The sequence below is a fragment of the Mesorhizobium sp. P160927 genome (assembly GCF_057766385.1).
Window position 1 is genome coordinate 4,803,719 of the sequence record NZ_JBYMDW010000001.1, and the last position, 55,087, is coordinate 4,858,805.

Below are 55,087 nucleotides of genomic sequence, written 5' to 3' on the forward strand. Positions count from 1 at the left end.
TCTGCATGTGATCCTGTTCTGTTGGGGCCACGCGAAGATGTTCGCGTGGCATCGCTTGATCAATATCGGAACACCCGGGGGATGGATGTCCGACAAACTGTACGAAACGCCCTTTGAAGCCCGATTTGGCGTCAATGAAGGCGAGGCAAGTCACTTTCAGTGACAGTTTGTAACTTTATGACCGGGAAGGATTACTTGGACCGGCTCTTGACCTGAGGTCAATTCCTCACGGAAGCAAGCAGTTTCTGCAGCGTGCGCATCGTCGAGCCGTCGGCGATTCCATCGATCCGGCGCGGTCGAAAATGCCGTTGAAAGGCCTCGACGACAATTCGTGTCCGCTCGTCGAAAACGCCCGATATCTCGACGCCATAGCCATAAAGCGACAGCATCGACTGCAGCGTCTCCACATCGGCACCGCGGTCACCGGGCTTCAGCGCGGCTCCGCGCCTGACGGGAGCGGCCGGCACCAGATGGCCGACGCCAGCCTCGAACAGTGCCGCCCAGGGGAACTTCTCGCCGGGATCGATCTTGCGCCCCGGCGCCACGTCGGAGTGCGCCAGCACCCGCTCGGCGGCGATCGCGTGCCGCGCGGCAATCCCCTTGCACAGCTCGATGACCACCGCGATCTGACGTTTCGGAAAGCCGGGATAGCCGAGTGAATGGCCGGGATTGACGATTTCGATGCCGACCGAGCAGGAATTGATGTCGGTGCGTCCGAACCAGGAACTCTGGCCGGCGTGCCACGCGCGATCGCTTTCCCGGACCATCTGCACGATGTGACCATTCTCGTGGACGAGATAATGCGACGAGACTTCACTCGCCGGGTCGCACAGCCAGGCTTCGGCCCCAGCCCCGGTTGCCATGCCCGTGTAGTGCAGCACAATCATGTCGGGCTTCTGCGCATCGCGCCTTGGCCCGAAATTCGGCGATACCCTGACCTCGGCGTTCGGCTCATCGGGCAGGAAGCCGCTCATGCGTGCCGCAGGCCCCGCTCGATCATCTCGTAGGCGGCGTTGATCGCCGCGACCCTGGTCGTCGCGATCTTGATGAATTCCTGCGGCAGCCCGCGCGCGATCAGCCTATCCGGGTGGTTGTCCGACACCAGCTTGCGATAGCGTTTCCTGACCTCCTCGAACGGCTTGCCCCGCTCGATGCCGAGGACGAGATAGGGGTCGCCGGCACCAAGATTGACGTGCCGCGCCATGATCGATTCGTAGTGCGTCTCGTCGATACGGAAGATCTCGGCGATACGGTGCAGGAAGATGCCTTCGCGCTCATGCACCAGCCCATCGGCCTTGGCGATGTGGAACAGGCCGTCGAGTATGTCTTCCAGCATCACGCAATTGGAGTGCCCGGAGCCGCAGAGCTGCGCCATGCGCTCGGCATAGGTTTCGAAACCGGCGACGTCCCGCTGGGCCAGATCGAACAGCCGCGCGACGTTGCGCGTCTCCTTCGGCGGCACTTCGAAGATTTCCTGGAAGGCGCGCACCTCATCCTGGGTGACGATGCCATCTGCCTTGGCCATCTTGGCCGACAGCGCGATCATCGCCACAGAGAAGGCAATGCGGCGGCGCAGGTCTGCATCGCCGGAGAAAACCGTGCGCACAGCTTCGACCACGTCGGCGACGCCTGATGTGGTTGACGACGAAACCCGCGTGATGAAGTCGCCGAGGCGATCCCAAATCGACATGGCCAGCTTCATAGAGCCAACCGGTCCCCGCTATCAAGCCATTAACGGCCTCTCTTTTTCGGGCCCCTGACCAGAGACGATCGACGGTCCCGAGCGCGGTCTCCACGAGAAAAGGCCGGCATGAAGCCGGCCTTCCTCCCAAGACACTTACTGCTTACAAACTACTGCGCGGGCGCAGGAGCGGGCGTTGCCGGAGCCGGCTCGGCAGGCTTGGTCGAATTATCGGCCGGGGCCGCAGGCTTCATCGGCTGCTCGGCAACCGGCGGATTGGTGCTCTGCGTTGTGGTGTTGTCAGTGCCTTTGCCGCTGTCGCTGCAGGCCGCGACACCCAGCAGGGCAAGGGCGGACACCGAAGCAAGAATGAGCTTTTTCATTACGTCTCTCCTTCAACACACGTTCACGTTGCGGTGAACGGTCGAAGGAGAAATGCTCTGGACGGCCACGGGTTTCATAACGTTCCGTTTCCGCCTGTAACATCAATGGCATGCAGGCGACATTGCTGCCGGCGCTTCGGCGCTTTAACAACGACTCCGGAAACGAAATACCGGAGACAGCCGCATGACCGCGAAATGGGATTTCTGGATCGATCGCGGCGGCACCTTCACCGATATTATCGGCCGCGACCCGCAAGGCGGGCTGCATCCGCGCAAGTTGCTATCGGAGAATCCTGAAGCGTATGCCGATGCGGCCATTCAGGGCATCCGCGACCTGCTCGACCTTGAAGCGGCCGCCGCGATCCCGTCCAGCCTGATCGGCGACATCAAGATGGGCACGACGGTGGCGACCAACGCCCTCCTGGAGCGCAAGGGCGACCGCGTGTTGTTGCTCATCACCAAGGGGTTTCGCGATGCGCTAGGGATTGCGTACCAGGCGCGACCGGACATTTTCGCCAAGGAGATCATCCTTCCCGAACAGCTTTATGAGCGCGTCATCGAGGTCGACGAGCGCGTGCTCGCCGACGGCTGCGTCGAACGGCTGCTCGACATATCAGCCTGCCGGCCGGCCATGGAACAAGCGAAAGCGGATGGCATCGACGCGGTGGCGATCGTCTTCATGCATGCCTGGAAATACCCCGATCACGAGAAGGCGGTGGCCAAGGTCTGCCGCAAGCTTGGTTTCGGCCAGGTCTCGGTCAGCCACGAGGTCTCGCCGTTGACCAAGCTGGTCGGCCGCGGCGACACCGCGGTGGTCGACGCCTATCTGTCACCAATCCTCTCCCGCTATGTGCAAAGGGTGGCGGGAGAGCTGGGTGCGGCGGGAGAAAACAACGGATTCCCCCGCCTGATGTTCATGATGTCTTCTGGCGGGCTCACCGCCGCCGACATGTTCCAGGGCAAGGACGCACTGCTGTCGGGCCCGGCCGGCGGCGTGGTCGGCATGGTCGAGACGGCGAAGCTCGCCGGTTTCGACAAGGTCATCGGCTTCGACATGGGCGGCACGTCCACCGACGTCGCCCACTATGACGGCGAGTATGAACGGGCCTTCGACACCGAAGTGGCTGGTGTGCGCGTCCGCGCGCCGATGATGCGCATCCACACGGTCGCCGCCGGCGGCGGCTCGATCCTGCACTACGAGGCCGGCCGTTTCCGCGTCGGACCGGACTCCGCGGGCGCCAATCCCGGCCCCGCCGCCTACCGGCGAGGCGGCCCGCTGGCGGTGACCGATGCCAACGTGATGCTCGGCAAGCTGCAGCCCGACTTCTTCCCGTCGATCTTCGGTTCCCGCCAGGACGCACCGCTCGACGCGGAAACCGTGCGTGCGAAATTCGCGGCACTTGCCGCCGAGATCGGCGATGGCCGGCCGCCCGAATCGGTCGCCGAGGGCTTCGTCACCATCGCGGTCGAGAACATGGCCAATGCGATCAAGAAGATTTCCGTGCAGCGCGGTTACGACATCACCGAATATCTCCTGAACTGCTTCGGCGGCGCCGGCGGACAGCACGCGTGCCTGGTCGCGGACGCGCTTGGCATGGAGGCCGTGCTGATCCATCCCTTCTCCGGCCTGCTTTCGGCCTATGGCATCGGGCTGGCCTCGGTGTTCGCCTCGCGCCAGCAGGCGCTGCTCAAGCCGCTCGCCGAAGAGTCCATAACGGAGATTGGCGACCTCATCGCCACCTTGAAAAAGGCCGTTATCGCGGAGCTGGCGGCGCAAGGCATCGCCGAGGCCGCGGTTGCCACCAGGCCGGTGCTGCACATTCGCTATGACGGCACCGACACGACCCTCCCGGTGAATTTTGAGAACGATTCGATTTTCCAGGCAAAGCGCGATTTCGAAATCGCCCACAAAGCGCAATTCGGTTTCGTCTATGACGCCAAACCGATGATGGTCGAGACCGTCGGCGTCGAGGGCACCGAAACCGGCCAGACCAGCGCCGAGGCCCATGCGCCTGCCGGACCGGCAACGATCCATCCAGCCGCTTCCGAGACCCGGCGTATCTACACGGAGGGCCAGTGGCATGAAGCTGGCGTCTACCGTCGCGAGACCCTGGGACCGTCCAATCTGGTCGCCGGCCCCGCTTTGATCATCGAGCCGAACCAGACCATCGTCGTCGAGCCGGGCTGGCGGGCCGAAATCACCGACCTCAATCACGTCGTCATACGCCGCACGGAAAAGAAAACGCGCGCCGCTGCCCTGGGCACGCAAGCCGATCCGGTGATGCTCGAAATCTTCAACAATCTCTTCATGTCGATCGCCGAGCAGATGGGCGTGACGCTGCAGAACACCGCCTATTCCGTCAACATCAAGGAAAGGCTGGATTTTTCCTGCGCCGTCTTCGACCACACCGGGGCGCTGGTCGCCAACGCGCCGCACATGCCGGTGCATCTCGGCTCCATGGATCGTTCGGTCGAAACCATCATCCGGCTGAACTCCAGCGACATCCATCCCGGGGACGTCTTTGCCTTGAATGCCCCCTATAATGGCGGCACGCATCTACCCGACATCACCGTGGTGACACCGGTGTTCGACGACATCAGGAAAAACATCCTCTTCTGGGCGGCCTCGCGCGGCCACCATGCCGACATTGGCGGCACCGCCCCGGGCTCGATGACGCCGCTCGCCACCACGGTCGACGAGGAAGGCGTTCTGTTCGACAACTTCCGTATCGTCGACCGTCGAAAATTCCGCGAGACGGAGTTGCATACGCTGCTCACCGATCATCGCTACCCCGCCCGCAACCCGCACCAGAACATCGCCGACCTCAAGGCACAGATTGCCGCCAACGAGAAGGGCGTCGCCGAACTGCGCAAGATGGTCTCCCATTTCGGACTCGACGTCGTCGAGGCCTATATGGGCCATGTCCAGGACAATGCCGCCGAGAGCGTGCGCCGCGTGCTGGAGCGGCTGCCGGACACGTCGGAATATGAATATCCGACCGATACCGGCCAGGTCATCAAGGTGAAGATCACGGTCGACCGGCAAAAGCGGGAGGCGACCGTCGATTTCACCGGCACGTCGCCTGTCATGAAGAACAATTTCAACGCGCCCGAACCGGTCGCTCGGGCCGCCGTGCTCTACGCCTTCCGCGTCATGGTCGAGGACATGATCCCGATGAACGCCGGCTGCCTCAGGCCGATCAACATCGTCATTCCCGACGGCTGTATGCTGAAGCCGGCCTACCCTGCCGCCGTCGTCGCCGGCAATGTCGAGACCTCGCAGCACGTAACCAATGCGCTGTTCGGCGCCATGGGGGCGATGGCCAATGCGCAAGGCACGATGAACAACCTGACTTTCGGCAACAAGAAATACCAATATTACGAGACCATCTGTTCGGGCTCGCCGGCCGGCCATATGAACTCCGGCCGCGGCTTTGGCGGCACCTCCGGCGTGCACACCCATATGACCAATTCGCGCCTAACCGATCCGGAGGTGCTTGAACTGCGCTTCCCCGTGGTGCTGGAGGATTTTCACATTCGCCAGGGATCCGGCGGCAAGGGCAAATGGAACGCCGGCGACGGCACCAGACGCACCATCCGCTTCCTGGAGAAAATGGAATGCGCCATCCTCTCCTCACATCGCAACCGGCCGCCGCAAGGGCTGGATGGGGGCGGCGACGGCGAGGTCGGCTCGACCAAGGTCCGCCGCAACGACGGCACGGTCGACGTGCTGAAAGCCTGCGACCAGACCGTGCTCGACGCTGGCGAGGCCGTCATCGTGACGACGCCGACGCCGGGCGGGTTTGGCAAGCTGTAAGGGAGACGTCAACAGGCTGTCACCGGCCTGTCATGACCCTGGGTTACCCGCTTGCGGCAAAGCAAATGGGGAATCACTTTGCCATGACGGACGTCTCATCGGATCTGGTTTTTCGCCGCGGCAAGGAAGTTGGAAAAGCGGTCTACCAGAACCGCGCGCTTTCGAAAGCCGGCATCTCGGAGCGGCTGTTCGCCTTCCTGTTTTCCGGCCTCGTTTATCCACAGATCTGGGAAGACCCTGACGTCGACATGGACGCGATGCAGCTTGACCAAGGTCATCGCGTCGTCACCATCGCTTCCGGCGGCTGCAACATCCTGGCCTACCTTACCCGCTCGCCGGCACGGATCGACGCCGTCGACCTCAACGCCGCCCACATCGCGCTGAACCGGATGAAGCTTGAGGCCGTCCGCCATCTGCCTTCGCAGGGCGACCTCTTTCGTTTCTTCGGCGCCGCCGACACCAGTCACAATTCCGAGGCCTACGACCGCTTCATCGCCCCGCATCTCGATGCGGTCAGCCGCCACTATTGGGAACACCGCAACTTGCGCGGCCGCCGGCGCATTGGCGTTTTCGACCGCAATTTCTACCAGACCGGCCTGCTTGGCCTGTTCATCGCCATGGGCCATCGCACGGCGAAGTTCTTCGGCGTCAACCCGGCCCGCATGATGGAAGCCAGAAATATCGGCGAACAGCGCCGCTTCTTCAACGAGGAACTGGCGCCAGTCTTCGAGAGGAAGCTGCTGAAATGGGCAACGTCGCGCAAGGCTTCGCTGTTCGGCCTCGGCATTCCGCCGGCGCAGTATGATTCGCTGATCACCTCCGGCGACGGCACCATGGCCAGCGTGCTGAAGGCCCGGCTGGAAAAGCTTGCCTGCGACTTCCCCTTGGAAAACAACTATTTCGCCTGGCAGGCCTTTGCTCGCCGCTACCCGGAACCAGGCGAGGCCGCCCTGCCCGCCTATCTGGAAAAGCACAACTACGACACCATCCGCGGCAATATCGACCGCGTCGCCATCCATCACGCCAACCTGATCGAATTCCTCGCTGGCAAGGATGCCGGCGCCGTCGACCGCTTCATCCTGCTCGACGCGCAGGACTGGATGACCGATGACCAGCTCAATGCACTGTGGTCGGAGATCACCCGCACCGCTTCGGCCGGCGCCCGTGTCATTTTCCGCACCGCCGCCGAGCCCAGCCTGCTGCCGGGCCGTGTCCCGACCTCTTTGCTCGACCAGTGGACCTATGAGAGTGATGCCTCGCGCGAATTCTCGGCCCGCGACCGCTCCGCCATCTATGGCGGCTTCCACCTCTATGTGAAGTGCGCGGCATGAGCACGACCGAGCTGCCGGCCCGCCCCGAATTCCAGGCCAACCATGCCGAACTGATGGACGGCGTCTATCGCTGGCAGCGCCACATCTACGACCTGACCCGCAAATACTATCTGCTTGGCCGCGACCGATTGATCGAGGGGCTGGACGTGCCACCCGGCGGCACCGTGCTGGAGCTCGGCTGCGGCACCGGCCGCAATATCATCCTCGCCGCCCGCGCCTATCCAGAAGGTCGCTTCTTCGGCCTCGATATTTCGGCCGAAATGCTGGAGACGGCAGGCGCCGCGGTTGCCCGCGATGGCCTGTCCGATCGCGTAGCGCTGGCAAGAGGTGATGCCACGGATTTCAACGCCAAAGCGCTGTTTGGCCAAGGCAGCTTCGACCGCATCTTCGTATCCTATTCGCTGTCGATGATCCCGGGCTGGGAGAAGACCGTATCGGCAGCACTTGCCGCGCTGGCCCCCATGGGCTCGCTGCACCTCGTCGATTTCGGCCAGCAGGAAGGTCTGCCAGGCTGGTTCCGCACCTTGCTGCGCGGCTGGCTGAAAAAATTCCACGTCGCGCCGCGCTCAACCCTGCGCGAAGTTCTTGAATCAGAATCGCGGCGAACCGGCGCAACCTTCCGTTTTCGTACGCTTTATCGCGGCTATGCCTGGCTGGCCGTGATCAAACCTGGCCTTTGACGGCCAGACACTCAGGAAAGCTGCTCAGCGGTTTTCCCGCCGCAATTTTACCGGTCAGGGCCAATCGACGCAACGGATGAAAGCCGGTATATTAGCGGTCTCTATTTTCTCTCAAGGAGGAGAGCATGAGTGCGCGGGGAATGCTTTCATTGGTTGCTTGCACGGTTTTCTTGAGCTCGTCCGCAATGAGCAATGCAAGCCTGGATATGCCAATCAGGTTTAGCGTTCCGCACCCTGGCAATACTGAAAGACAAAGCCAGCCGGCGAACCGATACCTTCAGACCGCGCAGCAGGATGTCTGCTGCCCGGGTGGTTATCCCTGGTATCGCAATTCAACAAATACCTGTTACGGGAACTACGAAGACTGCCACGATACCGATGGCGGAGGCTGGTCTTGCAGGCAGGTCAACGCCTGCTAGGGTCATAAGCGATTGGGCTAATGCAGCGCCTTCACCAGCGCACCCACCATCGTCTGCGGACGGTAGCCGAACTTGGCCGGCGTTAGCCCGAGCCGCACCACCACCAATTGCTCAGACGGAATAACGGCGACGGTCTGTCCGTCATGGCCCTCCATCCAATAAGTGTCCTTCGGCAGCCCGGCCGCGACGCCGGCGCCGGGATTTTCCTCGTCGCCCGGCGCTTCGATCCATAACTGGCCCTTGCCGTAGACTTTCGAGGAGGATGCCGGCTCGCGCATCCAGTCGACGAAGCCCACCGGCAGGATTTGGTTGCCGTTCCATATACCGCCCTGCAGCAGGAACTGGCCGAAGCGGGCCCAGTCATGCGCCGTGGCGTAGAGATAGGACGAGCCGACGAAAGTGCCCTGCTCGTCGGTCTCGAGCACCGCGCTATGCATGCCGAGTGGATCGAACAGCGCCATGCGCGGCCACATCAATGCCTTGGCCTTGTCGCCGATCGCGTCCTGCCAGAGGCGCGACAGCATCACCGCCGTGCCACTTGAATAGGAAAACGTCTTGCCGACCTCGCCGGTGAGGGGTTTGGTTGCGGCAAAGCCCGCCATGTCCGGTTCGAGATAGAGCATGCGCGTCACATCGGCGACGTCACCATAGTCTTCGTTGAACTCCAGCCCGCTCGACATCGCCATCATGTCGGCAAGGCTGATCGCGGCGCGGCCGTCGGCCTTCCATGGCGTGAACAGGCCCTTGTTGGTGACCGCCATCTTGCCGTCCTTGACCAGCGTGCCGACGATGGCGGCGTTGACGGTCTTGGTCATCGACCAGCCGAGCAGCGGCGTCTTTTCGGAGAAGCCGTCGCCATAGCGCTCAGCGACGACCCGTCCGTTCTTGACCACCACGACCGCGCGCACGCCGGTGCCGGTCATCGCGGCGTCCCCGACAATCTTCGAGACCTCGGGATTCTGCGAGGCATCGACCCGCTCGCCCTCGGGCCACAGCGCGTCCTGACTGGTCGGCGATGGCGGGGCATGGATTGCCGTGCGCCGCGCCTTGCCGACATCGCCGTCGGGAACCGAGGCGCAGCCCAGCCCGTCGCGGGCAACCGCCTCGCTCTTGCCGAGGAAGCCGAGCAGGCCGGCCGAAACCGTCCCCCGGTTCTTGTCGACCGAGACCCGCATCAAGCGCAGCAGCGGGTGGCCCGGCGCCTGCACATCGAGGGCCAGCACCTCGTTGGCGTCGCGGCCGGCGATGAAGACGTTGGAGCAGACGATCTTGGCCGAATAGCCCGAGCCGACGCGGATCAGTTCCGGCGGCGCGATATAGAGCCAGGCAAACAGCGCGGCGATTGCAAGCACGATCAAGCCAAGAAGCCATTTGACGACCTTGACGACGAACCGCATCCATTGCCTCCCAGGCATTCGCCTGACGTTTATGTCATCGAATTGCCGCCATTGCTTCCGCAAAATCTCGCCTCTTGTCCAGCGCCATAAACCAGATATCAACCATGATCGGCGATCACAGGGATGCATGTCGCCCAAAAGTGCGCAGCGGTTTTGGGACACGACATGCATGAAGAACGATATGCCAGGCGATGCGTGGGGCGATCGACTGGAGGGGGCCAGACCAACTTCGGCCATCAGTGCACAGACCCATCAGCGACCGGCTGATTCCGGCTTGGAAGTTGCGATGCGCCGTCTTGCGGCCCTTTTCATGCTGACGCTGCTCGGCGCCTGCTCGACCGTGGACGATCTCTCGCCGCTGTCGCCGTCCGCGTCGAGAAGTCCGACGGTGGCCGTACGCGCGCCGCGCTTTGCCGATTCAAAGCCGCATGAGTGGGACAGCGGTGCGCCATGGAACTATGCCGTCCATGGTACCGACGTTTCCAAATACCAGACCTCGGTCGATTGGCCGACGGCCAAGGCCAGCGGCATCTCCTTCGCCTTCATCAAGGCAACGGAAGGCGGCGACCGTTTCGATGAGTATTTCAGCGAGCACTGGGCGCGCACGAAAGCCAACGGGATTCCACGCGCGGCCTATCATTTCTTCTATTTCTGCACTCCGGCGGCCGTCCAGGCGCGCTGGTTCATCCAGAATGTCCCCGTAGACCGCTCCGCCATGCCTCCGGTTCTCGACATGGAATGGAACCCGAACTCGCCGACCTGCCGGCTGCGCCCCGACGCCGCCACGGTGCGCGCGGAGATGACGACCTTCCTCGAAATCGTCGAGCGGCATTACGGCAAGAAGCCGATCATCTACACCTCGGTCGACTTCTTCGACGACAATGAACTGTCGACCTTCCGCGGCTATCCCTACTGGCTGCGTTCCGTCGCCGGGCACCCGCGCGAGAAATATGGCAGCCACCCTTTCACCTTCTGGCAGTACACCGGAACCGGCATCGTTCCCGGCATGACCGGCAAGTCCGACATCAACATCTTCAACGGCTCGGAATCCGCCTGGAACAAGTGGCTGCGGCAGAACACGCATTGACGCAGTGGCAACGGCAGCGAAGCCGCGGGAATCGTGGTTGCGGCAGATCACCCGTTGACACCGTGACAACGGCAGCGAAGCCGCGGGAATCGTGGTTGCGGCAGATCACCCGTTGACACCGTGACAACGGCAGCGAAGCCGCACGAATGGTGGTTGCGGCAGATCACCCGTTGACACCGGGCCTGCCGCCTGCTTTCGACACAGCCAGCGCTAAAGAGTGCAACCGCTGGTAATTCAGGGCGTTGCGCTTTCAGCCAGGCATGACAATGCCCTCTCGTTTCGAAAGGAAGCTGATGCGACTGCGTTCCCAAGCCCTCGCGGCGCTGTTCTTGTGCGCCACGGCCTTGCCGGCGATGGCGCAGGAATGCGGCGGCGATTTCGAAAGCTGGAAGCAGGGTGTGGCGACGGAAGCCAAGGCTGCCGGTGTCGGCGCGGTCGGTCTTGATGCGCTGGAGGACGCCCGGATCGACGAGAGGGCTCTGGCGCGCGACCGTGCGCAGGGCGTCTTCACGCAAACATTCGTCCAGTTTTCCAACCGCATGATCTCGGCTTACCGGCTGAAGCAAGGTGCGGCGAACATGAAGAAATACGCCGACATCTTCGCCCGCGCCGACCAGCAGTTCGGCGTCCAGGCCCCGGTTATCACCGCCTTCTGGGCGCTTGAAACGGATTTCGGCGCCGTGCAGGGCGATTTCCACACGCTGAGCGCATTGGTGACGATGTCGCATGACTGCCGCCGCCCGCAGCTTTTCCGCCAGCAATTGGTGCCGCTCCTGGAACTGATCGATCGCGGCGTGCTGCCGGCCGACGTCACCGGCGCCTGGGCCGGCGAGATCGGCCAGACGCAGATCCTGCCATCCGACTATCTTGCGCGCGGCATCGATGGCGACGGCGACGGCAAGATCGATCTGCGCGGCTCCGTGCCCGACGTGATCATGACCACGGGCAACAAGGTGCTGTCGCGCGGCTGGAAACGGGACGAACCCTGGATCCAGGAAGTGCGCGTGCCCGAAGAGATGCCGTGGGACCAGACCGGGCGCACCAACAAGCTGCCGCTGACGCAGTGGGCGCAATGGGGCGTCACCAACCCCGACGGCTCGCCGCTGGCCGACAAGGGGCTGAAAGCCGGCCTGGCGCTGCCCATGGGCCGCAAGGGCCCGGCCTTCCTCACCTACGAGAATTTCGACGTCTATCTCGAATGGAACCAGTCCTTCACCTACGCGCTGACCGCGGCCAATCTCGCCGCGCGCCTGGCGGGCGCGCCGCCGCTCGATCCGCGCAATCCCGAGCCCGGCCTCAACAATGAGCAAATGAAAGAACTGCAGACCAAGCTCGAGGCCAGGGGCTACGACGTCGGCACGGTCGACGGCATCTTGGGCACCAACACCCGTGAAGCGATCCGCAAGGAACAGATGCGGCTTGGCCTGCCGGTGGATGGTTGGCCGACGCCGGAGCTGTTGGGAAAATTGTGAGCGAACAGTGAAGGCCGCGAGAGCCTCGTACTGCTACTCGCCACTCCGCCTCTCCCGCACAAAATCAATGAACGCCCTCAGGGCTGGCGGCACATGCCGCACGCTCGGATGGTATAGATAGAAGCCGGGGAAGCTGGGTGACCAAGCTTCCAGAAACCGGACCAGCCGGCCGTTTTCGATCCAGGGCTGAACCTGATAGTCGATCATGTAGGCGATACCGGCACCGCCCAGCACCGCGTTCAGCAGCAAGTCGGTGTCGTTAACGGTCAGCTTGCCTTCGACCGCGATTTCCAGCGCCCGTTTGCCCCGCGCGAACTCCCATCGGTAGATGTTGCCGCCGCCTGGCCATTGGAAATTGATGCAGCGATGCTGGTGCAGATCGCCGGGATGACGCGGCGTGTGGCGTCCCGCGAGATACGCGGGAGCGGCCACCGCGGCCATTTGCAGATCCCCGCTCAGCTTCACCGCCACCATGTCTTTTTCCAGCCGCTCGCCGAGCCGAATTCCGGCGTCAAAACGCCCTTCGACAATGTCCGTCAGCATGTCGTCGATGATCACTGTCAGGCCGATATCGGGATAGGCGCGCTGGAAATCGCCCAGGATCGGCGCGATGAACCGCATGGCGGCCACGCGCGGCACGTTGACGCGCAGCGAACCCGCCGGTTGGTCGCGCGCAGCATGAATATCGGCGACCGCGCCTTCCAGTTCCCTGAAAACAGGACCAAGCCGCGTGAACAGCGTGTCGCCAGCCACGGTCGGCGATACGCTTCGTGTCGTGCGATTGAGCAGGCGGACACCGAGACGTGCCTCCAGCTGCCGGATTGTCTGGCTGAGAGCCGGCGGCGAAATCCTGAGCTTGGCGGAAGCCCGGATGAAGCTGCCCTCCTCCACGATCGTCGCGAAAGCCTTGAGTTCGGAAAATTCGGACCCGCGCATTGTGTATCCCAGGATTAACAGGCAAGTCAGATAATAGCCCATTATATGATCAATAGCTTCGGCCTATTTTCGACCAAGCCGCGTCGCGCGGTCACGAACGGCCGAAAGGAATTGATCATGTCTCATTCGCTTCAGGGCAAAACCGCGATCGTCACCGGCAGCTCGCGCGGCATCGGCCGCGCCATTGCCGAAGGGCTCGCGGCCGACGGCGCCGCGGTCGTCGTCAACTATGTCGGCAATGCCAAGGCCGCTGACGACGTTGTGGCGGCCATCGTGAGCAAGGGTGGCAAGGCGATCGCCATCCGGGCGGACATTTCAAATGTTTCCGACATCCGCCGTTTGTTCGACGAAGCAGAAAGCCAGTTTGGCGACCTCAACATCGTCGTCGCCAATGTCGGCGTCGCTGTGATCAAACCGCTGGTCGAGGCCAGCGAAGCCGATTTCGACCTTGTCTTCGGCACCAACGCCAGAGGCACTTTCTTTACGCTTCAGGAGGCCGCTCGCCGCGTGCGTGACGGCGGCCGCATCATCGCGGTCTCCACTGGCGGAACGAAGATGTTTTTCACGCAGACCGCGCTCTATCTCGGCAGCAAGGGCGCGGTGGAACAATTCGTGCGCGTTCTGTCGCGCGAGCTCGGGCCACGCGGCGTCACCGTCAACGCGCTGTCGCCAGGCTTCACCGACACCGACCTTCTGCCGGAGCGCGACCGCGCCGTGGCGGCCGGCATGTCGCCCTTCGGCAGGATCGGTGCGCCGCGCGATGTCGCCGACGTTGCCGTTTTCCTGGCCAGCGACGAGGCCCGTTGGCTGACCGGCGAGAACATCCAGGCCGGCGGTGGCGTTGCCTAATCCGCCATCGTCTCCAGGCTGGCGAATCCCACCGGCGCGTCGCCCTCATCGAAAGGCGTCGTCACCTCGACGAAGGTGTCGGGATAGAAGCCGTTGAAGCGGGTTCTCAGCGACAGTGAATAAGCGCCTATATGGCCGATCTCGATCCAGTCGCCGGTGTCGACGGTTTCCGGCAGCCAGAACGGCCGCGACAGGATGTCGACGGAATCGCAGGTCGCCCCGCACACCTTGAACGGTACGATCTTGTTCTCGTCGCCGTTGCGCGTGCGGATTGCCGGATCGGGGATAAACCGCGCCGGCAGCGTAATCTTGCCGGTCCACGAATCCGACAGCGACGCCCAGATACCGTCATTGATGTAGAGCCGCTTGCCCTTGCGCAACAGCACGCGCACGATCAGCGACAGGCAGCGCGCCACGATCACCCGGCCCGGCTCGGCCACCAGCGGCATCTGGTCGAACTGATATTCCTTCAGGTCGCCGGAGAGCCGCGACATGATCTGGCCGAGCGACGGCATCTCGATCTGCTTGCGGTTGGGATCATGTCCGTATTCGGCCGGAAAGCCGCCGCCGACATCGAGCCCGGCAATGTCGAAGGTCAGCCGGTTGCGCACCCAGTCGGCCGAGGCAAGCGCCCGCTCATAGGTGTCGGGATCCTCGATCTGGCTGCCGACATGGAAACACAGGCCGACCTTATAGCCGGTGCGGTTCAGCCGCTCGGCGAGTTCGACCGCATAGGCAGGCCCAGCGCCGAATTTTTTGGACAGCTCGTAGGCGGCATGGCCCTTTGTCTGCACACGCACGAAGACGCTGACCGCGCCCGGGTCGATATCAAGCGCCCGCACCACACGGGTCAGCTTGGTGATCTCGTCCTCATGGTCGAGCGAGATGACGCGAATGCCGTATTTCTCCAAAGCCAGCTTGATGTCCGACTGCGCCTTGACCGGATGCATGTAGAGCATCTCCGCATCGGGCGAAACGGCGCGCACGGCGGCGAACTCGCCTGGTGAAGCGACGTCGAAGGCGGTGACGCCGGCCTCGACGAGCGTCTTCAGCACGATCTGCTCGCCATTGGTCTTGACCGCGTAGGCGGTCTTGCCGGGGAACATGCCCATGAACTGCTTCGCATCCGCCTTCAAGACCTGCGGGCGGAAGCAGTAGACCGGGTCATCCGGACGAAGCGCCAGTGCCGCCTCGCTTGCGTTCTCGAATCGCTGCATGGACGAATCCTCGACTTCAGCTCGCACAATTAATCCACGCTAGCGGCTAGCGCATGACCCCGAAAGTTAATTTCGACTTGCGGAAGGATCATGCGCCAGGAATGAACCTCGCAGCGTCCTTTGCGCGTCTCTGGAGACGCGCGGCGCTGCAAGGAAACAATTCTGCGTCTCGTGCTCCTGACTGCACGGCACCTGGCCTTTGCCGAAAGGCTTGGCAGCCGGTCGGGTTTCGGGTGGCCCTTGCCACCGGACCCGATATGGCTTCTGCCTGACGGCTTGCATTCGGGCCGTCTGGGGGAGGATTCATATGGCAGGGAGCGCTGCATCTGCACGCGGACCGATGACGCTCAGGGACTGGGGGCAGTTGCTGCTGCTCGGCGCCATCTGGGGCGGCTCGTTCTTCTTCGCCCGCATCGCGGTGGCGGAGCTTCAACCGCTGGTGCTGGTGCTGTTTCGCGTCGCCATCGCAGCGGTCGCGCTGCAGCTCTATCTCGGCTTGCGCGGACCGTCCTTTCGCCTCGCTCTGCCGCATGCCGGGCTGTTCTTCCTGCTGGCCTTCACCAACAATGTCGTCCCCTTCTCGTTGATCTTTGCCGGTCAAACCCAATTGGGCGCCGGTGTCGCTTCCGTCCTCAACGCCACGACGCCTTTCTGGACGCTGATTTTGGCCAACGCGCTGACATCAGATGAAAAGCTGTCCTGGAACAAGCTCGCCGGCGTCGGGCTCGGTGTCGCCGGCACGGCCGTGATGATCGGTCCCGGCCTGCTGGCGGGGCTCGGCGGCCCTGTCTTGGCCAAATTCGCGCTGATCGGCGCCTCGCTGTCCTATGGTATCGCGCTGATGGTCGCGCGCCGTTTCAAGGGCGTGCCCTCGTCGGTCGTCGCCACCGCGCAATTGACGGCTTCGACCATCATCATGATCCCGATCGTGCTCTTCGCCCATGGCCCGGCCGGCCTGTTCTCCGCCTCGCCGCCGGTGTGGGCGGCAGTGCTGGCGCTGGCGCTTCTGTCGACGGCCTTCGCCTACATCCTCTACTTCAACCTCGTCGCCTCGGCCGGGGCCACCAACGCCTCGCTGGTCACGCTGATCGTGCCGGCCAGTGCCATGCTGCTCGGCTTTCTTTTCCTGGGCGAGCGGTTGGAATTGTTCGAGATCGGCGGTGTGGTGCTGATCGGACTTGGTCTTCTGACAATCGACGGGCGAGTGTTCGGACGGCGTTAAAATTCGGCATGTGCAATCGCGAAAGTCGAAGACGACTTTCGCGGGGGTAGCGCTGCCATGACACAGCATCGACACGCCACCGCCATAATTTATTCACAGGCATGAAGCGGGTTTTTGCCAAGGAGTTTCAACGGCTAACGGCGAAACCGAAGTCGCAAAATCCACAATCACGTCGCAATGCAGCACATTTTCCGCTTGCCTGTGGCACAAATGAACCTAGACTCCAGGACATAGCTCTTTAAGAGGAGGCTATGTCATGGGACTTACGAGGCCAATCAACGCATTGATGATTTGTGCTGCGTTTGCTTTCATCGGCGCCCTCATTATGGGCGTCCTTCCCTGAACCCGCCAAGACGGGGAAGACCAGCACCAAATAGTCCAACCGATTCGAAAGGCCGGGTTTTTACCCGGCCTTTTGCTTACCTGACTGGCCCTCAGGCAGCAGCGGAGCCCGCCACCTCATGCGAGCGGATGCCGATCATATGACAGACGGCGAACACCAGATCGGCCCGGTTCATTGTGTAGAAGTGGAAATCGCCCACGCCGCGCTCGACCAGGTCCAGAACCTGCTCGGCGGCCACGGCGGATGCCACAAGGGCGTGCGTTTGAGGATCGTTCTGCAGGCCGTCGAAACGCTCGGCCAGCCATGCCGGCACCAGCGCGCCGCAGCGGGCCGAGAAATTGGCGACCTGGGTAAAATTATGCACCGGCAAGATGCCGGGAACGATCGGGATGTAGATGCCAGCGCGGCGCGCGCGCTCGACGTAACGCTCGTAGAGATCGTTGTCGAAAAAGAACTGGGTGATTGCCCGCGTCGCACCATTGTCGACCTTGCGCTTCAGCATGTCGATATCGGTGGCGAAGTCAGGGCTTTCCGGATGCTTTTCCGGATAGGCCGAAACCGAAATGTCGAAATCGCCGGCGTCCTTCAGCGCCCCGACCAGCTCGGCGCCGTTGGCGTAGCCGTCCGGATGCGGCCGGTAGGCAGCGCCGACGCCTTCCGCCGGATCGCCGCGCAAGGCGACGAAGCGCTTCACGCCCATGTCGGTGAATTCCTGGATGACGGCGTCGACCTGATGGCGAGCCGCATCGACGCAAGTCATGTGCGCGGCCGGCGTCAGGCTGGTTTCCTTCAGGATGCGGCCGATGGTGCGCGCCGTGCGCTCACGCGTCGAACCGCCGGCGCCATAGGTCACCGAGACGAATTTCGGCTGCAGCGGCTCGAGCCTTGTGACCGTATCCCACAGCCTTGCCTCCATCTCGTCGTTCTTCGGCGGGAAGAACTCGAACGAAACCCTGACCTTGTCGCCGATATCGGGCCGGCGGGAAAAACGAAACTGGTTCATCAGGCGATTTCCCCTATCGAGCTCACTCTGGTCTGCTGGCTGGCATTGGCGGGATCGGCGATCAGCAGGCGCCGGTCGCGGCCAAGCCAGAGCTTGACGGTGAGCCTGGCCTCGTTGCCGCCGCGCGGTTCGAATTCCTGGGCATCCTCGAGATCGAGGCCGGCTTCGGAGAACCACTCTCCGATCTGCCGGTCGGAAAAGCCCAGCCGCATATGCGCATGCTCATCGCGCAGGAATTCCAGTGTGTGCGGCGCGAAATCGACGATGACGAGACGGCCGGCCGGGCGAAGCAGCCGCGCCGCCTCATGGATGGCGCGGGCCGGATCGTCGAGATAGTGCAGCACCTGGTGGATGGTGACAAGATCGAAGGCATCGCGCTCGACCGGCGGCGAGAAGATATCGCCCTGCCGCACCTGCGCATTCGAAACGCCGGCCTTGTCGAGATTGGCCCGCGCCACGGTCAGCATCTCTCGCGACATGTCGATGCCGATCCCCCGCCTGTAGAGTGGCGAGAAGATTTCGAGCAGCCGCCCGGTGCCGGTGCCAAGATCGAGCATGGATTGGAACGGCCGCTTGCCGACCAGCTTCAGCATCGCGGCCTCTACGGCACGGTCGGGCACATGCAGCGAGCGGATATGATCCCAACTTGCGGCGTTCTGCGAAAAATACGCGGTGGCGCGGTCCTGGCGCTTGCGCTTGACGGATGTCAGTCGCTCCAGATCGCGCTCGACCTGCGGATCGGCGCCGCGAATGCCGGCAACCAGCCTCATCACGAAGTCTCGCGCCGAGTCGGCGTCCGACAGGCGGAAGAACGCCCACGACCCTTCCTGGTAGCGGCCGATCAGCCCCGCCTCGAGCAGCAGCTTCAGGTGGCGCGAGACACGCGGCTGCGACTGGCCGAGAATTTCGGTAAGGTCGGAAACGGTGAGGTCGCCACGAGACAACAGTGCCAATATGCGCAGGCGGCTGGATTCGGCCGCCGCCTTCAATGTATCCACCATGGTGTCGAGCGAGACATGCATTAGCGTATTCTCTTCGAAAAAGATATAAACATATGTTTATGTCGAATTTGGCGACCTTGCAAGCGCTATGTCGCTTCCGGACCAGAAAATGCCGCATGCGTGATTTCCCGGTCCGGGTCAGCCCGGAACGTCTAGCGGTTTGAGACAATGGCATGCACCAGCACAGAGACAGGCAATGACCGGACCGCGTGAGATGTTCGAGGTACGCGAAGGCGAGCAGAGACTGGACCAGGATCCGGCCTTGATGCCGCCGGACGCCGGCATCGTCTTCATCGGCCGTATTGCCTCGCCGTGGACCACCCGGGATAGTTGCCCGAAGAACATGCGCGCGGCGCGCGAGGCGGGACAGCCCGCGGTGCTGACCATCGATGCGCCCTATCGTGCGGGCCTGCGCGGGCTGGAGCGCGCCAGCCACGTCGTGATCCTGTCCTGGCTGCATCACGCGCCGCGGAATCTGATCGTGCAAAAACCCCGCCATGCTGCTGAATCGAAAGGCGTATTCGGCCTGCGCTCCCCTGCCCGGCCGAACCCGGTCGGCCTGCACGTGACCAAACTCGTCGGATTGGACATTGGCATCGGGCGCGTCGACCTCGACGCCATCGACGTGCTCGACGGCACGCCGGTCATCGACATCAAGCCGTATTTCGCCTCGACCGATGCCATTGCCGAGGCAACCGTTGAAGGGCGTGACGGGCGATGACGGCACCAACCGGCCGCCGCCGCGCTATCGCCAAGGCTTTGACAGCACTTCTGCCGCTGGCCCCTTATGCCGACATGGAGAAGATCCGCACCGATGCCGGCTCGGTCCATATGAAAGCCTTGCCGCCGACGATCGCCGTCTGGCTGGCGACGATCGCCCACATCCGCCACATGCACACCGATTACGAAAAGCTGCTGGCCGAGGGCTATGACCGCGACTCCGCCCGGTTCTTCGTCATCGAGCAAACCAACATCATGCTCACGCGCTGGCGCGCCACGCGCCTGCTCGACGCCGATGACGAGGAGGAATGAGGCCACTGCCGGGCAGATGGCGCTCTGCTGCCGGATCTTCACCTCGAGGACGACTGAAGTCGGAGCACTGGCCCTATGCGCTCCGCCCGTTGCCGATAGCTTATGACTTCATGGCGAGGAGCTGCCGATGAGCCAAGCCGCACAGGATACTCCGCCGCTGCCTGCAGTGAGCGATCGCCATATTGACCCACATTCCTATCCCGAAGGCATTGCCTTCCTCGACGGCCAATATTTGCCGATGTCGCAAGCCAAGGTCTCGGTGCTGGATTGGGGATTCCTGCACTCGGATGCCACCTACGATACGGTGCATGTCTGGAACGGCCGATTCTTCCGCCTCGATCTGCATGTCGACCGTTTCTTCCTCGCCTTGCAAAAGCTGCGCATGACTATCCCGTTCGATCGCGATGGCGTGGCCGAGGTCCTGCACAATTGCGTCGCGCTGTCGGGTCATCGCGCCGCCTATGTCGAGATGCTGTGCACGCGCGGCGCCTCGCCGACCTTCAGCCGCGACCCGCGCCAGGCGATCAATCGCTTCATGGCGTTCGCCGTGCCGTTCGGCTCGGTCGCGAATGCCGAGCAGTTGCGGCGCGGCCTGCGTGTCGCCATCAGCGACAAGGTGCGCATTCCGCCGGCTTCGATCGACCCGGCGATCAAGAACTACCACTGGCTCGACTTAGTGGGCGGCCTCTATGATGCCTACGACCGTGGCGCCGAGACGGCCCTCATTCTCGATTTCAACGGCAACGTCGCCGAAGGCCCGGGCTTCAACGTCTTCTGCGTCAAGGACGACAGACTGTCGACGCCAGCCATCGGCGTCCTGCCGGGCATCACCCGCCGCACGGTCTTTGATCTCTGCGCCGAGGCAGGTCTTGCCGCAACGACCGCCGACGTCAGCGTCTCCGCGCTGCGTGGGGCCGACGAAGTCTTCATCACCTCGACCGCCGGCGGCATCATGCCGGTGACGGAGGTTGACGGCGCTGACATCGCCGACGGAAAGGTCGGGCCGATCACCAGCCGGCTGATGGCGCTCTATTGGCAAAAGCATGACGACCCGGCCTGGTCGTCTCAGGTGAACTACCCCTGATCAACACGATTTCTTGTTCCACGGGGAAGAGTCTTGTTCAAAAAGATTCCCCCTCGCCTCTGGAAAATCACGGGACAGGCCGTATATGCCCGAAAGCGGAGAAGCCTCCGCTTCCATCCAGAAATTGCGCCCGCAGGGGCAAGGATTCCACATCATGACATCTAAGGTTTGGTTCATCACCGGATCGTCGAAAGGCTTTGGCCGCGTCTGGGCCGAGGCCGCACTGGCGCGTGGCGACCGCGTTGCGGCGACCGCACGTGACACAGCCACGCTCACCGATCTCGTCAATAGATACGGCGACAACATCGCCGCCATAAAGCTCGACGTAACCGACAAGAAAGCCGTCGATGCCGCTGTCGCCGAGGCGCACAAGCGCTTTGGCCGGCTCGACGTCGTCATCAACAATGCCGGCTACGGCCATTTCGGCGCCATAGAGGAAGTCAGCGAGCAGGAAGCGCGCGACCAGATCGAGACCAATGTGTTCGGCGCGCTGTGGGTCACCCAGGCCGCCCTGCCGATCATGCGGGCGCAGCGCTCCGGCCACATCATCCAGATCTCGTCGATCGGCGGCGTCAATGCCTTTGCCTCGCTCGGGCTCTACCACGCCTCGAAATGGGCGCTGGAAGCCTTCAGCCAGTCGCTCAGCATCGAGGTCGCGGAATTTGGCATTCATGTCACGCTGATCGAGCCGGGCGGTTTCTCCACCGACTGGTCGGGAGCATCGGCCAAGGTCTCCAAGCCGATCGAGGCGTATGCGCCCGCCCGCGCCAAGATGGCCGAGCGCCGCGCCAACTCGGTTGCTGGCGATCCCGAGGCGACCGGGCCGGCGATGCTGGCCATCGTCGATGCGGCGGAGCTGCCGCTTAGGGTGTTCTTCGGCGATGGCGGACTGCCGATGATACGACAGGAATACGCCAACCGCCTCGCCACCTGGGACAAGTGGGACCACGTCTCCGTCATGGCGCAAGGCGTCCACAAGAACCGCAAGGGCTGACGCCCAAAATAATAGCTACGCCGCCTACTGGGCGGAGTAGCTATGCCTTGTAAATCCATTGCTCCGGCACCCGCACCGAAATCTCTTCGCCGACCCTGACCACGCCGGGTTTTTCAACCCACGCGACAAGGCCACGCAGCCGCTTCGCCGTCTGCGGGAAGAGCAGCGCGGCTGCATCGCGATCCGGTGCATGGACATGGGTGGCGATGGATTGCCCGGCGACCCGGCACGGCTTGTTCTGCGCGTCGATTTTGATCGTCACGCCCCCTTCGAAGAACATCAGTGAGCCGGCCGGCAGCATCGACAGATGCGGCACGCCCCCGATCAGCATATTGGCTCCGATCCATTCCGGCTTGATCTCCTTCAGACCCATGCGCTCGGCGACGATCGAAAGCTCGTCCGTGGCGACCAGCGACAATTGCCGCTCGTTGCGCATCTCCGTGCCGCGCGGATACCAAGGCTCGCGCCCGCCGGAACGCCGCGTCATTCCGGCATGGAAGTCATGCGCGATCCCGTCGAAGCCAAGATGCAATTCCTCGACGGCTTTCGTCTCGAAATGATCGGAGGGAGCGGCATAGAGCGCCACTGCCTTTGCCGTCAGCTTACGGCCCGGGACGATATCGATCGTGGGCTCGGCAGTTGGAAAAAGCTCTAGGTTTGTTTCCTGCATGCTGCTGGTCTAGAGACCTCGGACAATGCGGTCCAGTCGAAAGCGCTGATGATCCGATCACTGCGTTTGATGCCGATCACGACGTTATTACCGGAAATGCCGTCCCCTTGCAGCGGGCGCGTCCCATTGCCGCCGCGCCACCGATATATATTCGGCGCCAACTCGGGAGGAGGTTCGGCATGGAGGTTGGACAAGCCATCGCAGCGCTCTGGCTGTTCTGGGTGGTATCCTGGATCGTCGCTGCATTCTGGGCTGATCCCGTCCAAAAGCGCGCCACCATCGTGGCGGAGGCCCGCTATCGCGTCTTCTGGCTGGCCGGCACCGTCCTGCTGTTCGTTCCAGCGCACGGCTATCAAGGCAGGCTGAGATTGTGGACGCCGACCCTTGCCGAAGCCTGGGTCTGCGTTGCCGTGATTGCGGTCGGCATCGGCTTCGCGTGGTGGGCGCGCATCCATCTCGGGCGGTTGTGGTCCGCCACGGTCACGGCCAAGGCAGGTCATCGCGTGGTCGATACCGGCCCCTATCGCCTGGTGCGGCATCCGATCTATACCGGGCTGTTGCTGTCTGTACTTGCCACCATGGCGGCAAAGGGCACGGTCTGGGGGATTGCAGGTACGGCCCTGCTCATCATCGGCGTCGTCATCAAGGCGAGGCTGGAGGAGCGTTTCCTGCGCGACGAACTCGGACCCGCCTATGACGATTACGCCAAGCGGGTGCCGATGCTGGTTCCCTTCACGCCGGCCTAGCGCGGCATCACTTCAGAGCATTCTCAGCAGCGCGCCACCGATCGAGTATCCCGCGCCGAAGGCGCAGATCAGGCCGTGGTCGCCCGGTTTCATGTCGGCATGGTTCTCCGATAGTGCGATGATGGCTCCCGCGCCCGCCGTGTTGCCGAGCCGCTCCAGCACCATCGGCGCGCGGTCATGGCCGACATCGTGGCCGAACGCCAGTTTCAGGATCATCGCATTCATGCGCGCATTGGCCTGGTGCAGCCAGAAGCGCCGCACCGCCTGCGGCGTCAGCCCGTGTTCGGCGAGGAATTCGACGATGAATTTGTGCCCGGCCACGGTGACTTCCTTGAACACCTTGTTGCCGACCTGCTTGATGAGGTTGCCCTCCAGGTCGATCATGTAGGGATCGTCCTGGGCGGTGCGGGTGTGATAGCCGAGATTGGTGCGGATGTTGTTCGACATCTGCGTCCAGATGCGTGTGTCCAGCACCTCGAAGCGGCCCGGCCGCTTCTCGCCCTGGGCCAGCCCCTCCACCACCATCGACACCGAAGCGTCCCCGAAGATGAAATGCGTCTGCCGGTCGCGGAAATTGAGATGGCCCGTGATGATTTCCGGCGTGGTCACCAGGATGCGCTTGTGCGCGCCCGAGCGCACCAGATTGACCGCCATGTGCAGCGCAGCCGCAGCCGACGAACAGCCAAGCCCCATGTCGAAGCCCGCGCCCCTCGTGCCCAGCGCCTCCTGCATTTCGATGGCGATCGCCGGATACGGCCTCTGTTGATGCGAGGACGAGCAGATCACCAGATCGATGTCCGACGCATCGACGCCTGCGTGGTCGATCGCCTTCCTGGCCGACGCGATGCCGAATTCCGCCTGCAGCGAGAGCGCGTCGTCTGGACGCGCCGGAATGCGCGGCGCCATGCGGGTCGGATCGAGAATGCCTTCACGCTCGACCACGTGGCGGGACTTCACACCTGAAGCATGAACGATGAAGTCGGCATCCGATTTCTGCAGCAGCGTCTCGCCGGTATCCTGGCGCCGCGCGTTCTCGGTGTCGACCCAGGCATTGAAGCTGGCGACCAGTTCCTCATTCGTGATTACAGGCTTGGGAATTTCAGCGCCGATGCCGCTGATGATGACGCGATGCATGTTTCAGTCCGTCCCCATCCGCGGGCGTTGCGGTTTGATGTGGGCGCCGAGACGTCTCGGCGCAACACTTTTCTCACTCGGCCGGTTTACGCCGGCTTAAACCAAGGTTTTCGCCAGCCTATCCCGCCTGCTTGGCGATAATGAAAATGCGGGGGAAACGCAGCAGCACCTTGCCATCGGCGGCCTTCGGATAGGCCTTGGCGATCTTGGCCGTGTAGCTGTCGAGGAACAGCTTGCGTTCGTCCGCGTCCAGCTGATCGAGGAAGGGCTTCAGCCCTGTCGACTTCACCCACTCGACGATCGCCTCGGCATGGGCCAGCGGATGGTTGTAGATGGTGTGCCAGATGTCGAGCCGGGCGGAGAGCGGCGACAGCAGGTCGTAGTAGAACGACACCGGCGGTAGCGGCGCACGGGCCGCATCCCTGATCTTTGCGGCGAAAGGCGCTTCGGCGGCGGTCTCCCGCATCAGGCGATGCGAATCCTCGGCCATATTGTCGGGCATCTGGACGGCCAGCGCGCCGCCGGGCGCGAGAAAACCCATCAGACGCTCGAACACCGCCGGATGCTCCGGCAGCCACTGGAAGACCGCGTTGGCGAAGATCACGTTGACCGGCTCGTCCGGCTGCCATGTCGAGGCATCGGCGAGGTCGAAGCTGACATTGGGTAGGCGCGCCCTCGCCTTCTCGATCATGTCGGGAGACGTGTCGAAGCCGCTCACTTGCGCATCCGGCCAGCGCTCGACCAGAAGTTCGGTCGAATTGCCCGGCCCGCAGCCGATATCGACAACCCGACGCGGAAAGTCGACCGGAACCTGTGCCACCAAGTCGCGCGCGGGCCGCGTGCGCTCGTCCTCGAATTTCAGATACTGGGTGGCGGACCAATCAGCCATCCGAGCTCCTCGTGTCTTGAGAATTCGCCGCCCGGGTGCCCTCTTACCGCGTCAGCCTCTTGTAGGTCATGCGGTGCGGGTTGACGGCTTCGGGCCCGAGCCGGCGGATCTTGTCCTGCTCGTAATCCTCGAAATTGCCCTCGAACCATTCGACGTGGCTATCGCCTTCGAAGGCGAGGATGTGCGTCGCCAGACGGTCGAGGAACATGCGATCGTGCGAGATGATGACCGCGCAGCCGCCGAAATTTTCCAGCGCGTCTTCGAGTGCCGCCAGCGTTTCCGTATCGAGATCGTTGGTAGGTTCGTCGAGCAGCAGAACATTGCCGCCGGTCTTCAGCATCTTGGCCAGGTGCACGCGGTTGCGCTGACCGCCGGAGAGGTTGCCGACCTTCTGCTGCTGGTCGCCGCCGCGGAAATTGAAGGACGCGCAATAAGCGCGGGTGTTGGCCTCGAACTTGCCGAGCTTGACCACTTCGGCGCCGCCCGAGATTTCTTCCCACACGGTCTTTGACGGATCGAGCGCGTCGCGGCTTTGGTCGACATAGCCGAGCTTGACCGTCTCGCCGACGCGGACAGAACCCGCATCGGGCTTCTCCTGGCCGGTGATCATGCGGAACAATGTCGTCTTGCCCGCGCCATTCGGGCCGATGACACCGACAATGCCACCCGGCGGCAGCTTGAATTCGAGGCCTTCGATCAACAGCGTGTCGCCGAAGCCTTTCGACAGGCCCTCGACGTCGATGACCACGTTGCCGAGCCGCTCGCCATGCGGAATGACGATCTGCGTATCCGTCGGCCGCCGCTTGTCGGCCGCATCGAGCAGATCCTGGAACGCCTGGATACGCGCCTTGGACTTGGTCTGGCGAGCCTTCGGGCTCGACTGGATCCACTCGCGCTCGCGGCCGATGGCGCGCTGGCGGGCGTCGTCCTCGCGGCCTTCCTGCTTGAGGCGCTTGGCCTTGGCTTCGAGGTACTTGGTGTAATTCCCCTCATAAGGAATGCCGCGTCCGCGATCGAGTTCGAGAATCCAGCCGGTGACATTGTCGAGGAAGTAGCGGTCGTGGGTGATGATCATCACGGCGCCCGGATAGGCGCGCAGATGCTTTTCCAGCCACGCCGTCGTCTCGGCATCGAGATGGTTGGTCGGTTCGTCGAGCAGCAGAAGATCAGGCTGGCGCAGCAGCAGCTGGCAGAGCGCGACACGGCGGCGCTCGCCACCCGATAGCTTGGTGACGTTGGCATCCTTTGGCGGGCAGCCCAGCGCTTCCATTGCCATCTCGACCTGCTGTTCGAGATCCCACAGGTTCAGCCGGTCCATTTCGTCCTGGAGCTTGGCCGACTCGTCGGCCGTCTCGTCGGAATAGTTCATCATCAATTCGTTGTAACGCTCGATGATGGCGGTCTTGGCCGCGACACCTTCCATGATGTTTTCGAACACGGTCTTGTCCGGGTCGAGCGCCGGCTCCTGCGCCAGGTAGCCGACAGTGGCGCCTTCGGCGAGCCACGCCTCACCGCTCCAGTCCTTGTCGATGCCGGCCATGATTTTGAGGATCGTCGACTTGCCGGCGCCGTTTGGGCCCAGGATGCCGATCTTGGCGTCGGGGTAGAAGGACAGATGAACGTTCTCGAGCACCTTCTTGGTGCCATAGGCCTTGTTGAGGCCGGCCATGTGATAGATGAACTGGCGTGCCACGCGCGCTTTCCCTGAAAAAATGACTGGATTTGTCGAATTGAATGGAGGTTGGCCGCTATGTAGGCGATGCGGCGCCGAACGGCAATCGCTTTTGCCATATCAAGCCAACCACACGGACAAGTGTGCACCGACAGCCAGGTTTTCAACCCCGTCGATGGCGCGCGGAAATCTCCGGTTAACCCTTCCACGTCAAAACAGGATCGGAGTGGAATCGCTGGCTGGCCGCGATTTCGAACAGAGAGCGGATCGACGGCATTGCTGAACAGTTTCCTGCTCCTTGCCGAAGCGATCGTCTACTTCAGCGTGATGGTGACGCTTTTTCGCTTCCGCAAGCGCATCGGCCTGGGCGTTTTCATCTGCGCACTCGGCGTCATGCATTTCCTGGAAACCTATCTCGCCAGCGTCTTCTACGTCGCGCTGCCGTTCGGCATGGTCTCGCCGGGCTCCGCGGTGCTGTTTTCCGGCAAGTTGGTAATGCTGCTTCTGCTCTACATGAAGGAGGATGCCGCCACCGTGCGCCAGCCGATCTATGGCCTGCTGCTCGGCAATGCGGTGATGATCGGTCTGGTTCTGCTCTTGCGCCTGCACGCCATCGCTCCGCTTCCCGATGGCCGGCTCCCCGACATCGGCTTCATCGACGAGATGGGCTGGCTGATGGTTTGGGGCACGACGCTGCTGTTCGTCGACGCCATCCTGATCATCCTGCTCTATGAGAAACTTGGCCGCGTCCTGCGCAAGGCGCGGTTCGCACGCATCCTGATTTGCGTCGCCTGCGTGCTGACGTTCGATCAGGCGGGGTTCTTCACCGCGCTGCATTTTGTTGCCGGCGCGCCGATCGCGGTCTTCTTCGGCGGCTGGTTCGCCAAGATGGCGGCGGCACTGACCTTCAGCGCCATGCTGGTCGCCTATCTCAAATGGTTCGAGGTCCGGGATGTGCAGATGCCGCGTGGGCTGACCGACATCTTCGAGACCTTGACCTATCGCGAACGCTACGAGGCGCTGGTCGAACATGTCGGCCGCGATGGCCTGACCGGCCTGCTGCACAGGGGACGCTTCGATGCAGATGGCGAGGCAGCCGTCCAGTCCAGCCTGCGCACGGCGAGGCCGCTCAGCCTGCTCATCGTCGACGTCGACCACTTCAAGTCGATCAACGATCGTTTCGGCCATGCCGAAGGCGACAAGGTGCTGAAGGCGGTCGCAACCGTACTTTGCGAGGCGGCAGGCGCTGAGGACCAGGTTTTCCGGATCGGCGGCGAGGAATTCGCGATCCTGAGTTCGCGTCCGCATTCCGTCGCCAGGCTCTTCGGCGAAAGTGTCCGCACCGCGCTCAAGGCATCGGCCGCCACCAGCCGGTTCGAATTGACCGTCAGCGCCGGTGTTTCCACCGTCAGCGAAACGACGCAGTGCCTGGCCGACCTGTTCGCGCTCGCCGACCAGCGCCTTTACAAGGCGAATTCGACCGGACGCGACCGCGTCGTCGGCGAACCCGGCGGGCATGAGGCTGACGCCGATATCGCCTGGACCAGGTCCGCGCAGATCTAGCCAAGTCAGTCCAGATCTAACCTTGTCGCTACGATTTCCTCTGCCGCGCAACGCCTGTCATGGTCGAGACGGCCATCAGCACGATCGCCAGCCATTTAAGCGCCGTGATGATCGGCCCGGCCTGGATGTCATAGGCGATGAAAAGCAGGATGCCCGGCACCAGCAGGCCGCACATGATCAGCATGACGCGGTTGATCTGCCAGGAGACTTTCGATGCCAGCACATCGTCTCCGGCCGCCGGAACCAGCGTCTCACGCATCCTCTTGCCACCGACGAGCATGGCCGACAGACGCATCGAGATCGGCAGGCCGAGGCCGATGATGAGGAAGGCGCAGGCGGCCAGGAGTAGCGAGAACTTCAGCGCGCTGGTCTCCGCCGGCACCGGAAACAGCACCGTGGCCAGCGGCAGGAAGACGCCGAAAATGCCGAGCGCGGCGCGATGAAGATCACCGCGTTGATGATCGTAAAGAGATGATAGGTGCCGGCGCCGATCGGTGCGGACAGTGCGCGCATGCGCGCCCACTCGGGCTGGCTATAGGAAAACCCCGGCCATTCCATGCGAGCATCGTTGATCGAAACCATGCCCTTGGCCCAGAAAGCCAGCCGCGCCAGCGCGCTACTCGTTATGCCACTCATTGCACCCCCCGCTGAATGAACCGCCCTGCGAACCTAGCTGCCTAAATACGTGCCCGTGCGTTACTGGAACCCGATCGCGTCGACCGTGCCGGTCGGGCAACCGGCCTTGTTCGTCGGCACTGAGGCCAGCAGCAGATCCTTGAGCGAACTATTCGGACCGATCGGGCCGGCAAGGCCAAGCGTCAGTTCGCCGATCAGCCGCCGGCCGCTCGACGGATCAATAAGGCAGGACACACGCACCCGGTCCCCTGCTCCCGCGCCGAAGGCCTGGTCGAAGGCGCTGCGGATCTGGTCCGCGGTCAGCTTGCCGCCGATATTTTTGGCGAAAAGGTCGCGGACAGGCGAGCTGTTGACCTCACGCATCAGATGAAGGGCGTCGGAAAAATACTCCTGCTGGCTTTTGCCGTAGCAGGTGCCGTGCTTGATCCATTCATGCCGTTCCAGCTTCGAGGCGGTGCCCGGCATCACCTTGTCGAGCTCGGCGCGGGTCCCGGCATCGAGGTTGACTGGTGGCAGGTCCTGCCAGTGAGCCGGATTGTCATTGGCCTTGTCGCTGGCCGAAGCCTGGCAATAGAAATTGCCGTTCGGCTGCGGCCACAGACCGTGCAGCGTGAAATTGGTGGCATCGAATTCACCAGGGTTTTGCGCCTTGCATTCGGTCTTGTTCGACTTGGTCTCGCAGAAGGCCGGCTGCCAGCTCAGCGCGAAGACATATTCGGGTTTTCCCGAGGCCGCCGGCTTGCCTTGCCCGCCGGGTGCCGCCGGCGCGGTTACCGCACTGCTGCCCGAGAGATGGCCGCAGCTGACCTTCACCCAACGGCGCTCGGGATCGGCGCCCGGCACCAGGATGAGGTAGTGGGTCGGAGCATCCTTGTTGCCGGCCAGCAATTGATAGGTCTTGCCCGCATCGGTCGAGACATTGCCGGGATTCTTGCCGTTCTTGATCGCCTGCGTCGCGGGACAGGCAGCGTCGGCCACGAAGGTGCCGCTCATCTTGACGTCGGCATGCGCCGCGCCTGCCAGCGAGCCCGCCAGCAAGGCCAATCCGAAAACAACAGCAATGCGCATGGAGAATCCCCTGCTAGAAAGTGGGCGACAGACTGAAGCTGTCTCCATGTCAGAATTGCGATATTTTGCGGGCCCGTGGCAAGAAAGATCGTCGCGGAAAAGCCGGCAGGCCCGATTGACGCAAATCTGGCGCCGGCGCACACGTTGGACATTGCAAGGGCGAAACCAGGGGGAGGCCAGCCGGCATGCCATTCAGCCAGCAGCGCGTGGTCCGCTCGCCGACCGGGGCCGATCTCAATCTGTTGATCCGGCAGGCCGACAGCTCTCCGCGTGCGGTGGTCCAGATAAATCATGGCCTGGCCGAACATGCCGCGCGGTACGACCGCTTCGCCGGTTTCCTGGCCACCCGGGGCTTCCATGTCTATGTCCATGACCACCGTGGCCATGGGGCGACCAGGGCGCCCGACGCGCCGCTCGGCAGATTCGCCGACAAGGACGGACCGCCCAAGGTGATCGCCGATGTCGATGCCGTGCACGATCTTATCGCCCGCGAGCAGCCTGACCTGCCGGTGATCCTTTTCGGCCACTCGATGGGCGCGTCCGTGGCGCTGAACTACTTGTTCCGGCACTCGAATCGGATCCATGCCGCCGCCATCTGGAACGGCAATTTCTCGCAAGGCCCGCTCGGCCAGGTGGCGCTCGGCATCCTGGCCTGGGAGCGAATGCGGCTGGGCTCCGATGTCCCGTCGCGCCTGCTGCCGAAACTCACCTTCCAAGCCTGGGGCAAGGCGGTCCCCGACCATCGCACCTTGTTCGACTGGCTTTCGTGCGACGAGGCGGAGGTCGCGAAGTACATTGCCGATCCGCTCTGCGGCTGGAATCCCACTATATCGATGTGGCGCGATGTGGTCGCAATGGCGCTGAACGGCGGCAAGGATGCAGGCTTTGCCGGCATCCGGCGCGGCCTTCCCGTCGCCATCGTTGGCGGCGAGAAAGACCCTGCCTCGGACTACGGCAAGGGCATCACCCATCTCGCGAACCGCATGCGCGGGATGGGCTTTTCGAATCTGGTTTCGAAGGTCTACGCCGGCACCCGCCACGAGAGCCTGAACGAGGTGAACCGGGATACCGTCATGGACGATTTCTCCAACTGGGCGGACGCTGTCCTGAAAGCCTGACGGTTTGGCCCATAGCAAGAACCGTGACAGCCGCTGCCGGGCTTGATAGAGGCTCTGCTTTCGCAGCGATCGGGATGATTGCAGCAACCACGGTGATTTATGGCCGAACCCCCGCTGAAAGGCGTCCGCGTCGTCGAACTCGCCCGCATTCTGGCCGGACCCTGGGCCGGGCAGTTGCTTGCCGATCTCGGCGCCGATGTCATCAAGGTCGAGAGCCCCGACGGCGGCGACGACACCCGCAAATGGGGTCCGCCCTTCGTCGTGAGCCATGACGGCGAGAACCTGTCGGCCGCCTATTACCATTCCTGCAATCGCGGCAAGCGCTCCATCGCCATCGACTTCTCGACGCCGGAAGGCGCCGAGACGGTGCGCCGGCTGGTCGCGACGGCGGATGTGCTGATCGAGAACTTCAAACTCGGCGGCCTGAAGAAATATGGGCTCGACCATGGCAGTCTGAAGGAAATCAACCCTCGCCTCGTCTACTGCTCGATCACCGGTTTCGGTCAGGATGGGCCTTATGCGCCTCGCGCGGGCTACGATTTCATCATCCAGGCCATGGCCGGCATGATGTCGATCACCGGCGAGCCCGGCCGCGAGCCGCAGAAAGCCGGCGTCGCCATCTCGGATATCTTCACCGGCCTCTATTCGGTCATCGCCATCCAGGCAGCACTTCGCCATGCCGAACAGACCGGCGAAGGCCAGCACATCGACATGGCGCTGTTCGACACGCAGATCTCGGCGCTCGGCAACCAGAACCTCAATTATCTCGTCTCCGGCAAGTCGCCGGTGCAGATGGGCAATGCCCATATGAACATCGCCCCTTACGAAGTGCTCCCAGTCAGGGACGGCCACATCATCCTGGCCGTCGGCAATGACGGCCAGTTCGCCAAATTCTGCGCCGCGGTCGGGCTGGGCGATTTGCCGGCCAATCCCGATTTCACCACCAATCCGGCCCGCGTCGCCAATCGCGTGGAACTTCGCGCACGCATCATCGAGGCGCTGAAGATTTTTGATCGCGATCCGCTGCTGGCAAAGCTCGAAGCCGCCAGCGTGCCGGCGAGCCCGATCAACACGATCGGCCAGATGTTCGACGACCCGCAGACCATTGCCCGCGGCATGCGGCTCGACCTCGACGACGGCCATGGCAACCGCCTGCCGTCGGTGCGCGCCCCGATGGTGATGTCGGGGACGCCGCTTACTTATGAACGCCCCTCGCCGCGCCTTGGCGAGCACACTGACGAAATCCTTGCCGAACTGGAGAAGTCTGGGAAATGAAGACCGGTGGACAATTGATCGTCGACGCCCTCGAAGCCAATGGCACCGACCGAATGTTCTGCGTGCCGGGCGAATCCTACCTTGCGGTGCTTGACGCGCTGCATGATTCCTCGATCCGCACCATCGTCTGCCGCCAGGAAGGCGGCGCCGCCATGATGGCCGACTGCCAGGGGCGGCTGACCGGCAAGCCCGGCATCTGCTTCGTCACCCGCGGACCCGGCGCCACCAACGCTTCGGCCGGCATCCACATCGCCATGCAGGATTCGGTTCCCCTCATCCTGTTCATCGGCCAGGTCGCCAGCCACGCCAAGGAGCGCGAGGCGTTCCAGGAAGTGGACTACGTCAGGTTCTTCGGCGACATCGCCAAATGGGTGGTCGAGATCGACGACGCCTCGCGCATCCCCGAATTCGTCACGCGCGCCTTTGCCGTGGCGACGTCGGGCCGCCCCGGCCCGGTCGTCATATCGCTGCCCGAGGATATGCTGACCAGCGTCGTCGACGCGCCGGAAGCACTTCCGCACACGCCGGTAGAAACCTATCCCGGCGAAGCCGAACTCGACGCACTGGAAATGCTGCTTGCCGGCGCGAAGCGTCCCTTCGTCATCCTTGGCGGCACGCGCTGGAACGCGGACGCGGTCGCGCGGATGCATGAGATTGCCGAGGCCTGGTCGCTTCCTGTCGGCTGTTCCTTCCGCCGCCAGATGCTGTTCGACCATCTTCATTCAAACTATGCCGGCGATGTCGGCATCGGCATCAATCCGAAGCTGGCAACGACTATCAAGCAGGCGGACGTCGTTCTCTTGATCGGCGGGCGCATGGGCGAGATGCCCTCTTCCGACTACACGCTGCTGAAGAGCCCCTATCCTGACCAGGCCCTGGTGCACGTCCATGCCGATGCCGGCGAACTCGGCCGGGTCTACCGTCCGACCCTGGCCATCAATGCGTCGCCAGCGGCTTTCGTCGAGGCTTTCACCAGGCGCATGCCGGCCGGAACGCCATCATGGGCGGCCGAGACGCCCAGGCACCATGCCTCATATCTCGAATGGTCGACGCCGCCACAGACCGGCCCCGGCGCGGTGCGGATGGGTCCAATCATGGATTATCTGGAAAAGGTACTGCCCGACGACGCAATCCTGACCAATGGCGCCGGAAATTACGCAACTTGGGTACACCGCTTCCATCGCTTCCGCCGCTTCGCCACGCAAGGAGCGCCGACGTCGGGCTCGATGGGCTACGGTACGCCGGCGGCGGTCGCCGCCAAGGCGCTGTATCCGGAGCGCACGGTAGTCGCCTTCGCCGGCGACGGCTGCTTCCTGATGAACGGCCAGGAATTCGCCACCGCTGTGCAGTACGACCTGCCGATCGTCGTCATCGTCGTCAACAACGGTATTTACGGCACCATCCGCATGCACCAGGAACGCGACTATCCCGGCCGCGTCGTCGGCACCGATCTGAAGAACCCTGATTTTGCAGCACTTGCCCGCGCCTATGGCGGCCATGGCGAGACGGTGGAGAAGACAGCCGATTTCGCGCCTGCCTTCGAGCGCGCGCGAACCAGCGGCAAGCCGGCGATCGTCGAGATCAGGCTCGATCCCGAGGCGATCACCCCGACCCGGACGATGACGCAGATACGCGACAAGGCTTAAGGACCGGCAGGACAGAGGGGGGCGCTGTCCCGCAGGCCGTCAGATGTTAGCCGCGCTTCGGGCTCTACATCGCCTTTTCGATCTGGCCGCGAATCTCGCCGTCCTTATTGGCCGCCGTGTGCACATTGACGTAATACTTGCCGGCCTCCAGGTCCGCGGCCTGCGCATCCGTCAGCGTCGCCGACCCCTTGATCGGGCTCTTGAGCTTGCCTTTGAACGGGATCACCGGAGGCGCGTTCTCGCCCGCCGCCGCCGGGCCGTGAATATGCGCCGCTGTCGCCGGGCCGCTGAGGCCGGAATACTTCACGTTCCAGCTGAGCTTCTTCTTGGTGGTGTCGAAGGTGAGAGTGGCCGTCCCCTTGCCCTTGGTGGTAACGGCTGGGCTCTGCTGGCCGCCATCGAGGGTCGCCTTGTATTTTACCATCTCGGCCATGGCTGGTGATGCGAACAGGAAAGCGGTGGAAATGGCGAGCGCCGATAGCGCCGGCAGGAAGGAGTAAGCGCGCATGAAGAACCTCCAATTGGATAGAGCGTGCGTCGCGGCTCCCCGACGCGCGCATGCTTCAATGCAACGGCTGGACGGCGCAATGTATCCCCGCACACGGTTTTGTGATTGGAGCGCATGAAAAAGGGGCGGTCGCCCGCCCCTTTTTGATCGTCAGACCCGGTCTCACGCGCTGTTGATCGCGCCTGCGAGGACTACTTGACCGCCTTGTCGGTGATGGCGGTGGTATAGGCGCCTTTCGGCTCCTTGGTGATGATCTTCTGGTCGAGCAGCGCCTTGGCGGTTCGTTCGTAGGTCGCCGGGTCGAGCTTGCCGTCGGCATTGTCGATCAGCTTGGCGACTTCGCTCATCATCCGCTTTTGGTGGTTCTCGTCCTGGCCGCCGCCGTCCATCACGATGCTTGCGGCTTCGTCATTGTTGTCGATCGCGTATTTCCAGCCCTTCATCGAGGCGCGCACGAAACGCACCATCTTGTCCTCGAAGGCCGGATCCTTGAGCTTGTCTTCCGAGGCATAGAGGCCGTCCTCGAGCAGGTCGTTGCCCATGGCCGAGTAGTTGAAAACGGTCAGCTGTTCGGGTTTGTAGCCGGCGTCGATCAGCTGCCAGTACTCATTGTAGGTCATCACCGAGATGCAATCTGCCTGCTTCTGGATCAGCGGCTGCACGTCAAAGCTCTGCTTCAGCACGGTGACGCCATCGGGACCGCCCTCCGTCTTGAGGCCAAGCTTGTTCATCCACGCGTAGAATGGATATTCGTTGCCGAAGAACCAGACGCCGAGTGTATGACCCTTGAAGTCGGCTTCGGTCTTGATCGGGCCATCCTTCGGGCAGACCAGCTCCATGCCGGCCTTCTTGAACGGCTGGGCGATGTTGACCAGCGGCACGCCCTTTTCGCGCGCGGCGAGCGCGCCGCCCATCCAGTCGACGATGACGTCGGCACCGCCGCCGGCGATCACCTGCTCGGGGGCGATGTCGGGACCGCCCGGCTTGATGTCGACGTCTAGGCCTTCGGCTTCATAGAAACCCTTGGCCTTGGCGACATAGTAGCCGGCAAACTGCGCCTGCGTGACCCATTTCAGTTGCAAGGTCACCTTATCGGCGGCCATTGCCTGGAACGCGGCCAGCGACATCGCGCCGGCCAGAACTGGAATAATAAGTCTTTTCATTTTTTTACCCTCTGGAGTTAGTGCCCTGAACCCACCGCCCCTATCCACCACGGACAGAGGGATGCCAAAACGTGACGGCCCTTTCGACAAGGGCGACCACGCCATAAAAGACCGAACCTGCAAGTGCTGCAACTGCGATTTCGGCCCAGACCATGTCGATGTTCATCCGCCCGACCTCGGTAGAAATGCGGAATCCCATGCCGACGACGGGCGTGCCGAAGAACTCGGCGACGATGGCGCCGATCAGCGCCAGCGTCGAATTGATCTTCAGCGCGTTGAAGATGAAGGGAGCGGCGGCCGGCAGCCTGAGCTTGACGAGCGTCGGCCAGTAGCCCGACGCATAGGTGCGCATCAGGTCGCGCTCCATATGGCCGGACGCAGCGAGCCCGGCGACCGTATTCACCAGCATCGGGAAGAAGGTCATGATGATCACCACCGCCGCCTTGGACTGCCAGTCGAAGCCGAACCACATGACCATGATCGGCGCCACGCCGATGATCGGCAGCGCCGAGACCATATTGCCGATCGGCAGAAGTCCACGCCGCAGAAACGGTACACGGTCGGCGAGAACAGCGGTGATGAAGCCAGCGCCGCTGCCCACCACATAGCCGAAGAGCACCGCCTTGAAGATGGTTTGCCGGACATCGGCGCCGAGCACCGGCAGCGAACTGACGATGCGCGCGCCGATGGCGCTCGGCGGCGGCAGCAGGATGAAAGGAATGCCGGCGCCGCGTGTGACGGCTTCCCAGATGATCAGGATCCAGGCGCCGAAGATAGCCGGGATGACCAGACGCAGTGCGGTCCGGACCCATCCTGCCTTCGGCCGCAATCCCGAAAGCACCGCCACACAACGCCAGCCAAGCAGCCAGGCAGCCGTGAGCAGAAGGAAATACGGCGTCAGCGCCGTCCCTTCGAAACCCGCAATGCCCGATATCAGCAGCCAGGCGACCAGATGGGCGCCCATGAAGAGCACCACGGCCTCCGCCAGGGGCGCAATCCTGACCATGGAGATCAGCGCCGCCAGCACGGCCATGCCAAGCATCAAGCCCTTCATTCCGAGATAGGGGTAGCCGATACTGGCCGTCGGATCGGCAAGCGCTGCCGCTTCCGGCTTCGACATGGCGCCGAGCGCAATCGCGATCAGGCACAGCACGATTGCCAGTACGGCCTGCCAGGAAGGTTTCAGCCAATTCATGCTGACCTCCCGCCCATGGCGCGGTCGACGATGCGGCCGGCGATGCCGACCACCATCACCAGCAGTGCCGCCACGATGGAGCCGGCGACCAGCGCCGACCAGATGTCGATGGACTGGCTGTAATAGGCGCCGGCCAACAGCTTGGCGCCTATGCCGGCGACCGCACCCGTCGGCAGTTCGCCAACGATAGCGCCGACGAGGCTTGCCGCTACAGCCACTTTCATCGAGGTGAACAGGAACGGCACCGAGGCCGGCACACGCACTTTCCAGAAGGTCTGCGCGTTGCTGGCGTTGTAGGTGTGCATCAGGTCGAGATGCATGATCTCGGGCGAGCGCAGGCCCTTCACCATGCCGACCGTCACCGGGAAGAAAGACAGATAGGTCGAAATCATCGCCTTCGGGATCAGTCCGGTAATGCCGATCGCCGCCAGAACGACGATGATCATCGGCGCCACCGCCAGGATGGGAATCGTCTGCGAGGCGATAATCCACGGCATCAGGCTGCGGTCGAGCGTCGCCACATGGACGATGCCGACGGCGATGACGATGCCGAGCGCGGTGCCGAAGGCGAAGCCGAGCAGCGTCGAGGACAGCGTCACCCAGGCGTTGTAGACGAGACTGCGGTTCGAGTTGATGGGCCGCAGAAAAGTGTTCTCGAAGAAATTCACCGCCACCTGATGCGGCGCCGGCAGCGTCGGCTTGGGCTGCGACAGCGTCTTGCCTATGAGTTCGCCGAACGTGGAGGTTTCGTTGGCACGCCGGTCGAGATCGCGCTGGAACGGCGCGTTGAGGATAACGGCGAAGATGTACCAGAGCACGACCACGCCCAGAAGGATGGAGGTTACGGGGATGATCTTGGAGCGGAAGCTATCCATGGGCGAAGTCTCGCGGAACACGCGCCTTCGTCACATGCGCCTTCGTGATCCTAGGGCGGAGCAAGGAGCGAAGCGACGCGGCGCGGACCCTCGGCTCCATGCCGTTACATTTCTGCTCCGCAGCGGTGCGGAATACGGCTCCTTGCGCTCCACTCTGTTGGGCGGGTATTCTCAGCTGCTTACGCCCCTCGGCCAATGTCGCGGCATGGATGGTAGGGTCTGCGCAGGCTGCTACACGCCTGCTCCGCCCTAGGATGACGAAGGCGCGGTACGCCGCTCGCTTGTCACCCGCCTCAATCATCATAACTATGCCCTGCCCTCAACCCATCCCGCACCCGCGCGGCGATCGCCAGAAACTCCGGCGTCTCGCGGATGTCGAGCGGCCGCTCTCTCGGCAGCGTCGATTCGATGATGTCGCTGACCCGGCCCGGGCGCGGCGACATGACGACGATGCGCGTCGACAGGTAGACGGCTTCCGGAATGGAGTGGGTAACGAAGCAGATGGTCTTGTTCGTCCGTCCCCACAGTTGCAGCAATTGCTCGTTGAGGTGGTCGCGCACGATCTCGTCCAGCGCGCCGAACGGCTCGTCCATCAGCAACAGGTCGGCATCGAAGGCCAGCGCACGCGCGATCGAGGCGCGCTGCTGCATGCCGCCGGAAAGCTGCCAGGGGTATTTCTTCTCGAAGCCGCTGAGGTTCACGAGGTCGAGCGTGCGCTTGATCCGCTCCGCCTGCTCGGTCTTGGACAGGCCCATGATTTCCAGCGGCAGCCCGACATTGCGCTCGATGGTGCGCCAGGGAAACAGGGCGGCGGCCTGGAACACATAGCCGTAGGCACGTCGCTCGCGAGCCTGTTCCGGCGTCATGCCATTGACCGAGATCGTCCCCGAAGTGGGCTTTTCCAGATCGGCGATGACGCGCAGCAAAGTGGTCTTGCCGCAACCTGAAGGCCCGATGAAGGAGACGAACTCACCCTTGCCGATGGTCAGGTCGACATTGGACAGCGCCTGTACCGGCCCGTCATTGGTCTGGAAGGTGAGGTCCAGTTTGCTTGCCGAAACGACGGCTGGCGAAGGTCCCGTCATCGGTTGCTGCCTGCCTTCCGCCGCACGAAAGCGATTGCTTTTATCGTGATGTTGTTTTCCACTCGACCCGTCCCATTGGCCCCAGTCCTGCTGAGTTTGTCCCACTCGATCGACGCCCGGAGTTTCCCCGATGTCGCCTAAACCCACTTGTCATCTTATCCGCCCTGAAAGCACTTATGAAGGCAAGCAGGGCCTGACCTATTTCGCCGGCATCGCCACCGAATCGGTCGGCTCCTCCGGCATCTGCATGCACGTGCTCACGATGCCGCCCGGTGCCCGCGCCAAGGCGCATCTGCACGAGAACCATGAAACGGCGATCTACGTGCTCTCCGGCGAGGTCCATACCTGGTATGGCGACCGGCTGGAGCATCACATCGTCGTCAAGGCCGGCGACCTCTTCTACATTCCCGCAGGCGTGCCGCATTTGCCGGCCAATCTGAGCAATGCCCCGTCCTCGGCCGTCATCGCCCGCACCGATCCCAACGAACAGGAAAGCGTCGTCCTGCTGCCGGAGTTGGACGCGCTCGTCGCCTAAGGCTGACGGAAAGCCTTCCGCCCTCATCGGCACCGGGCAACTTCGCCCATGACGCTGCCGTCCTCGTCGGCGATCACCAATTTCTTGGCATTCTTGGCGCTGTGCTTGATCGTGAAGGTGGCGGGCGACTTTCCCTCCTCGCCTTCCGCTTCGCACTCTGCCTTGACCGTCAGCGAACCATCGGCCTCACCGTGTTTGCCCGTGAAAGTGCAGGCACTGGTCGCGGTAATAAAATCGGTGTCGGTCAGCAGCAGCATGTCTTCGGCATAGACCTGCTGGCCGTTCTTGTTGATGCAGCCGGACTTGTTGCCATAGGGCTTGGACAGGTCGATGCCGGCCGCCACGGCGGAGCCGGCTGCCAGAACAACAACGGCGGTGAGATAGAGCCCCGCGCACCTCACCGTCACACCCCCGTCGCCGGAATGCCTGACCGCTCCACCTTGCGCGGCGCGGTGATTTCCTTCCAGGTCGACAGCGCCCGGTTGACGGCCGCGTTCGGTTCGCGGCCGACGAACTCACCATGGCCAGGCTTCGCCTTGACCTCTGCCTCCTCGACCGACAACTCGCCGCGCGAGAACACGAAGCGCGGCAGGCCGGTCACTTCGACCCCTTCGAAGACGTTGTAGTCTATGACGGACTGCTGCTTCTTGGCGGAAATCTTCTTCTTGCGTTGGGGGTCCCAGACGATGATGTCGGCATCCGCGCCTTCGACGATCGCGCCCTTCTTCGGATACATGTTGAGGATCTTGGCGATGTTGGTCGAGGTCACGGCGACAAACTCGTTCATCGTCAGCCGGCCGGTATTGACGCCCCTGGTCCACAGCACCGGCAACCGGTCCTCGAGGCCACCCGTGCCGTTGGGGATCTTGGTGAAATTGCCGACGCCGAAGCGCTTCTGGTCGGTGGTGAAGGCGCAATGGTCGGTCGCCACCACCTGCAGCGAACCGGCCTGCAGGCCGGCCCACAACGAATCTTGATGCAGCTTGTTGCGGAAGGGCGGGCTCATCACGCGGCGCGCCGCATGGTCCCAGTCCTTGTCGAAATACTCGCTCTCGTCCAGCGTCAGGTGTTGGATCAGCGGCTCGCCGAACACCCGCATGCCTTTCTGGCGTGCCCGGCGGATCGCCTCGTGGCTCTGTTCGCAGGAGACATGCACGACATAGAGCGGCACGCCCGCCATGTCGGCGATCATGATGGCGCGGTTGGTCGCCTCGCCTTCCACTTCCGGCGGACGCGAATAGGCATGTCCTTCGGGACCGTTATTGCCGGCGGCAAGCAGCTTCTGCGACAGGGCCGCGACCACGTCGCCATTCTCGGCATGCACCAGCGGCAGCGCGCCGAGGTCGGCGCAGCGCTGGAACGACGCGTACATCTCGTCGTCGTCGACCATCAGCGCGCCCTTGTAGGCCATGAAGTGCTTGAACGAGGTGATGCCCTTGTCGACCACGGTGGCCATCTCGTCGAACACCTGCTTGCCCCACCAGGTGATCGCCATGTGGAACGAATAATCGCAGGACGCCCTCGAGGTCTTGTTGTCCCACATCCGCAATGCTTCGAGCAGCGATTGCTGCGGCGCCGGCAGGCAGAAATCGACCACCATGGTGGTGCCGCCGGCTAAGGCCGCACGAGTGCCGGATTCGAAATCATCGGCCGAATAGGTGCCCATGAACGGCATTTCGAGATGGGTATGCGGGTCGATGCCGCCCGGCATGACAAAGCAGCCGGTGGCGTCATACTCATGGTCGCCATGCAGGTCCGAGCCGATGGCGACGATCTTGCCGTGCTGCATCAGCACGTCCGCCTTCCAGGTTCGGTCGGCGGTGACGACGGTGCCGTTCTTGATGACTTTGGTCATTTTGCTGTTCCCTTGTTCTTCTCTTCCCGCTTCTTGGTGAGCGGCGTTTGAACGTAAATCTCTAAGTTCACTCCACGATGACGGCCGTCTCCACCACGGCATGAAACAGAACGTCGGCGCCGGCCGCGGCCCATTCCTTGGTGATTTCCTCGGCCTCATTGTGGCTCAACCCATCCACGCATGGGCACATCACCATGGCGGTCGGCGCGACGCGGTTGATCCAGCAGGCGTCGTGCCCGGCACCCGAGACGATGTTGCGGTGCGTGTAGCCGAGCCGCTCGGCCGCATCGCGGATTGCCTTGACACAGCCCTTGTCGAAGGTGACCGGATCGAAAGCGCCTACCTGCTCGATCTTGTACTGGATGTCGAGCGCATCGCAGATCGTGTCGATGCCTTCGCGGATGCGGCCATCCATGGCGTCGAGCACTTCCTTCTCCGGCGAGCGTATGTCGATGGTAAAAACGGTGCGGCCGGCGATGATGTTGCGCGAGTTCGGGTAGACTTCCATGTGGCCGACCGCGCCGACAGCGTCGGGCTGGTAGTCCATGGCGATCTCGTGGACCAATTCGATCACTCGGGCCATGCCGAGCCCGGCATTGCGGCGCTTGGGCATCGGCGTCGAGCCGGTATGCGCCTCCTTGCCGGTCAGCGTCACCTGCAGCCATTTCAGGCCCTGGCCGTGGGTGACGACACCGATGTCGATCTCTTCGTCCTCGAGGATCGGGCCCTGCTCGATATGCAGTTCGAAGAAGGCGTGGATCTTGCGATCACCGACCTTCTCGGTGCCCTTCCAGCCGATGCGCTCCAGTTCCTCGCCGAATTTCTTGCCGTTCTTGTCCGTGTGCTCGTAGACATCGGCTTGGTCTAACACGCCGGCGAACACACCGGATGCCATCATCGCCGGCGCGAAGCGCGCGCCCTCCTCGTTGGTCCAGTTGGTGACGACGATCGGATGTTTCGTCTTGATGTCGAGGTCGTTGAGCGAGCGCACGATCTCCAGGCCGCCGAGAACCCCGAGAACGCCGTCATATTTGCCGCCGGTCGGCTGCGTATCGAGATGGCTGCCGACATAGACCGGAGGCAGGCTGGGGTCGGTGCCTTCGCGGCGGGCAAACATGGTGCCCATCTCGTCGACGCCCGTTTCGAGCCCCGCGGCATCGCACCAGCGCTTGAACAGATGCCGGCCCTCGCCGTCCTCGTCGGTCACGGTCTGGCGATTGTTGCCGCCGGCAATGCCGGGGCCGATCTTCGCCATCTCCATCAGCGAATCCCACAAACGGTCTGAATTGATTCGCAGATTCTCGCCGGGTGCGGCCATCTTGAGTTCCCATCTACACCAGGAGTCTTGTCGCCCCTTGAGTGAATTGCAGCCTGACCGTATGGTCAGCTTTTAAACTACACAACCTGACCAACCGGTCAACTAGAATCTTGGGGAAGACATGGCTGAACCCACCCGCCCCATGCGGCGACAGGACATCCGCCGGGAGAATGAAAAAACCATTCTCGTCGCCGCCGAAAAGGTTTTCGCGGAGGCAGGGTTTGGCGGCGCCACGATGCAGTTGATCGCCGATCTGGCGGGTCTGCCAAAGGCAAATCTCCACTATTATTTCGCCACCAAGGAAGAACTCTACCGATCCGTAGTCCAGAACATTTTTGAAATCTGGCTACAGGCGGCCAATTGCTTCGACGCGGCGCGCGGCCCGATCGACGGCATCAGTGCCTATATCGACGCCAAGATGGAAATATCGCGCCGCCATCCGGACGGCTCCAAGGTCTGGGCTTCCGAAGTGATGCACGGTGCGCCTGTGCTTCAGGACTATATGGAATCAACGCTGCGCGAATGGACCGACGGCCGCGTCGAAATCATCAGGCGCTGGATCGAGGAAGGCAAGATGGACCCGGTGGATCCACGCCACCTGCTCTACATGCTTTGGGCCGCGACACAGCATTATGCCGATTTCGGACACCAGATCGAAACACTCAACGGCGGCAAGCCTCTGTCCGACCGGCAATGGCGGGAAGCCAAGGACAATATCAAGCGGGTGATCCTGACCGGGATCGGCGCGCGGCCCGCCTGACTCCGACCGTTTGCGGCAAAGATCAGGCCGGCGCGGTGCCGCGCCGACCAGCCGCTTCGCGGCCACTCTCCTGTGTGGGAGCGTGGCCGCATCAGGCCTCAGTCGATCGACCGCAGCACTTCACGCACATGGTCGATCAGTTCGTTGATCTGGCCCTTGGTGATGATCAGGGGCGGCGACAGTGCGATGATGTCACCGGTGGTGCGGATCAGCGCGCCGCGCTCGAACGCCTTGACGAAGGCCGAGAAGGCCCGCTTTGTCGGACTGCCGGCGATCGGCGCCAGCTCGATCGCACCGATCAGGCCGATGTTCCTGATGTCGATGACATGCGGCTCGCCCTTCAGCGAATGCAGTGCCTCTTCCCAGTAAGGCGCCAGTTCCTCGCCGCGCGTCAGCAGGCCCTCTTCCTTGTAGGTGTCGAGCGTGCCGAGTGCAGCCGCGCAGGCGATCGGGTTGCCCGAATAGGTGTAGCCGTGGAAGAATTCGATCATGTGCTCGGGGCCGGTCATGAAGGCGTCGTGGATTTCCTTCTTCACGAACACCGCGCCCATCGGGATGACGCCGTTGGAGACGCCCTTGGCGGTGGTCATGATGTCGGGCGTGACGCCGAAATAGTCGGCCGCGAACGGCGCACCGAGACGGCCGAAACCGGTGATGACCTCGTCGAAGATCAGCAGGATGCCGTGCTTGGTGCAGATTTCGCGCAGCTTCTCGAGATAGCCCTTCGGCGGCAGGATGACGCCCGTGGAACCCGCGACCGGCTCGACGATGACGGCGGCGATGGTCGAGGCGTCATGCAGGGCGACGATACGCTCCAGCTCGTTGGCGAGTTCCGCGCCATATTCCGGCACGCCTTTGGAGAAGGCGTTCTTCTCCGGCAGATGCGTGTGCGGCATGTGGTCGACGCCGCCCAGCAGCGTGCCGAACATCTTGCGGTTGGTGACGATGCCGCCGACCGAGATGCCGCCGAAATTGACGCCGTGATAACCGCGCTCGCGGCCGATGAGGCGGGTGCGCGAGCCTTCCCCCTTCACGCGATGATAGGCGATCGCCATCTTCAGCGCCGTTTCGACCGATTCCGAACCGGAATTGGTGAAGAAGACATGGTCCATGCCCTTGGGCGCGAGGTCGACCAGGCGGTTCGCCAGTTCGAACACGATCGGATGGCCCATCTGGAAGGCGGGTGCATAGTCGAGTTCGGCGGCCTGGTGCTGGATCGCCTCGGTGATCTTCGGTCGGCAATGGCCGGCGTTGACACACCAAAGGCCGGCGGTGCCGTCCAATACCTTGCGGCCATCGCTGGTCGTGTAATGCATGTCCTTGGCGGACACGAACATGCGCGGCGCCTGCTTGAACTGCCGGTTTGCCGTGAACGGCATCCAGAATGCGCTGAGATCGTTCGGCGTGACTTTCAGCCGGTTGGACATGACCAAGACTTCCCCTTGTAACCTGTTTCGCTGCGTCCAACGCTTGGTCTTTGCCGCGCTTTCATGCTACGCAAATTTTGACCGATTGGACAAACGTTAGCACCGCCATGTCGGCGGTCAATGGATTACTAGCGGAAATGCGGCTCCTGAAGTGCGTTCCACAGCCTAGGGAAAAACTGGTCCAGAGAATTGGTCCAGATGACCTTGAATGCGAGATTTGGCAAGGCGAGGGCCCGCAACGGTGACCACGAGCACGCAAGCCCCTCGCCGCACCCGCATCCAGCAGGAAAAACGCGAACTGATCCTTGAGGCCGCGCTCGAAGTGTTTTCCACCAGCGGCTTCCGCGGTTCGACCATCGACCAGATAGCCGAAGCCGCCGGCATGTCGAAGCCGAACCTGCTCTACTATTTCCGCCGCAAGGAAGACATCCACGAGACATTGATGGAACGGCTACTCGAAACCTGGCTGGCGCCGCTGCGGGAACTCGACGACATCGGCGATCCGATGACCGAACTCAGGAGCTACATCAGGCGCAAGCTGGAAATGGCGCGCGACTTTCCGCGCGAGAGCCGACTCTTCGCCAACGAGATCCTGCAAGGCGCGCCGCGTATCATGCCGCTGCTGGCGGGCGAGTTGAAGACGCTGGTCGACGAGAAAGCCGCCGTCATCAAGGGCTGGATGCGCGCCGGCAAGATCGCCCGGACCGATCCCTGGCATCTGATCTTCTCGATCTGGGCGACGACGCAGCATTACGCCGACTTCGATGTCCAGGTCCGCGCCGTGCTGGGGCCGAACCGTGGCGGCGACGGCCGCTTCGAGGACGCTGCCCGCTTCCTCGAGCAATTGTTCCTCGATGGGCTGAAGCCGAAGGCTTGATCCTACGACGGCTCACGCGCTGCGCCGTTCGGCCGGCATCGCCTCGAGCAATTGTTGAAGTTTGGCGATCGAGTTCTGCTCGGCGAGCGGTGTGTAGACGATCAGCCGCATGTCCGAGCCGTCGTCGATTGACAGGCTCATATGCTCGAAGGCCATCAAGCCCACCGTGGGATGCCGGACATGCTTCACGCCGGTCAGCCTGCGCGCCACGTCGCGCCGGGGCCACCGGTCACGGAACTCGGGACTTGAACTCATCATCAGCGCGATCAGCCGTTCGAAATCCGGATCGCCGACATATTTGGCGCTTTCGGCACGAAATGAAGCAAGCACCACGCGGGCGAGTTCTTCCCAGTCGACCAGCAGGCGGCGATGGTGCGGGTTGGTGAACACCATGTGGACGATGTTTCTGCTATCGCCCTCGAGCAGGCCGTAGTCGCCGAACACCGCCACGGCCGCGTCGTTCCAGGCAAGAACGTCCCAACGACGGCCAACGACATAGGCGGGCTGCAGCACCAGGCTTTGCAGCAAGTGCAACAGCGTAGCGTCGACCTTCTCAGGCGCCGCCACACGACGCTCCGGCTGCTGGCGGCCGGCCAGGATGAACAGATGCCGCTTCTCGACGGCGTCGAGGCGCAAAGCCTCGCAGAGCGCCGCCAGCACTTCCACCGAGGGCCGCACGTCCCTGCCCTGCTCGAGCCAGGTGTACCAGGTGGTGCCGACACCGGCGATCATCGCCACTTCCTCGCGTCGCAGACCCGGTGTGCGCCGTCTGGGCCCCGTCGCGATGCCGGTGGCCGATGGCGCCAGCCTTTCCCGGCGCGACCGCAGGAAGGCGCCGAGTTCGCGCCGGCGGCTCTCGTCGGCTGATCGGGTGGAGGCAACGGGAGCGTTCATGCCGGTCATTATAGCAGTATTGATACCAGGATAAAGTTTGAACTGTTTGACATGGGCGAAGCGCTCCATCTTGCGTTCAGAGCAACAACAGGAGGCTCTGAACATGAAAGTGAAAGACAAGACCGTCCTCATCACAGGCTCGACCGATGGCGTCGGCCGCGTGGTAGCGCAAAGGCTGGGTGCCGCCGGCGCACGGGTGCTGGTGCATGGCCGCGATGCCACACGCGGAGACGCCGTCATCGCCGAGATCGAAGCCGCCGCCGGCAAGGCAGAATTCTGTGCCGCCGACCTTGCCTCGCTGGCCGAAGTCCGCCGGCTCGCCGCGACCGTTCGCGCACGCACCGATCGGCTCGACATCCTCATCAACAATGCCGGCGTCGGCACCGCCGGGGACGAACGACAGACAAGCGCCGATGGCTACGAGTTGCGCTTTGCCGTCAATTATCTCGCCGGCTTCCTGCTGACCTCGGAGCTTCTGCCGCTGCTGAAGGCGAGCGCGCCGGCGCGCATCGTCAATGTCGCCTCGGCCGGCCAGCAGGCGATCGATTTCGGCGATGTCATGCTGACCCGCGGCTACAGCGGCGTGCGCGCCTATTGCCAGAGCAAGCTGGCCCAGATCCTGTTCACCGTCGATCTGGCCGGGCAGTTGAAAGGCAGCGGCGTCACCGTCAACGCGCTGCATCCGGCGAGTTACATGAACACCACCATGGTCCGCCAGGCGGGCGTCACGCCATGGAGTTCGGTCGAAACCGGCGCCGAAGCTATCTTGAACCTCGCCACCTCGCCCGCGCTGGAAGGGCGCAGCGGCCTCTATTTCGACGGCCTGCAGGAATCCCGCGCCGACGCCCAGGCCCATGACGTCAAGGCAAGACAACAATTGCGAAGCCTGAGCCTAGACCTCGTCGGGATGGCTCCGCCAGAATCGAAGGAAGAACAGCCATGACCAACAGAACCGAACACACAGTCATCATCGGCGGCTCATCCGGGATCGGCCTGGCGACGGCGCGCAAACTGCTCGGCCCGGGCATGAAGGTCACGATCACCGGGCGCAACCAGGACAAGCTCGTCGGCGCCTGGAAAAGTCTTGGCGGCGCCGCCGGCAAGGCTGCCTTCGACGCTTCGAAGCCGGATGAGGCGCGCCAATTCTTCGAGCGCCTCGGTCCGTTCGACCACCTCGTTCTGGCGGCGAGCGGCGGCAAGGGCCTTGGCCCGTTCGAGACCCTCGACCTTGCCGACATCGGCGGCGGCGTCGAGGAGAAGGTACGGCCGCAACTCTCCTGCCTGCAGGCGGCCTTGCCGACGCTGAACAAATCGGGGTCGGTCACCTTCATCTCGGCGGTGTCGGCGCAGGTCGCCATGCCGGGCGTCGCCGGCATCGGCGCCATCAACGGCATGCTCTTGACCGTCGTGCCGATCCTGGCCGTGGAACTGAAGCCGCTGCGCGTCAACGTCGTGGCGCCCGGTGTCATCGACACGCCGTGGTGGGACTTTCTGCCCGCAGAGCAGCGGCAGGCGGTCTTTGGAGAATATGCGGGGAAAACGCCGGTCGGCCGCATCGGCCGCGCCGAGGACGTCGCCTCGGCGATAGCCTTCCTCGTCTCCAACGGCTTCGTGACCGGCCAGGTGCTGACCTGCGATGGGGGCCTGCGGTTCGCGGCGTAAACGTTGGAGAGTTAAAGCGACTGGGCGACCAGCGTCAGAAACCCTCCGCTCAGCGCGACATCCTTTGAAACAGCAGGGGCGCCGCCTTTCCCCGCGGCGCCCCAAAGATGTCCGGACTGTCAGGCCGCCTTGGAGGCCGGCATCGGATGGATGGCGTGAAACGGAATGCAAAGCCGGTTCCAGGTGTTGATCATGCCGACCGCGACGGAGAGCTTGACCAACTCCTCTTCCGAGAAATGCTCCAGCGTGCGGGCGTAGAGTTCGTCCGACACGCCGTTGCTGGCGATCAGGGTCACCGCTTCGGTCCAGGCGAAGGCGGCGCGTTCGCGCTCGGAGAACAGCGGCGATTCCTTCCAGGCGGCGACGAGATAGAGCCGCTGCTCGGTCTCACCGTCGCGCCTGGCTTCGCGGCTGTGCATCTCCACGCAGAAGGAACAGCCATTGATCTGCGAGGCCCTGAGCTTGACCAGGTGCAGCAGGCTCACCTCCAGTCCACATTCGTCGACCGCCTTGTTGAGCGCCGACACAGCCTTCATGATCTCGGGCGCCTTGGCAAAAAACTGCAGCCTCTGTTTCATCGTCTTTCCTTTCGCATCCTTGGGGAGGTAACTTAGGCTTGGTTGGTTGAACTGGGTTTTTGCCGCCGTTGATGGCGCTCGACAAAGGCGCAGCTCGCGGCAAACGATCTGGGGTCGCCTTCCGCGGCGTAGTCCGCCACGATGTCGGACAACTTCACCTCGGCGAGGGCTGCCCGATAGGCGCGCTCCGCCTTCAGCATCGCCGCATTGATGCCGCAAGGTTTGACATAGGCAGAGGCATCGATCTTGACCGGACCGTTACGGCGGATCTCGCCGCAGCGAAAAGCCGGCTCGCGCCCTTCGATGGCGAGCACGATGTCGAGCAGCGTAATGCGTTCGGCAGCCTGTGCCAGCCGGTAGCCGCCGGCGGGACCCGGAACTGATTCCAGAATGCCGGACGCTGTCAGCATATTGAGGTGTTTCAGGAGATAGCTCGGCGACAGGCCAAAGGATTCCGCCAGCGCCGCGCCCGGGATTGTACTGTTGCCGTCGACGCTCGCCAGTGTCGCCGCGCAGTGGATGGCCGCCTCAACGCCCTCGCCCAGCTTCATAATGCTAGTCTCCAATTCATAGATAAGACATATCCTGGATAAAACTTATCTGCAATAGCAAAATGGAAAAAGCGACGTCCAGAGACGCCGCTTTTGAAGGTTGCCCCTACTCCGCCGCCACCTTGGCCATCGGATTGTTCGGGTGCGTGGTCCAGTTTGCATAGACCGGCGACACCGGTCTGCCGGTGCGCTGGTCCAACGCGCCGGCCGCTAGCGGCTCCATGGTGATGCAATTGTCAACCGGGCAGACATTGACGCAGAGATTGCAGCCGACACATTCAGCTTCGATCACCTCGAAATGCCTGACCCCGTTGACCACGTTGGTGATCGCCTGGTGCGAGGTGTCCTCGCAGGCGATGTGGCAGCGGCCGCATTTGATGCAGGCGTCCTGATCGATATGCGCCTTGGCGACATAGTTGAGGTTGAGATACTGCCAGTCGGTGACGTTGGGCGTGGCGCGGCCGATGATGTCGTCGAGCGACCGGTGGCCCTTCTCGTCCATCCAGTTTTCGAGGCCGGCGATCATCTCCTGCACGATCTTGAAGCCGTAGGTCATCGCCGCCGTGCAGACCTGCACATTGCCAGCGCCCAGCGCCATGAATTCGGCGGCGTCCCGCCACGTGGTGATGCCCCCGATGCCTGAGATCGGCAGGCCGCGGGTTTCGGGATCGCGGGCGATCTCGGCCACCATGTTCATGGCGATCGGCTTCACCGCCGGGCCGCAATAGCCGCCATGCGAACCCTTGCCATCGATGGTCGGCATCGGCGCGAAACTGTCGAGGTCGACGCCGGTGATCGAATTGATGGTGTTGATCAGCGACACAGCGTCGGTGCCGCCGGCATGCGCTGCCCGCGCCGGCTTGCGGATATCGGCGATGTTGGGCGTCAGCTTGGTGATGACGGGCATGCGCGTATATTGCTTGCACCAGCGCACCACCATTTCGATATATTCCGGCACCTGGCCGACGGCCGCACCCATGCCGCGTTCCGACATGCCGTGCGGGCAACCGAAATTGAGCTCGATGCCGTCGGCGCCCGTCTCCTCGACCAGCGGCAGGATCGATTTCCAGCTTTCCTCGACGCATGGCACCATGATCGACGCGATGAGCGCGCGGTCGGGCCAGTCCATCTTGACCTGCTTCATCTCGCGAAGATTGGTCTGCAAATCGCGGTCGGTGATCAATTCGATGTTGTTGAGGCCGAGCAGGCGCCGGTCGGCACCCCAGATCGCGCCGTAGCGCGGGCCGTTGACGTTAACCACCGGCGGCCCCTCTTCGCCAAGCGTCTTCCAGACGACGCCGCCCCAACCCGCCTTGAAAGCGCGGATGACATTGTAGGCCTTGTCGGTCGGCGGCGCCGACGCCAGCCAGAACGGATTGGGCGATTTGATGCCGACGAAATTGTTTCTGATGTCAGCCATGACAGGTCCCTTTCAACGGAGACGAAGGAGCATTTCCACGGGTGCAAGACTGCCGCCCTCAAGCGCGGCGGTGAGATTGGCGATCTTGGTGCGGGCATCCTCGCCCATGACAAGGCCGACGCCGGGCGGCGGCTTTTTGCCCTCGGCCTGCGCGGCGGCCATGCGGGCACGCATGGTGTCGAAGAACTCGATGGCGAAAGCGCCGCGCGGGCGCTCGGCGGTTACCGAAAAGCCGCAGGCGGTCGCGGCCGCTCGATAATCAGCAGGCGTGGCGACGAACGACATGGTCGCGTCGGATGCCCATGGCAGCGGATAGGTCAGTGCCCCAACCTTGAGCCGCATCACGTCATAGACGGCAAAGACGCCGCCGGGCTTCAGCACGCGGGCGGCCTCGCTCATCAGCTTGGCCTTGTCAGGCAGGTTCATGCCGACATGCAGGATCATTGCCGCATCGAAGCTGGCCTTGGCGAACGGCATGTCCAGCGCGCTGCCTTGCACGAAGCGCGTCTTGCCGGCCATTCCCACCCGCTTCGACAGGCTGGTCGCGATATCGACATAGCTTTGCGTCAGGTCGATGCCGGTGACATCGGCGCCGGCATTGGTCGCCGCAAAACGGGCCGGACCGCCGATGCCTGAACCGATGTCGAGAAGCCGGGCTCCAGGCTTCAGCCCCATCTGGTCGATGAGTTCCCGGGTGGCGGCGATGCCGCCAATGTGGAATTCGTCGACCGCTGCGAGATCGTCGGCGCTCAGATGGGCAATTTCCACGCCGGTGTCGGCAAGCGCGGCAAGAATCCGCTCCTCCAGGGCTGAAATCTCATAGTGACGGGCAATGCCCGGTTCCACCGTGGCCATGATCCTTATCCCTGGGTCAGGTTCCTGTGGATGCTTTCCGCCGCGTCGCGCCCTTGCGCCACGGCCGAAACGGTCAGGTCGTCGCCACCGAATATGCAGTCGCCACCGGCCCAGACCTTGGCCAGCGACGTGCGCCCTTGCGCGTCGACCTTGATGCGGCCGGCTTCAAGATCGATCGACGCCCCGCTGCCGTTGAGTGCAACCGGCACGAAACTCTGGCCGATGGCCTTGAACACCTGGTCGGCAACCAGCGTCAGCGTCTCGCCGGTGCCGGCAAGCCGCTCGCCGTCGAGCGCCGTGTATTCGAGTTCGATGGCACTGACCTTGCCGCTTTCGGTAATCACCCGCTTCGGCTGCAGCCAGTGACGGATGGTGACGCCATTGGCGGCGGCCAGGTCCTGCTCGAATTCGGAGGCGTTCATATGCTCCTGGCCGCGCCGGTAGCAGATCGTCACCTCCTCGGCGCCAAGCAGCTTCGACTGCACGGCGGCGTCGATCGCCGTCATGCCGCCGCCGATGACGACGACGCGGCGGCCGACCGGCAAGCCGGAGAGGTCGCTGGCCTGGCGCAATTCGGCGATGAATTCGACCGCATGGGTGACGCCGGCGGCATCCTCGCCATCGGCGCGCAGCGCGTTGACGCCGCCAAGCCCCATGCCGAGGAAGACGGCGTCGTAATTGCGGATCAGGTCGGAGAGCTGGTAGTCGCGGCCGAGCGTCTTGCCGTTCTGGATGTCGATGCCGCCGATCGCGGTGACATAGTCGACCTCGGCCTGGGCGAAGTTGTCGACGCTCTTGTAGGCGGCAATGCCATATTCGTTGAGGCCGCCCGCCTTCGGGCGCGCCTCCAGGATGGTCACGTCATGGCCATGGCGGGCGAGCCGGTGCGCGGCGGCAAGACCGGCCGGGCCGGCGCCGACGACGGCTACGGTCTTTCCTGTCGGCTCGGCACGCGGATAAAACTGCCTGCTCTCGCTCATCGCGACATCGGTGGCGTAGCGCTGAAGACGACCGATCTGGACCGGCTTGCCTTCCGCAACCTCGCGGACGCAAACCTCCTCGCACAGCGTCTCGGTGGGACAGACGCGGGCGCACATGCCGCCCAAAATATTCTGGTCGAAGATGGTCTTGGCCGACCCGATCGGGTTGCCGGTCGAGATCTGGCGGATGAACAGCGGAATGTCGATCGAGGTCGGGCATGCGTTCATGCACGGCGCGTCGTAGCAGAAATAGCAGCGGTCGGATTCGACCAGCGCCTCGTGATGGTCGAGCGGAGGATGCAGGTCGGAAAAATTGTCGGCGTATTGGTCGGGCAGAAGCCGGCCGCCGACAATACCGTCTTTGAACTGACCTTCTGGCATTCTCAGTTCCCCATCTTTTCGTTTTGGAGAAAGCTAGCACATTTTATTTTTTTATCAATTGGTCAATTTTTGGGGTAAGCCGTTGAAAGGACCGGAAGAAAATATGACAATTTTATTCATATTATGATGACGGTGACGCTGGGATGGGGCCGCCACCCCTGCCATTGCCGTGGATCGACCTGATCTCGTCGGCGACCAATTGCTGCAACGTCCAAAGATTGCGGTCGCGGATGCCGAATTCCTCGAGGTGGCTCACGGTGTTGTAAAGATATTCCGCCCCGGAGCCGACATGGCCGCAGGCGCGCGCCAGCACCCGTGCCACTGTCTCCAGCGGCTGCCCGAGCGAAGTGCCCCTGCCCGTCACCCCGACCCAGAAACCCAGCGCCCGCAGATGCCCTTGCGCCGTACGCACCGGGACCCACCTGACCGAAGCGACGCTCTCGTGATCGTCGATCTCGCGCCGCAACAGCCTTTCGATCCGAGCAGCCTTCTCCCCTTCCGGCAAACGATAGATCACACCATCGCACCGCCCACCGCGTTCCAGCGCCATCATCAATCCAGGCTGCGCGACGCTGCCGCGCCAGCGAACCATGTCGATGCAGAACGAGCGGTGCCAGCCATGGGCGGTGGCCCGCTTGCGTTCGACGGACTCGAAAGCCGGCTTCCAGATCAGCGAGCCATAGGCGAACACCCATAGCGGCCCCGCATCTGCTTCATCGGCGAGCCGCTCGGAAAGGACCCGGAAATCCTCGTCGCTCAGTTGCGTCCAGCTGCCGCTGGGCCCGGGATCGGCCTCCTCGCGATGGCACAGTGCGACAAGCTCGGCTGTGAGTGACATCTGCCGCATGGAACGACGACCCCTCCTCGGGGCCAAGCAAAGGCGAAAATCGCAAGACACGCACGATCGCCAGAGGTGCGCCTTGCCGTTCCCGATTTCCAGCCCAGATGTCGGATTTCCGTCGTCAAGATCGTCCTGGGATGGATCGAACGACGATCGGTGCACAACGGTGAGGAGACCGACCATGCCACAATCCCCGATGCCCTTCTTCTGGTACGAACTGATGACATCAGACCTCGACGCCGCCGAGGCTTTTTACCCCGCCGTGGTGGGCTGGAAGGCCGAGCCCTTCGACAAGGTCCCAGGCATGCCGCGCTATGTCGTCATGAATGTCGGCGAGCGTGGCGTCGCCGGCCTGATGACGATGCCCCAAGATGCCGCCAAGATGGGCATGCCGCCGGCCTGGCTGGGCTACATCCACGCCCGCGATGTCGACGCGGCAACAGCGTCGCTGGAAAAGGCAGGTGGCGCCGTTCACCGCCAGCCCGACGACATTCCAGGCGTCGGCCGCTTTGCCGTCGTGGCCGATCCGCAAGGCGCGACCTTCATGTTCCTGCAGCCGAATGGTCCGGACCAGCCCGTCGTGCCAGCCAATACGCCTGGCCATATCGGCTGGCATGAGCTTTATACGAGCGACTGGAAGGCCGCGTTTGATTTCTATTCCGACCAGTTCGGCTGGGCCAATGCCGGCGAATTCGACATAGGGCCGATGGGCATCTACCAAACCTTTACCGCCGGCCCCGAATCCGGCGGAGGCATCATGAACAAGCCCGAGCAGATTCCGGTGCCGGTGTGGCAGTTCTATTTTAACGTCACCGGCATCGACGCGGCCGCAAAACGCGTCACCGACAATGGCGGCAAGATCCTGATGGGACCGATGGAGGTCCCCGGAGGCAGCTGGGTCGTGCAATGCCAGGATCCACAAGGCGCGCACCTCGCTTTGATGGCACCGGTGCGATAAGCGC

The 55,087-nt window shown here is 63.0% G+C and carries 53 protein-coding genes (1 of these 53 only partly in view); 22 read left to right on the forward strand and 31 right to left on the reverse strand.

Annotated elements, in window-relative coordinates:
- From AC3CB8_RS23430 to AC3CB8_RS23445, 4 genes are all read right to left on the reverse strand, one after another.
- Positions 1-7: the beginning of a lytic transglycosylase domain-containing protein gene (locus AC3CB8_RS23430; protein ID WP_023769653.1), read on the reverse strand. 758 nt of this gene lie to the left of the window's left edge; 7 of the gene's 765 nt are visible here — the first part of the coding sequence; the start codon lies at positions 5-7; its stop codon lies beyond the left edge, outside the window.
- Positions 8-218: 211 nt separating this feature from the next.
- Positions 219-974 (reverse strand): peptidoglycan recognition protein family protein, encoded by a 756-nt coding sequence (locus AC3CB8_RS23435; protein WP_352563859.1) that lies wholly within the window; start codon positions 972-974, stop codon positions 219-221.
- The gene (locus AC3CB8_RS23440) at positions 971-1,690 is read right to left on the reverse strand and encodes a J domain-containing protein (RefSeq protein WP_023769650.1); all 720 of its coding nucleotides are present in this window, start codon (positions 1,688-1,690) and stop codon (positions 971-973) included. The genes AC3CB8_RS23435 and AC3CB8_RS23440 overlap by 4 nt, the downstream gene beginning before the upstream one ends.
- A gap of 161 nt (positions 1,691-1,851) precedes the next feature.
- Positions 1,852-2,064, reverse strand: coding sequence for a hypothetical protein (locus AC3CB8_RS23445; RefSeq protein ID WP_023769649.1), 213 nt, complete (start codon positions 2,062-2,064; stop codon positions 1,852-1,854).
- 184 nt (positions 2,065-2,248) lie between these two features.
- Between AC3CB8_RS23445 and AC3CB8_RS23450 the strand changes: the two genes are divergently transcribed.
- From AC3CB8_RS23450 to AC3CB8_RS23460, 3 genes are read left to right on the forward strand one after another with little or no spacing between them, the layout of a single operon-like run.
- Positions 2,249-5,881 (forward strand): hydantoinase B/oxoprolinase family protein, encoded by a 3,633-nt coding sequence (locus AC3CB8_RS23450; protein WP_352563858.1) that lies wholly within the window; start codon positions 2,249-2,251, stop codon positions 5,879-5,881.
- A gap of 32 nt (positions 5,882-5,913) precedes the next feature.
- Positions 5,914-7,212: a BtaA family protein gene (locus AC3CB8_RS23455; protein WP_352563857.1), complete on the forward strand. Its 1,299-nt coding sequence runs from the start codon at positions 5,914-5,916 to the stop codon at positions 7,210-7,212.
- Positions 7,209-7,892 (forward strand): class I SAM-dependent methyltransferase, encoded by a 684-nt coding sequence (locus AC3CB8_RS23460; protein ID WP_352563856.1) that lies wholly within the window; start codon positions 7,209-7,211, stop codon positions 7,890-7,892. Before AC3CB8_RS23455 ends, AC3CB8_RS23460 begins: the two co-directional genes overlap by 4 nt.
- A 436-nt stretch (positions 7,893-8,328) precedes the next feature.
- Here the strand turns inward: AC3CB8_RS23460 and AC3CB8_RS23465 are convergent, their stop codons facing one another.
- Positions 8,329-9,708 (reverse strand): serine hydrolase domain-containing protein, encoded by a 1,380-nt coding sequence (locus AC3CB8_RS23465; RefSeq protein ID WP_023792205.1) that lies wholly within the window; start codon positions 9,706-9,708, stop codon positions 8,329-8,331.
- A gap of 286 nt (positions 9,709-9,994) precedes the next feature.
- Here AC3CB8_RS23465 and AC3CB8_RS23470 point away from each other — a divergent pair, with 286 nt between their 5' ends.
- Positions 9,995-10,795: a glycoside hydrolase family 25 protein gene (locus AC3CB8_RS23470; RefSeq protein ID WP_023769644.1), complete on the forward strand. Its 801-nt coding sequence runs from the start codon at positions 9,995-9,997 to the stop codon at positions 10,793-10,795.
- A gap of 293 nt (positions 10,796-11,088) precedes the next feature.
- On the forward strand, positions 11,089-12,267 hold the full coding sequence (locus AC3CB8_RS23475; RefSeq protein WP_023769643.1) for a lytic murein transglycosylase: 1,179 nt from the start codon (positions 11,089-11,091) through the stop codon (positions 12,265-12,267).
- A gap of 33 nt (positions 12,268-12,300) precedes the next feature.
- Here the strand turns inward: AC3CB8_RS23475 and AC3CB8_RS23480 are convergent, their stop codons facing one another.
- Positions 12,301-13,245 carry a LysR family transcriptional regulator gene (locus tag AC3CB8_RS23480; protein WP_352595260.1) on the reverse strand — a complete coding sequence of 315 codons (945 nt, stop codon included), beginning with the start codon at positions 13,243-13,245 and terminating at the stop codon, positions 12,301-12,303.
- Positions 13,246-13,320: 75 nt separating this feature from the next.
- On the opposite strand from AC3CB8_RS23480, the gene AC3CB8_RS23485 reads away from it, so the two are divergent.
- The gene (locus AC3CB8_RS23485; RefSeq protein WP_023792219.1) at positions 13,321-14,052 is read left to right on the forward strand and encodes an SDR family oxidoreductase; all 732 of its coding nucleotides are present in this window, start codon (positions 13,321-13,323) and stop codon (positions 14,050-14,052) included.
- Here the strand turns inward: AC3CB8_RS23485 and AC3CB8_RS23490 are convergent.
- The gene (locus tag AC3CB8_RS23490) at positions 14,049-15,269 is read right to left on the reverse strand and encodes an alanine racemase (RefSeq protein ID WP_023769640.1); all 1,221 of its coding nucleotides are present in this window, start codon (positions 15,267-15,269) and stop codon (positions 14,049-14,051) included. The two genes, AC3CB8_RS23485 and AC3CB8_RS23490, sit on opposite strands and share 4 nt — an antisense overlap.
- Before the next feature lie 307 nt (positions 15,270-15,576).
- On the opposite strand from AC3CB8_RS23490, the gene AC3CB8_RS23495 reads away from it, so the two are divergent.
- Positions 15,577-16,491 (forward strand): DMT family transporter, encoded by a 915-nt coding sequence (locus AC3CB8_RS23495; protein ID WP_352563854.1) that lies wholly within the window; start codon positions 15,577-15,579, stop codon positions 16,489-16,491.
- Between the two features lie 434 nt (positions 16,492-16,925).
- Here the strand turns inward: AC3CB8_RS23495 and metF are convergent, their stop codons facing one another.
- Both metF and AC3CB8_RS23505 read right to left on the reverse strand, forming a co-directional pair.
- A complete protein-coding gene (gene metF / locus AC3CB8_RS23500; RefSeq protein WP_023769638.1) occupies positions 16,926-17,837 on the reverse strand; it encodes a methylenetetrahydrofolate reductase [NAD(P)H] in 912 nt (303 codons plus the stop codon).
- A complete protein-coding gene (locus tag AC3CB8_RS23505) occupies positions 17,837-18,859 on the reverse strand; it encodes an ArsR/SmtB family transcription factor (protein ID WP_015317182.1) in 1,023 nt (340 codons plus the stop codon). The genes metF and AC3CB8_RS23505 overlap by 1 nt, the downstream gene beginning before the upstream one ends.
- A gap of 175 nt (positions 18,860-19,034) precedes the next feature.
- Here AC3CB8_RS23505 and tsaA point away from each other — a divergent pair, with 175 nt between their 5' ends.
- From tsaA to AC3CB8_RS23525, 4 genes are all read left to right on the forward strand, one after another.
- Positions 19,035-19,559 (forward strand): tRNA (N6-threonylcarbamoyladenosine(37)-N6)-methyltransferase TrmO, encoded by a 525-nt coding sequence (gene tsaA / locus AC3CB8_RS23510; protein WP_023769637.1) that lies wholly within the window; start codon positions 19,035-19,037, stop codon positions 19,557-19,559.
- Positions 19,556-19,870, forward strand: coding sequence for a DUF2293 domain-containing protein (locus AC3CB8_RS23515; protein ID WP_352563853.1), 315 nt, complete (start codon positions 19,556-19,558; stop codon positions 19,868-19,870). Before tsaA ends, AC3CB8_RS23515 begins: the two co-directional genes overlap by 4 nt.
- Before the next feature lie 127 nt (positions 19,871-19,997).
- Positions 19,998-20,954, forward strand: coding sequence for a D-amino acid aminotransferase (locus AC3CB8_RS23520; protein WP_352563852.1), 957 nt, complete (start codon positions 19,998-20,000; stop codon positions 20,952-20,954).
- A 154-nt stretch (positions 20,955-21,108) separates the two neighbouring features.
- A complete protein-coding gene (locus AC3CB8_RS23525; protein WP_352563851.1) occupies positions 21,109-21,948 on the forward strand; it encodes an SDR family oxidoreductase in 840 nt (279 codons plus the stop codon).
- A 40-nt stretch (positions 21,949-21,988) separates the two neighbouring features.
- On the opposite strand, the gene AC3CB8_RS23530 is transcribed toward AC3CB8_RS23525, so the two are convergent.
- The gene (locus tag AC3CB8_RS23530) at positions 21,989-22,618 is read right to left on the reverse strand and encodes an MOSC domain-containing protein (protein ID WP_023792228.1); all 630 of its coding nucleotides are present in this window, start codon (positions 22,616-22,618) and stop codon (positions 21,989-21,991) included.
- A 179-nt stretch (positions 22,619-22,797) separates the two neighbouring features.
- On the opposite strand from AC3CB8_RS23530, the gene AC3CB8_RS23535 reads away from it, so the two are divergent.
- The gene (locus AC3CB8_RS23535) at positions 22,798-23,364 is read left to right on the forward strand and encodes a methyltransferase family protein (RefSeq protein WP_352595263.1); all 567 of its coding nucleotides are present in this window, start codon (positions 22,798-22,800) and stop codon (positions 23,362-23,364) included.
- Between the two features lie 12 nt (positions 23,365-23,376).
- Here the strand turns inward: AC3CB8_RS23535 and AC3CB8_RS23540 are convergent, their stop codons facing one another.
- The 3 genes from AC3CB8_RS23540 to ettA form a co-directional block, all read right to left on the reverse strand.
- Entirely contained in the window at positions 23,377-24,498 is a 1,122-nt protein-coding gene (locus AC3CB8_RS23540) for a beta-ketoacyl-ACP synthase III (RefSeq protein ID WP_023769632.1), read from the reverse strand.
- 118 nt (positions 24,499-24,616) lie between these two features.
- The gene (tam, locus tag AC3CB8_RS23545) at positions 24,617-25,387 is read right to left on the reverse strand and encodes a trans-aconitate 2-methyltransferase (RefSeq protein WP_023769631.1); all 771 of its coding nucleotides are present in this window, start codon (positions 25,385-25,387) and stop codon (positions 24,617-24,619) included.
- A 43-nt stretch (positions 25,388-25,430) separates the two neighbouring features.
- Positions 25,431-27,080 carry an energy-dependent translational throttle protein EttA gene (ettA, locus tag AC3CB8_RS23550; protein WP_352547872.1) on the reverse strand — a complete coding sequence of 550 codons (1,650 nt, stop codon included), beginning with the start codon at positions 27,078-27,080 and terminating at the stop codon, positions 25,431-25,433.
- A 255-nt stretch (positions 27,081-27,335) separates the two neighbouring features.
- On the opposite strand from ettA, the gene AC3CB8_RS23555 reads away from it, so the two are divergent.
- Positions 27,336-28,622: a GGDEF domain-containing protein gene (locus AC3CB8_RS23555; protein WP_352595269.1), complete on the forward strand. Its 1,287-nt coding sequence runs from the start codon at positions 27,336-27,338 to the stop codon at positions 28,620-28,622.
- Between the two features lie 28 nt (positions 28,623-28,650).
- On the opposite strand, the gene AC3CB8_RS23560 is transcribed toward AC3CB8_RS23555, so the two are convergent.
- Both AC3CB8_RS23560 and AC3CB8_RS23565 read right to left on the reverse strand, forming a co-directional pair.
- Positions 28,651-29,145, reverse strand: a complete 495-nt coding sequence (locus tag AC3CB8_RS23560) for a hypothetical protein (RefSeq protein WP_352563848.1) — start codon at positions 29,143-29,145, stop codon at positions 28,651-28,653.
- A 173-nt stretch (positions 29,146-29,318) separates the two neighbouring features.
- Positions 29,319-30,326 carry a ribonuclease T2 family protein gene (locus tag AC3CB8_RS23565; protein WP_352563847.1) on the reverse strand — a complete coding sequence of 336 codons (1,008 nt, stop codon included), beginning with the start codon at positions 30,324-30,326 and terminating at the stop codon, positions 29,319-29,321.
- A 185-nt stretch (positions 30,327-30,511) separates the two neighbouring features.
- On the opposite strand from AC3CB8_RS23565, the gene AC3CB8_RS23570 reads away from it, so the two are divergent.
- The 3 genes from AC3CB8_RS23570 (at position 30,512) to AC3CB8_RS23580 (ending at position 34,365) form a co-directional block, all read left to right on the forward strand.
- Positions 30,512-31,444 carry an alpha/beta fold hydrolase gene (locus AC3CB8_RS23570; protein WP_352563846.1) on the forward strand — a complete coding sequence of 311 codons (933 nt, stop codon included), beginning with the start codon at positions 30,512-30,514 and terminating at the stop codon, positions 31,442-31,444.
- A gap of 99 nt (positions 31,445-31,543) precedes the next feature.
- Positions 31,544-32,719, forward strand: a complete 1,176-nt coding sequence (locus tag AC3CB8_RS23575; RefSeq protein ID WP_352563845.1) for a CaiB/BaiF CoA transferase family protein — start codon at positions 31,544-31,546, stop codon at positions 32,717-32,719.
- Positions 32,716-34,365, forward strand: coding sequence for a thiamine pyrophosphate-binding protein (locus tag AC3CB8_RS23580; RefSeq protein WP_352563844.1), 1,650 nt, complete (start codon positions 32,716-32,718; stop codon positions 34,363-34,365). Before AC3CB8_RS23575 ends, AC3CB8_RS23580 begins: the two co-directional genes overlap by 4 nt.
- A 64-nt stretch (positions 34,366-34,429) precedes the next feature.
- On the opposite strand, the gene AC3CB8_RS23585 is transcribed toward AC3CB8_RS23580, so the two are convergent.
- The 5 genes from AC3CB8_RS23585 to AC3CB8_RS23605 all read right to left on the reverse strand — a co-directional run bounded on the left by AC3CB8_RS23585 (position 34,430) and on the right by AC3CB8_RS23605 (position 39,191).
- Entirely contained in the window at positions 34,430-34,873 is a 444-nt protein-coding gene (locus AC3CB8_RS23585; RefSeq protein ID WP_023769623.1) for a CHRD domain-containing protein, read from the reverse strand.
- A 191-nt stretch (positions 34,874-35,064) separates the two neighbouring features.
- A complete protein-coding gene (locus AC3CB8_RS23590; RefSeq protein WP_023769622.1) occupies positions 35,065-36,036 on the reverse strand; it encodes an ABC transporter substrate-binding protein in 972 nt (323 codons plus the stop codon).
- A gap of 40 nt (positions 36,037-36,076) precedes the next feature.
- Positions 36,077-37,231, reverse strand: a complete 1,155-nt coding sequence (locus tag AC3CB8_RS23595; protein ID WP_352563843.1) for an ABC transporter permease — start codon at positions 37,229-37,231, stop codon at positions 36,077-36,079.
- Complete coding sequence (locus AC3CB8_RS23600) at positions 37,228-38,106, reverse strand: ABC transporter permease (RefSeq protein ID WP_352563842.1); 879 nt, start codon at positions 38,104-38,106, stop codon at positions 37,228-37,230. Before AC3CB8_RS23600 ends, AC3CB8_RS23595 begins: the two co-directional genes overlap by 4 nt.
- A gap of 293 nt (positions 38,107-38,399) precedes the next feature.
- Positions 38,400-39,191 (reverse strand): ABC transporter ATP-binding protein, encoded by a 792-nt coding sequence (locus tag AC3CB8_RS23605; RefSeq protein ID WP_023769618.1) that lies wholly within the window; start codon positions 39,189-39,191, stop codon positions 38,400-38,402.
- Positions 39,192-39,321: 130 nt separating this feature from the next.
- On the opposite strand from AC3CB8_RS23605, the gene AC3CB8_RS23610 reads away from it, so the two are divergent.
- Positions 39,322-39,726 (forward strand): cupin domain-containing protein, encoded by a 405-nt coding sequence (locus AC3CB8_RS23610; protein WP_015317160.1) that lies wholly within the window; start codon positions 39,322-39,324, stop codon positions 39,724-39,726.
- A 23-nt stretch (positions 39,727-39,749) separates the two neighbouring features.
- On the opposite strand, the gene AC3CB8_RS23615 is transcribed toward AC3CB8_RS23610, so the two are convergent.
- The 3 genes from AC3CB8_RS23615 to AC3CB8_RS23625 form a co-directional block, all read right to left on the reverse strand.
- Positions 39,750-40,133, reverse strand: a complete 384-nt coding sequence (locus AC3CB8_RS23615; protein WP_245273770.1) for a hypothetical protein — start codon at positions 40,131-40,133, stop codon at positions 39,750-39,752.
- Complete coding sequence (gene hydA, locus AC3CB8_RS23620; protein WP_023769616.1) at positions 40,130-41,581, reverse strand: dihydropyrimidinase; 1,452 nt, start codon at positions 41,579-41,581, stop codon at positions 40,130-40,132. The genes AC3CB8_RS23615 and hydA overlap by 4 nt, the downstream gene beginning before the upstream one ends.
- 67 nt (positions 41,582-41,648) lie before the next feature.
- Positions 41,649-42,899 (reverse strand): Zn-dependent hydrolase, encoded by a 1,251-nt coding sequence (locus AC3CB8_RS23625; protein ID WP_023792266.1) that lies wholly within the window; start codon positions 42,897-42,899, stop codon positions 41,649-41,651.
- A gap of 121 nt (positions 42,900-43,020) precedes the next feature.
- Between AC3CB8_RS23625 and AC3CB8_RS23630 the strand changes: the two genes are divergently transcribed.
- Positions 43,021-43,659 (forward strand): TetR/AcrR family transcriptional regulator, encoded by a 639-nt coding sequence (locus tag AC3CB8_RS23630; RefSeq protein ID WP_023769614.1) that lies wholly within the window; start codon positions 43,021-43,023, stop codon positions 43,657-43,659.
- A 98-nt stretch (positions 43,660-43,757) separates the two neighbouring features.
- On the opposite strand, the gene aptA is transcribed toward AC3CB8_RS23630, so the two are convergent.
- Positions 43,758-45,086 (reverse strand): omega-aminotransferase AptA, encoded by a 1,329-nt coding sequence (aptA, locus tag AC3CB8_RS23635; protein WP_023769613.1) that lies wholly within the window; start codon positions 45,084-45,086, stop codon positions 43,758-43,760.
- A 241-nt stretch (positions 45,087-45,327) separates the two neighbouring features.
- Between aptA and AC3CB8_RS23640 the strand changes: the two genes are divergently transcribed.
- A complete protein-coding gene (locus AC3CB8_RS23640; RefSeq protein WP_023769612.1) occupies positions 45,328-45,963 on the forward strand; it encodes a TetR family transcriptional regulator C-terminal domain-containing protein in 636 nt (211 codons plus the stop codon).
- Positions 45,964-45,975: 12 nt separating this feature from the next.
- On the opposite strand, the gene AC3CB8_RS23645 is transcribed toward AC3CB8_RS23640, so the two are convergent.
- A complete protein-coding gene (locus AC3CB8_RS23645) occupies positions 45,976-46,857 on the reverse strand; it encodes a helix-turn-helix transcriptional regulator (protein WP_352563841.1) in 882 nt (293 codons plus the stop codon).
- Positions 46,858-46,960: 103 nt separating this feature from the next.
- Between AC3CB8_RS23645 and AC3CB8_RS23650 the strand changes: the two genes are divergently transcribed.
- A complete protein-coding gene (locus AC3CB8_RS23650; protein ID WP_352563840.1) occupies positions 46,961-47,800 on the forward strand; it encodes an SDR family NAD(P)-dependent oxidoreductase in 840 nt (279 codons plus the stop codon).
- Positions 47,797-48,519, forward strand: coding sequence for an SDR family oxidoreductase (locus AC3CB8_RS23655; RefSeq protein ID WP_352563839.1), 723 nt, complete (start codon positions 47,797-47,799; stop codon positions 48,517-48,519). The genes AC3CB8_RS23650 and AC3CB8_RS23655 overlap by 4 nt, the downstream gene beginning before the upstream one ends.
- Positions 48,520-48,638: 119 nt before the next feature.
- Here the strand turns inward: AC3CB8_RS23655 and AC3CB8_RS23660 are convergent, their stop codons facing one another.
- The 6 genes from AC3CB8_RS23660 to AC3CB8_RS23685 form a co-directional block, all read right to left on the reverse strand.
- On the reverse strand, positions 48,639-49,097 hold the full coding sequence (locus tag AC3CB8_RS23660; RefSeq protein WP_352563838.1) for a carboxymuconolactone decarboxylase family protein: 459 nt from the start codon (positions 49,095-49,097) through the stop codon (positions 48,639-48,641).
- 32 nt (positions 49,098-49,129) lie between these two features.
- Complete coding sequence (locus AC3CB8_RS23665; protein ID WP_352563837.1) at positions 49,130-49,648, reverse strand: RrF2 family transcriptional regulator; 519 nt, start codon at positions 49,646-49,648, stop codon at positions 49,130-49,132.
- A gap of 106 nt (positions 49,649-49,754) precedes the next feature.
- Entirely contained in the window at positions 49,755-51,068 is a 1,314-nt protein-coding gene (gene preA / locus AC3CB8_RS23670) for an NAD-dependent dihydropyrimidine dehydrogenase subunit PreA (RefSeq protein WP_023769606.1), read from the reverse strand.
- Positions 51,069-51,080: 12 nt separating this feature from the next.
- The gene (locus AC3CB8_RS23675; protein ID WP_352563836.1) at positions 51,081-51,923 is read right to left on the reverse strand and encodes a class I SAM-dependent methyltransferase; all 843 of its coding nucleotides are present in this window, start codon (positions 51,921-51,923) and stop codon (positions 51,081-51,083) included.
- A gap of 5 nt (positions 51,924-51,928) precedes the next feature.
- The gene (locus AC3CB8_RS23680; RefSeq protein ID WP_023769604.1) at positions 51,929-53,284 is read right to left on the reverse strand and encodes an NAD(P)-dependent oxidoreductase; all 1,356 of its coding nucleotides are present in this window, start codon (positions 53,282-53,284) and stop codon (positions 51,929-51,931) included.
- A gap of 121 nt (positions 53,285-53,405) precedes the next feature.
- Positions 53,406-54,131 (reverse strand): gamma-glutamylcyclotransferase, encoded by a 726-nt coding sequence (locus tag AC3CB8_RS23685; RefSeq protein WP_023769603.1) that lies wholly within the window; start codon positions 54,129-54,131, stop codon positions 53,406-53,408.
- A 175-nt stretch (positions 54,132-54,306) separates the two neighbouring features.
- Here AC3CB8_RS23685 and AC3CB8_RS23690 point away from each other — a divergent pair, with 175 nt between their 5' ends.
- Positions 54,307-55,083 (forward strand): VOC family protein, encoded by a 777-nt coding sequence (locus AC3CB8_RS23690; RefSeq protein WP_352563835.1) that lies wholly within the window; start codon positions 54,307-54,309, stop codon positions 55,081-55,083.
- Positions 55,084-55,087: the final 4 nt, after the last annotated feature.

What these genes read in the sequence shown, in the direction of transcription:
- AC3CB8_RS23435 (WP_352563859.1), bottom strand. Translation starts at nt 974, where the DNA reads ATGAGCGGCTTCCTGCCCGATGAGCCGAACGCCGAGGTCAGGGTATCG.
- AC3CB8_RS23440 (WP_023769650.1), bottom strand. Translation starts at nt 1,690, where the DNA reads ATGTCGATTTGGGATCGCCTCGGCGACTTCATCACGCGGGTTTCGTCG.
- AC3CB8_RS23445 (WP_023769649.1), bottom strand. Translation starts at nt 2,064, where the DNA reads ATGAAAAAGCTCATTCTTGCTTCGGTGTCCGCCCTTGCCCTGCTGGGT.
- AC3CB8_RS23450 (WP_352563858.1), top strand. Translation starts at nt 2,249, where the DNA reads ATGACCGCGAAATGGGATTTCTGGATCGATCGCGGCGGCACCTTCACC.
- AC3CB8_RS23455 (WP_352563857.1), top strand. Translation starts at nt 5,914, where the DNA reads ATGACCCTGGGTTACCCGCTTGCGGCAAAGCAAATGGGGAATCACTTT.
- AC3CB8_RS23460 (WP_352563856.1), top strand. Translation starts at nt 7,209, where the DNA reads ATGAGCACGACCGAGCTGCCGGCCCGCCCCGAATTCCAGGCCAACCAT.
- AC3CB8_RS23465 (WP_023792205.1), bottom strand. Translation starts at nt 9,708, where the DNA reads ATGCGGTTCGTCGTCAAGGTCGTCAAATGGCTTCTTGGCTTGATCGTG.
- AC3CB8_RS23470 (WP_023769644.1), top strand. Translation starts at nt 9,995, where the DNA reads ATGCGCCGTCTTGCGGCCCTTTTCATGCTGACGCTGCTCGGCGCCTGC.
- AC3CB8_RS23475 (WP_023769643.1), top strand. Translation starts at nt 11,089, where the DNA reads ATGCGACTGCGTTCCCAAGCCCTCGCGGCGCTGTTCTTGTGCGCCACG.
- AC3CB8_RS23480 (WP_352595260.1), bottom strand. Translation starts at nt 13,245, where the DNA reads ATGGGCTATTATCTGACTTGCCTGTTAATCCTGGGATACACAATGCGC.
- AC3CB8_RS23485 (WP_023792219.1), top strand. Translation starts at nt 13,321, where the DNA reads ATGTCTCATTCGCTTCAGGGCAAAACCGCGATCGTCACCGGCAGCTCG.
- AC3CB8_RS23490 (WP_023769640.1), bottom strand. Translation starts at nt 15,269, where the DNA reads ATGCAGCGATTCGAGAACGCAAGCGAGGCGGCACTGGCGCTTCGTCCG.
- AC3CB8_RS23495 (WP_352563854.1), top strand. Translation starts at nt 15,577, where the DNA reads ATGGCAGGGAGCGCTGCATCTGCACGCGGACCGATGACGCTCAGGGAC.
- metF (WP_023769638.1), bottom strand. Translation starts at nt 17,837, where the DNA reads ATGAACCAGTTTCGTTTTTCCCGCCGGCCCGATATCGGCGACAAGGTC.
- AC3CB8_RS23505 (WP_015317182.1), bottom strand. Translation starts at nt 18,859, where the DNA reads ATGCATGTCTCGCTCGACACCATGGTGGATACATTGAAGGCGGCGGCC.
- tsaA (WP_023769637.1), top strand. Translation starts at nt 19,035, where the DNA reads ATGACCGGACCGCGTGAGATGTTCGAGGTACGCGAAGGCGAGCAGAGA.
- AC3CB8_RS23515 (WP_352563853.1), top strand. Translation starts at nt 19,556, where the DNA reads ATGACGGCACCAACCGGCCGCCGCCGCGCTATCGCCAAGGCTTTGACA.
- AC3CB8_RS23520 (WP_352563852.1), top strand. Translation starts at nt 19,998, where the DNA reads ATGAGCCAAGCCGCACAGGATACTCCGCCGCTGCCTGCAGTGAGCGAT.
- AC3CB8_RS23525 (WP_352563851.1), top strand. Translation starts at nt 21,109, where the DNA reads ATGACATCTAAGGTTTGGTTCATCACCGGATCGTCGAAAGGCTTTGGC.
- AC3CB8_RS23530 (WP_023792228.1), bottom strand. Translation starts at nt 22,618, where the DNA reads ATGCAGGAAACAAACCTAGAGCTTTTTCCAACTGCCGAGCCCACGATC.
- AC3CB8_RS23535 (WP_352595263.1), top strand. Translation starts at nt 22,798, where the DNA reads ATGGAGGTTGGACAAGCCATCGCAGCGCTCTGGCTGTTCTGGGTGGTA.
- AC3CB8_RS23540 (WP_023769632.1), bottom strand. Translation starts at nt 24,498, where the DNA reads ATGCATCGCGTCATCATCAGCGGCATCGGCGCTGAAATTCCCAAGCCT.
- tam (WP_023769631.1), bottom strand. Translation starts at nt 25,387, where the DNA reads ATGGCTGATTGGTCCGCCACCCAGTATCTGAAATTCGAGGACGAGCGC.
- AC3CB8_RS23565 (WP_352563847.1), bottom strand. Translation starts at nt 30,326, where the DNA reads ATGCGCATTGCTGTTGTTTTCGGATTGGCCTTGCTGGCGGGCTCGCTG.
- AC3CB8_RS23570 (WP_352563846.1), top strand. Translation starts at nt 30,512, where the DNA reads ATGCCATTCAGCCAGCAGCGCGTGGTCCGCTCGCCGACCGGGGCCGAT.
- AC3CB8_RS23575 (WP_352563845.1), top strand. Translation starts at nt 31,544, where the DNA reads ATGGCCGAACCCCCGCTGAAAGGCGTCCGCGTCGTCGAACTCGCCCGC.
- AC3CB8_RS23580 (WP_352563844.1), top strand. Translation starts at nt 32,716, where the DNA reads ATGAAGACCGGTGGACAATTGATCGTCGACGCCCTCGAAGCCAATGGC.
- AC3CB8_RS23585 (WP_023769623.1), bottom strand. Translation starts at nt 34,873, where the DNA reads ATGCGCGCTTACTCCTTCCTGCCGGCGCTATCGGCGCTCGCCATTTCC.
- AC3CB8_RS23590 (WP_023769622.1), bottom strand. Translation starts at nt 36,036, where the DNA reads ATGAAAAGACTTATTATTCCAGTTCTGGCCGGCGCGATGTCGCTGGCC.
- AC3CB8_RS23595 (WP_352563843.1), bottom strand. Translation starts at nt 37,231, where the DNA reads ATGAATTGGCTGAAACCTTCCTGGCAGGCCGTACTGGCAATCGTGCTG.
- AC3CB8_RS23600 (WP_352563842.1), bottom strand. Translation starts at nt 38,106, where the DNA reads ATGGATAGCTTCCGCTCCAAGATCATCCCCGTAACCTCCATCCTTCTG.
- AC3CB8_RS23605 (WP_023769618.1), bottom strand. Translation starts at nt 39,191, where the DNA reads ATGACGGGACCTTCGCCAGCCGTCGTTTCGGCAAGCAAACTGGACCTC.
- AC3CB8_RS23610 (WP_015317160.1), top strand. Translation starts at nt 39,322, where the DNA reads ATGTCGCCTAAACCCACTTGTCATCTTATCCGCCCTGAAAGCACTTAT.
- hydA (WP_023769616.1), bottom strand. Translation starts at nt 41,581, where the DNA reads ATGACCAAAGTCATCAAGAACGGCACCGTCGTCACCGCCGACCGAACC.
- AC3CB8_RS23625 (WP_023792266.1), bottom strand. Translation starts at nt 42,899, where the DNA reads ATGGCCGCACCCGGCGAGAATCTGCGAATCAATTCAGACCGTTTGTGG.
- AC3CB8_RS23630 (WP_023769614.1), top strand. Translation starts at nt 43,021, where the DNA reads ATGGCTGAACCCACCCGCCCCATGCGGCGACAGGACATCCGCCGGGAG.
- aptA (WP_023769613.1), bottom strand. Translation starts at nt 45,086, where the DNA reads ATGTCCAACCGGCTGAAAGTCACGCCGAACGATCTCAGCGCATTCTGG.
- AC3CB8_RS23645 (WP_352563841.1), bottom strand. Translation starts at nt 46,857, where the DNA reads ATGAACGCTCCCGTTGCCTCCACCCGATCAGCCGACGAGAGCCGCCGG.
- AC3CB8_RS23650 (WP_352563840.1), top strand. Translation starts at nt 46,961, where the DNA reads ATGAAAGTGAAAGACAAGACCGTCCTCATCACAGGCTCGACCGATGGC.
- AC3CB8_RS23655 (WP_352563839.1), top strand. Translation starts at nt 47,797, where the DNA reads ATGACCAACAGAACCGAACACACAGTCATCATCGGCGGCTCATCCGGG.
- AC3CB8_RS23660 (WP_352563838.1), bottom strand. Translation starts at nt 49,097, where the DNA reads ATGAAACAGAGGCTGCAGTTTTTTGCCAAGGCGCCCGAGATCATGAAG.
- AC3CB8_RS23665 (WP_352563837.1), bottom strand. Translation starts at nt 49,648, where the DNA reads ATGAAGCTGGGCGAGGGCGTTGAGGCGGCCATCCACTGCGCGGCGACA.
- preA (WP_023769606.1), bottom strand. Translation starts at nt 51,068, where the DNA reads ATGGCTGACATCAGAAACAATTTCGTCGGCATCAAATCGCCCAATCCG.
- AC3CB8_RS23675 (WP_352563836.1), bottom strand. Translation starts at nt 51,923, where the DNA reads ATGGCCACGGTGGAACCGGGCATTGCCCGTCACTATGAGATTTCAGCC.
- AC3CB8_RS23680 (WP_023769604.1), bottom strand. Translation starts at nt 53,284, where the DNA reads ATGCCAGAAGGTCAGTTCAAAGACGGTATTGTCGGCGGCCGGCTTCTG.
- AC3CB8_RS23685 (WP_023769603.1), bottom strand. Translation starts at nt 54,131, where the DNA reads ATGCGGCAGATGTCACTCACAGCCGAGCTTGTCGCACTGTGCCATCGC.
- AC3CB8_RS23690 (WP_352563835.1), top strand. Translation starts at nt 54,307, where the DNA reads ATGCCACAATCCCCGATGCCCTTCTTCTGGTACGAACTGATGACATCA.